General features: G+C 68.3%; 59 protein-coding genes and 1 pseudogene (2 of these 60 running past the window's edge). 27 read left to right on the forward strand and 33 right to left on the reverse strand.

The window, feature by feature from the left end:
* The 5 genes in view from ACPCUW_RS00270 to atzF are tightly spaced (at most 32 nt apart) and all read left to right on the forward strand, a layout consistent with a single transcriptional unit that may run on beyond the window.
* Positions 1 to 1,284: the 3' portion of an amino acid permease gene (locus ACPCUW_RS00270; protein WP_423423337.1), read on the forward strand. Its footprint begins 240 nt before the window's first position; only the last 1,284 of its 1,524 coding nucleotides appear in the window; the start codon falls outside the window, past its left edge; it ends in the stop codon at positions 1,282 to 1,284.
* Positions 1,285 to 1,316: 32 nt separating this feature from the next.
* Positions 1,317 to 2,069 carry a DUF1989 domain-containing protein gene (locus ACPCUW_RS00275; RefSeq protein ID WP_423423338.1) on the forward strand — a complete coding sequence of 251 codons (753 nt, stop codon included), beginning with the start codon at positions 1,317 to 1,319 and terminating at the stop codon, positions 2,067 to 2,069.
* Complete coding sequence (locus ACPCUW_RS00280; protein WP_423423339.1) at positions 2,066 to 2,686, forward strand: urea amidolyase associated protein UAAP2; 621 nt, start codon at positions 2,066 to 2,068, stop codon at positions 2,684 to 2,686. Before ACPCUW_RS00275 ends, ACPCUW_RS00280 begins: the two co-directional genes overlap by 4 nt.
* A complete protein-coding gene (locus ACPCUW_RS00285) occupies positions 2,683 to 4,704 on the forward strand; it encodes a 5-oxoprolinase/urea amidolyase family protein (RefSeq protein ID WP_423423340.1) in 2,022 nt (673 codons plus the stop codon). Before ACPCUW_RS00280 ends, ACPCUW_RS00285 begins: the two co-directional genes overlap by 4 nt.
* A 10-nt stretch (positions 4,705 to 4,714) precedes the next feature.
* Positions 4,715 to 6,310, forward strand: a complete 1,596-nt coding sequence (gene atzF, locus ACPCUW_RS00290; protein ID WP_423423341.1) for an allophanate hydrolase — start codon at positions 4,715 to 4,717, stop codon at positions 6,308 to 6,310.
* Here atzF and ACPCUW_RS00295 read toward each other — a convergent pair whose 3' ends face one another.
* The 3 genes and pseudogenes from ACPCUW_RS00295 to ACPCUW_RS00305 all read right to left on the reverse strand — a co-directional run.
* Positions 6,311 to 7,126, reverse strand: coding sequence for a sulfurtransferase (locus ACPCUW_RS00295; protein WP_063015879.1), 816 nt, complete (start codon positions 7,124 to 7,126; stop codon positions 6,311 to 6,313).
* A 62-nt stretch (positions 7,127 to 7,188) separates the two neighbouring features.
* Complete coding sequence (locus ACPCUW_RS00300) at positions 7,189 to 8,454, reverse strand: benzoate/H(+) symporter BenE family transporter (protein WP_423423342.1); 1,266 nt, start codon at positions 8,452 to 8,454, stop codon at positions 7,189 to 7,191.
* A gap of 152 nt (positions 8,455 to 8,606) precedes the next feature.
* Positions 8,607 to 9,089: pseudogene (locus ACPCUW_RS00305) on the reverse strand (Lrp/AsnC family transcriptional regulator); the annotation flags it as partial.
* 186 nt (positions 9,090 to 9,275) lie between these two features.
* Here ACPCUW_RS00305 and pdhA point away from each other — a divergent pair.
* Genes pdhA through ACPCUW_RS00320 form a run of 3 tightly spaced genes read left to right on the forward strand, consistent with a single transcriptional unit; the run spans position 9,276 to position 12,826 of the window.
* Positions 9,276 to 10,406: a pyruvate dehydrogenase (acetyl-transferring) E1 component subunit alpha gene (gene pdhA / locus ACPCUW_RS00310; protein WP_423423343.1), complete on the forward strand. Its 1,131-nt coding sequence runs from the start codon at positions 9,276 to 9,278 to the stop codon at positions 10,404 to 10,406.
* Entirely contained in the window at positions 10,403 to 11,383 is a 981-nt protein-coding gene (locus ACPCUW_RS00315; protein ID WP_423423344.1) for an alpha-ketoacid dehydrogenase subunit beta, read from the forward strand. Before pdhA ends, ACPCUW_RS00315 begins: the two co-directional genes overlap by 4 nt.
* A 39-nt stretch (positions 11,384 to 11,422) precedes the next feature.
* A complete protein-coding gene (locus ACPCUW_RS00320) occupies positions 11,423 to 12,826 on the forward strand; it encodes a dihydrolipoamide acetyltransferase family protein (protein ID WP_423423345.1) in 1,404 nt (467 codons plus the stop codon).
* Between the two features lie 21 nt (positions 12,827 to 12,847).
* On the opposite strand, the gene ACPCUW_RS00325 is transcribed toward ACPCUW_RS00320, so the two are convergent.
* Positions 12,848 to 13,309 carry an acyl-CoA thioesterase gene (locus ACPCUW_RS00325; RefSeq protein ID WP_082857200.1) on the reverse strand — a complete coding sequence of 154 codons (462 nt, stop codon included), beginning with the start codon at positions 13,307 to 13,309 and terminating at the stop codon, positions 12,848 to 12,850.
* A 354-nt stretch (positions 13,310 to 13,663) separates the two neighbouring features.
* On the opposite strand from ACPCUW_RS00325, the gene ACPCUW_RS00330 reads away from it, so the two are divergent.
* From ACPCUW_RS00330 to ACPCUW_RS00350, 5 genes are all read left to right on the forward strand, one after another.
* On the forward strand, positions 13,664 to 14,989 hold the full coding sequence (locus ACPCUW_RS00330; protein WP_423423346.1) for an MFS transporter: 1,326 nt from the start codon (positions 13,664 to 13,666) through the stop codon (positions 14,987 to 14,989).
* Between the two features lie 24 nt (positions 14,990 to 15,013).
* Entirely contained in the window at positions 15,014 to 15,589 is a 576-nt protein-coding gene (locus ACPCUW_RS00335; RefSeq protein ID WP_104367450.1) for a TetR/AcrR family transcriptional regulator, read from the forward strand.
* Between the two features lie 70 nt (positions 15,590 to 15,659).
* Entirely contained in the window at positions 15,660 to 16,448 is a 789-nt protein-coding gene (locus ACPCUW_RS00340; RefSeq protein ID WP_423423347.1) for an oxidoreductase, read from the forward strand.
* Positions 16,449 to 16,644: 196 nt separating this feature from the next.
* Positions 16,645 to 16,965: a hypothetical protein gene (locus ACPCUW_RS00345; RefSeq protein WP_423423348.1), complete on the forward strand. Its 321-nt coding sequence runs from the start codon at positions 16,645 to 16,647 to the stop codon at positions 16,963 to 16,965.
* 5 nt (positions 16,966 to 16,970) lie between these two features.
* Positions 16,971 to 18,020: a hypothetical protein gene (locus tag ACPCUW_RS00350; RefSeq protein ID WP_423423349.1), complete on the forward strand. Its 1,050-nt coding sequence runs from the start codon at positions 16,971 to 16,973 to the stop codon at positions 18,018 to 18,020.
* 211 nt (positions 18,021 to 18,231) lie between these two features.
* Here the strand turns inward: ACPCUW_RS00350 and ACPCUW_RS00355 are convergent, their stop codons facing one another.
* Positions 18,232 to 18,567 (reverse strand): hypothetical protein, encoded by a 336-nt coding sequence (locus ACPCUW_RS00355; RefSeq protein ID WP_423423350.1) that lies wholly within the window; start codon positions 18,565 to 18,567, stop codon positions 18,232 to 18,234.
* A gap of 136 nt (positions 18,568 to 18,703) precedes the next feature.
* Here ACPCUW_RS00355 and ACPCUW_RS00360 point away from each other — a divergent pair, with 136 nt between their 5' ends.
* Positions 18,704 to 18,988, forward strand: a complete 285-nt coding sequence (locus tag ACPCUW_RS00360; RefSeq protein WP_423423351.1) for a hypothetical protein — start codon at positions 18,704 to 18,706, stop codon at positions 18,986 to 18,988.
* Between the two features lie 69 nt (positions 18,989 to 19,057).
* Here ACPCUW_RS00360 and ACPCUW_RS00365 read toward each other — a convergent pair whose 3' ends face one another.
* Positions 19,058 to 20,494, reverse strand: a complete 1,437-nt coding sequence (locus ACPCUW_RS00365; RefSeq protein WP_423423352.1) for an MFS transporter — start codon at positions 20,492 to 20,494, stop codon at positions 19,058 to 19,060.
* 59 nt (positions 20,495 to 20,553) lie between these two features.
* On the opposite strand from ACPCUW_RS00365, the gene ACPCUW_RS00370 reads away from it, so the two are divergent.
* Entirely contained in the window at positions 20,554 to 21,060 is a 507-nt protein-coding gene (locus ACPCUW_RS00370) for a MarR family winged helix-turn-helix transcriptional regulator (RefSeq protein ID WP_423423353.1), read from the forward strand.
* Positions 21,061 to 21,066: 6 nt separating this feature from the next.
* Here ACPCUW_RS00370 and ACPCUW_RS00375 read toward each other — a convergent pair whose 3' ends face one another.
* From ACPCUW_RS00375 to ACPCUW_RS00390, 4 genes are all read right to left on the reverse strand, one after another.
* The gene (locus ACPCUW_RS00375) at positions 21,067 to 21,384 is read right to left on the reverse strand and encodes a hypothetical protein (protein WP_063015956.1); all 318 of its coding nucleotides are present in this window, start codon (positions 21,382 to 21,384) and stop codon (positions 21,067 to 21,069) included.
* A 183-nt stretch (positions 21,385 to 21,567) separates the two neighbouring features.
* A complete protein-coding gene (locus ACPCUW_RS00380; protein WP_423423354.1) occupies positions 21,568 to 22,980 on the reverse strand; it encodes an NAD(P)(+) transhydrogenase (Re/Si-specific) subunit beta in 1,413 nt (470 codons plus the stop codon).
* A 3-nt stretch (positions 22,981 to 22,983) separates the two neighbouring features.
* The gene (locus ACPCUW_RS00385; protein WP_063011164.1) at positions 22,984 to 23,325 is read right to left on the reverse strand and encodes an NAD(P) transhydrogenase subunit alpha; all 342 of its coding nucleotides are present in this window, start codon (positions 23,323 to 23,325) and stop codon (positions 22,984 to 22,986) included.
* Positions 23,325 to 24,413 carry a Re/Si-specific NAD(P)(+) transhydrogenase subunit alpha gene (locus ACPCUW_RS00390; protein WP_063015973.1) on the reverse strand — a complete coding sequence of 363 codons (1,089 nt, stop codon included), beginning with the start codon at positions 24,411 to 24,413 and terminating at the stop codon, positions 23,325 to 23,327. Before ACPCUW_RS00390 ends, ACPCUW_RS00385 begins: the two co-directional genes overlap by 1 nt.
* 326 nt (positions 24,414 to 24,739) lie before the next feature.
* On the opposite strand from ACPCUW_RS00390, the gene ACPCUW_RS00395 reads away from it, so the two are divergent.
* The 3 genes from ACPCUW_RS00395 to ACPCUW_RS00405 are packed head-to-tail and all read left to right on the forward strand — an operon-like array spanning position 24,740 to position 26,703.
* A complete protein-coding gene (locus ACPCUW_RS00395; RefSeq protein WP_064905684.1) occupies positions 24,740 to 25,210 on the forward strand; it encodes an HIT family protein in 471 nt (156 codons plus the stop codon).
* Complete coding sequence (locus ACPCUW_RS00400) at positions 25,207 to 26,046, forward strand: maleylpyruvate isomerase family mycothiol-dependent enzyme (RefSeq protein ID WP_063015954.1); 840 nt, start codon at positions 25,207 to 25,209, stop codon at positions 26,044 to 26,046. Before ACPCUW_RS00395 ends, ACPCUW_RS00400 begins: the two co-directional genes overlap by 4 nt.
* 6 nt (positions 26,047 to 26,052) lie before the next feature.
* Positions 26,053 to 26,703, forward strand: coding sequence for a Type 1 glutamine amidotransferase-like domain-containing protein (locus tag ACPCUW_RS00405; protein WP_423423355.1), 651 nt, complete (start codon positions 26,053 to 26,055; stop codon positions 26,701 to 26,703).
* Between the two features lie 27 nt (positions 26,704 to 26,730).
* On the opposite strand, the gene ACPCUW_RS00410 is transcribed toward ACPCUW_RS00405, so the two are convergent.
* Positions 26,731 to 27,063 carry a winged helix-turn-helix transcriptional regulator gene (locus ACPCUW_RS00410; RefSeq protein WP_030513638.1) on the reverse strand — a complete coding sequence of 111 codons (333 nt, stop codon included), beginning with the start codon at positions 27,061 to 27,063 and terminating at the stop codon, positions 26,731 to 26,733.
* Positions 27,064 to 27,130: 67 nt separating this feature from the next.
* On the opposite strand from ACPCUW_RS00410, the gene ACPCUW_RS00415 reads away from it, so the two are divergent.
* Both ACPCUW_RS00415 and ACPCUW_RS00420 read left to right on the forward strand, forming a co-directional pair.
* The gene (locus ACPCUW_RS00415; protein WP_423423356.1) at positions 27,131 to 27,457 is read left to right on the forward strand and encodes a hypothetical protein; all 327 of its coding nucleotides are present in this window, start codon (positions 27,131 to 27,133) and stop codon (positions 27,455 to 27,457) included.
* Between the two features lie 7 nt (positions 27,458 to 27,464).
* Entirely contained in the window at positions 27,465 to 28,118 is a 654-nt protein-coding gene (locus ACPCUW_RS00420) for a cysteine hydrolase (protein WP_305779309.1), read from the forward strand.
* 3 nt (positions 28,119 to 28,121) lie between these two features.
* On the opposite strand, the gene ACPCUW_RS00425 is transcribed toward ACPCUW_RS00420, so the two are convergent.
* Positions 28,122 to 28,709 (reverse strand): TetR/AcrR family transcriptional regulator, encoded by a 588-nt coding sequence (locus ACPCUW_RS00425; RefSeq protein WP_063015951.1) that lies wholly within the window; start codon positions 28,707 to 28,709, stop codon positions 28,122 to 28,124.
* A gap of 157 nt (positions 28,710 to 28,866) precedes the next feature.
* Here ACPCUW_RS00425 and ACPCUW_RS00430 point away from each other — a divergent pair, with 157 nt between their 5' ends.
* The gene (locus ACPCUW_RS00430; protein ID WP_218400007.1) at positions 28,867 to 30,330 is read left to right on the forward strand and encodes an MFS transporter; all 1,464 of its coding nucleotides are present in this window, start codon (positions 28,867 to 28,869) and stop codon (positions 30,328 to 30,330) included.
* A 47-nt stretch (positions 30,331 to 30,377) separates the two neighbouring features.
* Here ACPCUW_RS00430 and ACPCUW_RS00435 read toward each other — a convergent pair whose 3' ends face one another.
* The gene (locus ACPCUW_RS00435) at positions 30,378 to 30,698 is read right to left on the reverse strand and encodes a GroES family chaperonin (protein WP_030513633.1); all 321 of its coding nucleotides are present in this window, start codon (positions 30,696 to 30,698) and stop codon (positions 30,378 to 30,380) included.
* Positions 30,699 to 30,748: 50 nt separating this feature from the next.
* Between ACPCUW_RS00435 and ACPCUW_RS00440 the strand changes: the two genes are divergently transcribed.
* On the forward strand, positions 30,749 to 32,107 hold the full coding sequence (locus ACPCUW_RS00440; RefSeq protein ID WP_064911246.1) for an FAD-binding oxidoreductase: 1,359 nt from the start codon (positions 30,749 to 30,751) through the stop codon (positions 32,105 to 32,107).
* Positions 32,108 to 32,242: 135 nt separating this feature from the next.
* On the forward strand, positions 32,243 to 32,533 hold the full coding sequence (locus tag ACPCUW_RS00445) for a GNAT family N-acetyltransferase (protein WP_423423357.1): 291 nt from the start codon (positions 32,243 to 32,245) through the stop codon (positions 32,531 to 32,533).
* 30 nt (positions 32,534 to 32,563) lie between these two features.
* Here the strand turns inward: ACPCUW_RS00445 and ACPCUW_RS00450 are convergent, their stop codons facing one another.
* From ACPCUW_RS00450 to ACPCUW_RS00470, 5 genes are all read right to left on the reverse strand, one after another.
* Positions 32,564 to 32,872 carry a hypothetical protein gene (locus ACPCUW_RS00450; RefSeq protein ID WP_030513629.1) on the reverse strand — a complete coding sequence of 103 codons (309 nt, stop codon included), beginning with the start codon at positions 32,870 to 32,872 and terminating at the stop codon, positions 32,564 to 32,566.
* Positions 32,873 to 33,173: 301 nt separating this feature from the next.
* On the reverse strand, positions 33,174 to 34,331 hold the full coding sequence (locus ACPCUW_RS00455) for an acyl-CoA dehydrogenase (RefSeq protein ID WP_063015949.1): 1,158 nt from the start codon (positions 34,329 to 34,331) through the stop codon (positions 33,174 to 33,176).
* Between the two features lie 182 nt (positions 34,332 to 34,513).
* Complete coding sequence (locus ACPCUW_RS00460) at positions 34,514 to 35,194, reverse strand: TetR family transcriptional regulator (protein WP_063015948.1); 681 nt, start codon at positions 35,192 to 35,194, stop codon at positions 34,514 to 34,516.
* Positions 35,195 to 35,369: 175 nt separating this feature from the next.
* Positions 35,370 to 35,843, reverse strand: a complete 474-nt coding sequence (gene purE, locus ACPCUW_RS00465; protein WP_030513619.1) for a 5-(carboxyamino)imidazole ribonucleotide mutase — start codon at positions 35,841 to 35,843, stop codon at positions 35,370 to 35,372.
* A gap of 67 nt (positions 35,844 to 35,910) precedes the next feature.
* The gene (locus ACPCUW_RS00470) at positions 35,911 to 37,113 is read right to left on the reverse strand and encodes a 5-(carboxyamino)imidazole ribonucleotide synthase (protein WP_342749284.1); all 1,203 of its coding nucleotides are present in this window, start codon (positions 37,111 to 37,113) and stop codon (positions 35,911 to 35,913) included.
* Between the two features lie 151 nt (positions 37,114 to 37,264).
* Here ACPCUW_RS00470 and ACPCUW_RS00475 point away from each other — a divergent pair, with 151 nt between their 5' ends.
* Entirely contained in the window at positions 37,265 to 37,810 is a 546-nt protein-coding gene (locus ACPCUW_RS00475) for a GtrA family protein (RefSeq protein WP_063011191.1), read from the forward strand.
* Positions 37,811 to 37,819: 9 nt separating this feature from the next.
* Here the strand turns inward: ACPCUW_RS00475 and ACPCUW_RS00480 are convergent, their stop codons facing one another.
* From ACPCUW_RS00480 to ACPCUW_RS00510, 7 genes are all read right to left on the reverse strand, one after another.
* Positions 37,820 to 39,130 carry a sensor histidine kinase gene (locus tag ACPCUW_RS00480; RefSeq protein ID WP_030513616.1) on the reverse strand — a complete coding sequence of 437 codons (1,311 nt, stop codon included), beginning with the start codon at positions 39,128 to 39,130 and terminating at the stop codon, positions 37,820 to 37,822.
* Between the two features lie 6 nt (positions 39,131 to 39,136).
* Positions 39,137 to 39,814, reverse strand: a complete 678-nt coding sequence (locus ACPCUW_RS00485) for a response regulator transcription factor (RefSeq protein ID WP_030513615.1) — start codon at positions 39,812 to 39,814, stop codon at positions 39,137 to 39,139.
* A 61-nt stretch (positions 39,815 to 39,875) separates the two neighbouring features.
* The gene (locus tag ACPCUW_RS00490; protein WP_063015945.1) at positions 39,876 to 40,424 is read right to left on the reverse strand and encodes a PH domain-containing protein; all 549 of its coding nucleotides are present in this window, start codon (positions 40,422 to 40,424) and stop codon (positions 39,876 to 39,878) included.
* Between the two features lie 29 nt (positions 40,425 to 40,453).
* A complete protein-coding gene (locus ACPCUW_RS00495) occupies positions 40,454 to 41,251 on the reverse strand; it encodes a biotin--[acetyl-CoA-carboxylase] ligase (RefSeq protein WP_423423358.1) in 798 nt (265 codons plus the stop codon).
* Positions 41,252 to 41,375: 124 nt separating this feature from the next.
* A complete protein-coding gene (locus ACPCUW_RS00500) occupies positions 41,376 to 41,612 on the reverse strand; it encodes a hypothetical protein (protein ID WP_305779311.1) in 237 nt (78 codons plus the stop codon).
* A gap of 132 nt (positions 41,613 to 41,744) precedes the next feature.
* Complete coding sequence (locus ACPCUW_RS00505; protein WP_063015944.1) at positions 41,745 to 42,083, reverse strand: hypothetical protein; 339 nt, start codon at positions 42,081 to 42,083, stop codon at positions 41,745 to 41,747.
* Entirely contained in the window at positions 42,083 to 42,538 is a 456-nt protein-coding gene (locus tag ACPCUW_RS00510) for a DUF1707 SHOCT-like domain-containing protein (protein ID WP_064905699.1), read from the reverse strand. The genes ACPCUW_RS00505 and ACPCUW_RS00510 overlap by 1 nt, the downstream gene beginning before the upstream one ends.
* 290 nt (positions 42,539 to 42,828) lie before the next feature.
* Between ACPCUW_RS00510 and ACPCUW_RS00515 the strand changes: the two genes are divergently transcribed.
* Positions 42,829 to 44,340, forward strand: a complete 1,512-nt coding sequence (locus ACPCUW_RS00515; RefSeq protein ID WP_423423359.1) for a protein kinase domain-containing protein — start codon at positions 42,829 to 42,831, stop codon at positions 44,338 to 44,340.
* A gap of 91 nt (positions 44,341 to 44,431) precedes the next feature.
* Here ACPCUW_RS00515 and ACPCUW_RS00520 read toward each other — a convergent pair whose 3' ends face one another.
* Complete coding sequence (locus tag ACPCUW_RS00520) at positions 44,432 to 46,234, reverse strand: acetyl/propionyl/methylcrotonyl-CoA carboxylase subunit alpha (protein ID WP_305779313.1); 1,803 nt, start codon at positions 46,232 to 46,234, stop codon at positions 44,432 to 44,434.
* Positions 46,235 to 46,355: 121 nt separating this feature from the next.
* Positions 46,356 to 47,285 carry a sulfurtransferase gene (locus tag ACPCUW_RS00525; RefSeq protein ID WP_104407615.1) on the reverse strand — a complete coding sequence of 310 codons (930 nt, stop codon included), beginning with the start codon at positions 47,283 to 47,285 and terminating at the stop codon, positions 46,356 to 46,358.
* A 158-nt stretch (positions 47,286 to 47,443) separates the two neighbouring features.
* Between ACPCUW_RS00525 and ACPCUW_RS00530 the strand changes: the two genes are divergently transcribed.
* Positions 47,444 to 48,235: a helix-turn-helix transcriptional regulator gene (locus tag ACPCUW_RS00530; protein WP_030513608.1), complete on the forward strand. Its 792-nt coding sequence runs from the start codon at positions 47,444 to 47,446 to the stop codon at positions 48,233 to 48,235.
* Here the strand turns inward: ACPCUW_RS00530 and ACPCUW_RS00535 are convergent.
* The 5 genes from ACPCUW_RS00535 to ACPCUW_RS00555 all read right to left on the reverse strand — a co-directional run bounded on the left by ACPCUW_RS00535 (position 48,143) and on the right by ACPCUW_RS00555 (position 53,080).
* The gene (locus ACPCUW_RS00535; RefSeq protein ID WP_305779314.1) at positions 48,143 to 48,868 is read right to left on the reverse strand and encodes a Maf family protein; all 726 of its coding nucleotides are present in this window, start codon (positions 48,866 to 48,868) and stop codon (positions 48,143 to 48,145) included. The genes ACPCUW_RS00530 and ACPCUW_RS00535 overlap by 93 nt on opposite strands.
* Before the next feature lies 1 nt (position 48,869).
* On the reverse strand, positions 48,870 to 49,205 hold the full coding sequence (locus tag ACPCUW_RS00540; protein WP_030513606.1) for an acyl-CoA carboxylase subunit epsilon: 336 nt from the start codon (positions 49,203 to 49,205) through the stop codon (positions 48,870 to 48,872).
* A gap of 206 nt (positions 49,206 to 49,411) precedes the next feature.
* Positions 49,412 to 51,052 carry an acyl-CoA carboxylase subunit beta gene (locus ACPCUW_RS00545; protein ID WP_305779315.1) on the reverse strand — a complete coding sequence of 547 codons (1,641 nt, stop codon included), beginning with the start codon at positions 51,050 to 51,052 and terminating at the stop codon, positions 49,412 to 49,414.
* A 146-nt stretch (positions 51,053 to 51,198) separates the two neighbouring features.
* Positions 51,199 to 52,563 carry an L-lysine 6-transaminase gene (lat, locus tag ACPCUW_RS00550; protein WP_423423360.1) on the reverse strand — a complete coding sequence of 455 codons (1,365 nt, stop codon included), beginning with the start codon at positions 52,561 to 52,563 and terminating at the stop codon, positions 51,199 to 51,201.
* A 64-nt stretch (positions 52,564 to 52,627) separates the two neighbouring features.
* On the reverse strand, positions 52,628 to 53,080 hold the full coding sequence (locus ACPCUW_RS00555) for an Lrp/AsnC family transcriptional regulator (RefSeq protein ID WP_030513603.1): 453 nt from the start codon (positions 53,078 to 53,080) through the stop codon (positions 52,628 to 52,630).
* A gap of 96 nt (positions 53,081 to 53,176) precedes the next feature.
* Here ACPCUW_RS00555 and ACPCUW_RS00560 point away from each other — a divergent pair, with 96 nt between their 5' ends.
* A complete protein-coding gene (locus ACPCUW_RS00560; protein ID WP_423423361.1) occupies positions 53,177 to 54,706 on the forward strand; it encodes an aldehyde dehydrogenase family protein in 1,530 nt (509 codons plus the stop codon).
* Positions 54,707 to 54,710: 4 nt separating this feature from the next.
* On the opposite strand, the gene ACPCUW_RS00565 is transcribed toward ACPCUW_RS00560, so the two are convergent.
* Positions 54,711 to 55,348 carry the 3' portion of an SDR family NAD(P)-dependent oxidoreductase gene (locus tag ACPCUW_RS00565; protein WP_423423362.1) on the reverse strand. It continues 214 nt past the right edge of the window, so only the last 638 of its 852 coding nucleotides appear in the window; the start codon falls outside the window, past its right edge — the gene reads right to left on this strand; its stop codon occupies positions 54,711 to 54,713.

Consider the following 55,348-nt stretch of genomic DNA (forward strand, 5'->3'; position numbering starts at 1 on the left):
GCGCTGAATTTCGCGGAACTCGCCGCGCGCTATCCCATCTCGGGCTGCATCTACCAGTGGTCGCGCCGGCTCGCCGGTGAGGTGGTCGGCTGGTTCGCGGGCTGGATGATGATCATCGCCCAGATCGTCACCGCCGCCGCGGCCGCCATCGCGCTACAGGTGGTCCTGCCCTCGATCTGGAGCGGCTTCCAACTGGTCGGCACCGATACCGCCCTCACCTCCACCGACGGCGCGGCGAACGCAGTCCTGCTGGGCAGCGTGCTGCTCGTGATCACGACGGTGATCAATGTGATCGGCATCGATCTGATGGCCCGGATCAATTCGATCGGCGTCACCGTCGAAATCGTGGGTGTGCTCGCCGTCATCGCCCTGTTCTTCACCCATACCGAACGCGGCGCCGATGTGGTCCTGCAGACCGACCAGGCGGCGCCCGGCCCGTACTGGGCGGCGTTTCTGGTCTCCGGCTTGATGGCCGCCTACGTGATGGTCGGATTCGATTCCGCCGGAGAGCTTTCCGAGGAGACCAAGAATCCGCGCCGGGTCGCACCGCGCACCATCCTGCTGGCGCTCGCCGCCTCCGCCCTCGGCGGCGGCCTGCTCCTGCTGGGCGCGTTGATGGCCGCACCGAGCGTCAGCGACGGTCACCTGGCCACCGACGGACTGGCCTACGTGATCACCGCCAAACTCGACAGTCCGGCGGGCACCGTGCTGCTGGGCTGTGTCGCGGTGGCGATCACGGTGTGCACCTTGGCCATTCAGACCGCGGGTTCACGGCTGATCTTCTCGATGGCCCGCGACGGCCGCCTGCCGTTCGCGTCTCGGCTGGCCGCCGTGCACCCGCGCTTCGGCACCCCGATCCTGCCCGCGGTGATCATCGGCGTGCTCGCCGTGGCGCTGCTGGTGGTGAATCTCGGCAACGCCGCGCTGTTCGCGACGCTGGCCAGCGTCTGCATCGTGACGCTGTATGTGGCATATCTGCTGGTCACCGTGCCGCTGCTGATCCGGCGGCTGCGCGGGCTGCCCGCCGCCGAGCCCGGCCTGTTCTCGCTGGGTCGCTACGGCATCGCGGTGAACGTCGCGGCGGTGGTGTGGGGCATCGCGATGGCGGTGAACCTGGCCTGGCCGCGCGCCGAGGTGTACACGCCCGCCGGTGGCGGCTGGTGGATGCTCTGGGCCGCACCGCTGTTCCTGCTCCTGACCGTCGCGGTGGGCGCGGTCGTGCACCGCATCGTCACACCCCGCGCCGCGGCGGCCGAGGCCCGGCCCGCGCCGCAACCCGCCTGAGGAACCTTTTCGTCCGACTGCGAGGAGACACCATGTCCGCAACCGCCTCCACCGTCGGCGCCCGCGATCACGCGCGAGCGCAAGCCGCGGCCGCCACCGTCGCCGGCCCCGACCTGCCGGACGGCCTCGACACCACGAAAGTGACCTTCGCCCAACGGGTTCCGGGTAACGGATACACCACCGCGGTGCTCGCCCGCGGCACCCGGCTCCGGCTGGCCGATCCGGACGGCGCCGCCGGTGCCCACCTGCTGCTCCTGCGGGCCGAGGCACCGTGGGAACGGTTGAACGTCGCCGACACGATCAAGGTGCCGTGGCAGGCGTACCCAGGCCCGGGCCATCCGCTGCTCTCGGATCAGGGGCGCGTCCTCGCCACGATCGTCGCCGACACGTCCGGCCTGCACGACACGCTGTGCGGCCCGACCCCCGAGGTACGGCGAACGCTGCGGGTCGCGGGAGCGAAACACGGTCTCACACCGCGCGATATCGGCCCTTCGGTCGCACTGTTCCGCGGTGTGCGCGTCGGCTCGGACGGCACCCTCACCGCCACCGGCAGCACCGGCCCGGGCAGCTCCGTCGAATTGCTGATCCACCTGCCGTTGACCGTCCTGATCGCCAACGGCACGCATCCGCTCGACGACCGGCCCGCCACGCCGCTGGACGTCGTCGCCTGGCGCGGCGCCGGGGAGCCGGACGGCACCGAAGACACCGAGCCGGAATATCGCCGGGCCGTGCAGAACACCGAACAGGCCTGGCTGGCCGCACACGATCCGGAGGCGATCGCATGACCACCGTGACCGAACGCACCGTCGTCCTGGACGAGACCGTGGCCGCCTGCGCGCCGTGGTCGACCGTGGTCCGGGCGGGCCAGCAGTGGCAGATCATCGACCTGTACGGAAACCAGGCGGTGGACTGCCTGCTCTACTCGGCCGCCGACCACGCCGACCGCTACAGCGCCCAGGCGACCGTCGCCGCCCAGCGCAACATCTTCCTGACCACCGGCAGCGTGCTCCGTGCCGAATCGGGGACGCCACTGATGACAGTGGTCGCCGACGAGGTCGGCAACCACGACACCATCGCCGGCGCGTGCTCGCAGGAATCCAACACCCTGCGCTACGGCCACCACACCCGCCATCAGCACGCCTGCGTGGAGAACTTCCTCACCGAGGCGCTGCGATGGGGGCTCGGCAAGCGCGATCTGGTCTCGAACATCAACTGGTTCATGAACGTTCCGGTCGAGGCCGACGGCACCCTCGGTATCGTCGACGGGCTCTCCGCACCGGGTAAGTCGGTGACGCTGCGTGCCGAGATCGACACCCTCGTCCTGATCTCCAACTGCCCGCAGATCAACAACCCCTGCAACGGATTCGATCCGACGCCGGTACGCATGGTGGTGACGCAATGACGACAGCGACCGAAATCGAGTTCGGCACAACGACTCCGGGCACAGAAGCCGCCGACATCGAGGTGGTGCGCCCGGGAATGCTCACCACCGTGCAGGACTGGCCGGGCCGCGTCGGCTACTGGCACGTAGGTGTCCCGCCGTCGGGACCGATGGACGACCTGTCGTTCCGGCTCGGCAACCGCGCGCTGGGCAACGACGAGGGCGCGGCCGGACTCGAATGCACCCTCGCCGGGCCGGCGCTGCGATTCCGCACCGCGACCCGGGTGTGCGTGACCGGTGCGCCCGCGACGGTGACCGTCGACGGCGAGCGCGTACGGCAGTGGCGCACCCTGGAGGTCCCGGCGGGCGGCACGCTGGATGTCGGCGCTGTGCAGGGGCCGGGGATGCGGACCTACGTGCTGTTCGCCGGCGGTCTGGCTCTGCCCGACTATCTCGGCAGCGCAGCCACTTTCACGCTCGGCAGGTTCGGCGGCGGCACCGGCGCCGCCCTTCGGGACGGCGACCGGTTACCCTTGGGCGAGGCGACCGGCCCCATCGGGGCCGGGGTGCCGATGGCCGAGCAACCGGTGCTGACGCGACGATGGGAACTCGCGGTCACCGAGGGTCCGCACGGCGCACCGGAATTCTTCACCCGGGCCGATATCGACGCCATCCTCGGCACCGACTACGAGGTGCATTTCAACTCCGATCGGACCGGAGTGCGGCTGATCGGGCCGAAACCGCACTGGGCGCGCAGCGACGGCGGCGAGGCCGGACTGCATCCCTCGAACATTCACGACACCGCCTATTCGGTCGGCGCCCTGGACTTCACCGGTGATACGCCGATCCTGCTGGGGCCGGACGGTCCCAGCCTCGGCGGATTCGTCTGTCCCGTCACGGTTGTCGCGGCGGAGCGCTGGAAACTCGGCCAGCTCTGTCCGGGTGACACCGTGCGCTTCGTTCCGGTGCGCGCCGACCGGGCCGCCTCGATCCGCGCCCTGGGCCCGGCCCGGCGCGCCGACTGGCCGATCGTACTGTCCGACGGCGGTGACGGCGACGACGGCATCCTGGCCCGCGCCGACGCCGACGACACCACCGCCGTCACCTATCGCCGCGCCGGCGACGACGGCGTACTCGTCGAATATGGTGATATGACACTGGATCTCGGGCTGCGCGCCCGCGTCCACGCCCTGCACCGGCATCTGCTCGAATACGCCGAGCCGGGGATCACCGAACTGACACCCGGAATCCGTTCGCTGCAGGTGCGTTTCGATCCGGACCGGCTGGCCACGCCGAAACTGTTGCGACTGCTGCGCGAGGCCGAATCCGCCCTGCCCTCGGCCGCGGAACTGGTGGTGCCGAGCCGCACGGTGCACCTGCCGCTCTCGTGGGACGATCCGGCCACGCGGGAGGCCATCATCCGCTATATGCACGGCGTGCGGGCCGATGCGCCGTGGTGCCCGTGGAATATCGAGTTCATTCGCCGGATGAACGGATTGGGCACGGTCGCAGACGTTTTCGATACCGTCTTCGCCGCTGAATACCTCGTGCTCGGGCTCGGCGACGTGTACCTCGGCGCGCCGGTCGCCACGCCGACCGATCCGCGCCATCGCCTGGTCACCACCAAATACAATCCGGCCCGCACCTGGACGCCGGAGAATGCGGTCGGCATCGGCGGCGCCTACCTGTGCATCTACGGCATGGAGGGGCCCGGCGGATATCAATTCGTCGGCCGGACCACGCAGGTGTGGAACCACCGGTCCACCGGCGAGGTCGAAGATCCTTGGCTGCTGCGGTATTTCGATCGCATCCGCTGGTATCCGGTATCCGCGGAGGAACTGCTGGATCTGCGGGCCGACGTCGCCCGCGGCCGTGGCGTACTGCGTGCGGAGGAGGGCGAATTCCGTCTCGCCGAATACCGCGATTTCCTGTCCGCCAACGCCGAATCCATCGCCGCCTTCCGCGCCGTTCAGGCGGAAGCGTTTGCCGCCGAGCGTGATTCGTGGCAGGCGGCGGGCGAATTGCACGAACGAGGATGAGGACACCGACGTGAGCATCTGGATTCACCGCTGTGCCGACGATCCGGGCGTGCACGGCCCGGGCCCGCTGGCAGGCCTGCGGGTGGCCGTCAAGGACAACGTCGACGTGGCCGGCCTGCCGACGACCGCAGGCTGCCCGGACTACGCCTATCTACCCGACCGCGACGCGCCCGCGGTCGCGGCCCTGCGCGCCGCGGGTGCGGTGGTGGTCGGCAAGACCAATATGGATCAATTCGCGACCGGTCTGGTCGGCACCCGCTCGCCCTACGGTCCGGTTTCCGATTCGCGGCGGCCCGAATTCATCTCGGGCGGTTCGAGTTCCGGGTCGGCGGTGGCCGTCGCGACCGGTGCGGCCGATATCGCCATCGGCACCGATACCGCGGGGTCCGGACGCGTTCCGGCGGCGCTGCAGGGCATCGTCGGCATCAAACCGACCGTGGGAGTTGTCTCCACCGAGGGGGTCGTCCCGGCCTGCCGTTCCTACGATTGCGTGACGATCTTCGCCGCCGACCCGGCACGTGCCGACCAGGCGATGGGAGTGATGGCCGCCGGGGCGCCCGGACGTGCCTGGCCCGCCGATACCAGGCTGGCGGCGCCGCCGCGCCCGACCGTCGCGATCTTCGCCGACCTGCCGGAACTCGACCCGGTGTGGCGGGCGGCCTTCGAGCGGGCCGTCGCCGTGTTACGGCAGCGCGGCGCGACCATCGTGGAGATCGACCCGGAGCCGTTCCTGGCCGCGGCCCGGCTGCTCTACGACGGGGCGTTGGTCGCCGAAAGATACGCCGCGGTCGGCGAATTCGTCGAGTCGCGGCCCGACGCCGTCGACCCCACCGTCGCGAGCATCATCCGCGCCGCGGGCGCGATTCCGGCGCATCGGCTGGTCGCCGATCGCGCCGAACTCGAGCGCTTGCGCGCGATCGCGGTGGACAGTCTGGGCGACGCCGACGCCCTGCTCGCGCCGACCACCCCGATGCACCCCACCATCGCGCAGGTCGAGGCGGATCCGATCGGAATCAACTCCCGCATGGGCACCTACACCAACTTCTGCAATCTGTTCGATCTGTGCGCGGTGGCCGTTCCGGCCGGCACGGCGGGCGAATCCTGTTTCGGCGTCACGATTTTCGCTCGGCCGTTCGAGGATGCGGTGGCCTTGGACATCGCCGTGTCGATCACCGGTGATGCGGAGATCACGCGGCCGTGGCCCCTGGCGGTGGCGCCGGTGTGCGAGCTGATCGTGTTCGGGGCCCATCTGCGCGGCCAGCCGTTGGAACACCAGTTGCATGCGCTCGGCGCGCGCTGGGCCGGGCCGGTCCGCACGGCCGCGGCCTATCGCCTCGCCGCCCTGGGCACCACCCCACCGAAACCCGCGGTGACCCGCTGCGAGGGCGGTGTGTCCGTCGCGGGCGAACGCTGGTTACTCTCCCCCGCCGCTCTCGGCCGCTTCCTCGCCGCATTACCGGCGCCGATGCAGCTGGGCGCCGTCGAACTCGACGACGGCACCTGGCACACCGCATTCGGATGTGACGGGACCGCCGCCGCGGAAGGGAAGGACATCAGCGAATACGGTGACTGGCGCGCGGCCCTCGCGGCCGGGGCCGTGGGCTGATCAATCCAGGGCCGTGGCGACCGGACGCTCCGGATCCGACGACCACTGCGACCACGAACCCGGGTACAGCGCGGCCGACACTCCGACGACCGACAACGCCGCGATCTGGTGCGCTGCGGTCACCCCGGAACCGCAGTAGACCGCCACCGGACCGGAGACGAGATCGGAGAATCGCGCCCGCAACTGGTCCGGAGTTTTGAAAGTGCCCTCGGACGTGAGGTTTTCCACGGTCGGCACGCTCACCGCGCCGGGAATGTGGCCGGCGCGCGGGTCGATCGGCTCGACCTGCCCGCGATAGCGTTCCCCGGCTCGCGCGTCCAGCAACGCGCCCGGCCAGCCCGCGACCTCGTCGGCATCCACCACCGGCATATTGCCGGGGGTGAGCACGACGTCGCCGGGCGCCGGGTCGGGTTCGGTGCCGACGGCCAGATCGCCGCCGCCGCGTTCCCACGCGGGCAGGCCGCCGTCGAGAATGCGCACGTCGCGCAGGCCCGCCCAGCGCAGCAGCCACCACGCCCGGGCGGCGGCCATGCCGCCGGTGGCGTCGTAGACGACCGTCGGCTCCCCGGTGCGCAGTCCCCAGCTGCGCGCGCATTTCTGCAGGTGAGTAAGCGTCGGCAACGGGTGGCGGCCGTGCGCCGGGGAGGGCGGGGCGGCCAGCTCGGTCTCCAGATCGACGAAGATCGCGCCGGGAATGTGGCCGGCGAGATAGTGCTGGGGACCGTCGGGATCGCCCAGCGCCCAGCGCACATCCAGCAGATGCGTCCGGCTCTCGCTGTCCGCCAGCGATTTCCGGAGCTCTTCGGGGGAGATCAGTACCGCGGTCAAGCCCGGCTCCTCAGTCAACAGATGTACCCGTGACGCGAACACGTGTCAGCCTACGACACGGGCGCGTCCCGGCGAGTCAGCATCCACCGCACGACCAGGCCCGCGACCACCGCCCAGAACGCGGCACCGATGCCGAACACCGCGATCCCGGAGGCCGAGACCAGGAAGGTCACCGTGGCCGCGACGCGATGTTCGGCCACCCCGAGTGCCGCGGTGAGGGCGGCGGCGAAGGTGCCGAGGAGGGCAAGTCCGGCAACGGTTTCCAGCACACCGGCGGGCGCGGCGGCGGCGAGCGCGACCAGCGCCGCGGCGGCCGGGGCCAGCACGAGATAGGACGCCCCGGCGGCCATGGTGGCCGCCCAGCGCCGGCGCGGATCGGGATGGGCCGAGGGCGCGGCCGCCAACGCCGCGCTGATCGCGGCCAGGTTGATCGCATGCCCGCCCGCCGGAGCGCCCACGATGGTTCCCAGGCCGGTGACGGTCATCGACGCCCGCCACGGCACCCGATAGCCGAACGAGCTCATGACCGCCACGCCGGGTATGTTCTGCGCGGCCATCGTGACCACGTACAGCGGAATCGCGATGCCGATGACGGCCTGCCAACTCCAGTGCGGCACAGTGATTTCCAGTTTCGGAATCAGATCGGCGACCGGAATCGAGCGATGTCCGGCGATCATCGAGATTCCCGCCCCGGCCACCGCGGTGACGAAGGCGCCGGGCACCGCCCACCGCTGCGCGTACCGCTGCAGCACCACCCACACCACCAGCACGGGCGCCACCACTGCCGCACTCGAGGTGGTCAGGGCCCGCAGCGGCGCGAGGCAGAGCGGCAGCAGGACACCGGCGAGCATGGCCTGCGCGATCTCGACCGGGATCGCGGTGATCAGCCGGCCCAGCCGTGACCAGCAGCCGGTGAGAACGATCAATACGCCGGTGACCGCGAACGCCCCCACCGCCGCGGGCCAGCCGCCGGTTACCGCGCCGGCGCCGGCCAGTAGTGCCGCACCGGGAGTCGACCAGGCGAGGGTGATCGGCATGCGATAGCGCCGGCTCAGGATCCACATGCCCAGCGCCTGGGTGACACAGACGGCCAGCAGGCCCGAGGCGGCCTGCGCCGGTGTCGCGCCGACCGCGGTCAGTCCCGCCAGCACGACGGCGAACGAACTGGTGAAACCGACCAGCGCCGCGATGATCCCGGCGCCGAGCGCTTGTCCGGTACCGCCGGGCCCGTGCTCGCCCTCGACCGCCTCCTGGAGGCCCGTCTGCGTCTCGGCGACATCGGGCGGGCGGGATGCGGAATCGGCGGTGGCGGTCACCGAGCTATCTTCGCGGGCGGCTGGCCCCGCCGTCAGCGGCCAGTACGCCGGAACTGGACCGAATTCTCGCCGGCATCGGATCGCCCTGCGTCGTTTCGTCCGGCGTCGTCTCGCCCGGCATCCTGTCGCAATGCTGTCGCCTCGTCGGCTCCGGCCAGTCGCTGTAGCAGCGGTGCGGTGCGCGGCCCGACCAACTGCTGCATGACCAGCGCCATATTGGTGCGCTGCACGCCCGCGATCTTCAGGATCGCGCCGGTGATCCGATACAGATCGTCGGCGTCGCGCGCGACCACGCGAACGGTCAGATCCGTCTGCCCGGTGGTGCCGCACACCTCGGTGACCTCGGGGATCTCGGCGAGTTCGGCCACCACGTCGGCGAGCCGATGCTGATCGACCACCACCGCGACGAAGGCCGCGAGCCGGTAACCGAGTGCGCGCGGGTCCACCCGCCGCTCGAATCCGGCCAGCACACCGGCGGCCTCCCATCGGGCGAGCCGGGCCTGCACGGTGTTACGGGACAGCCCCAGCCGCGTGGCCAGTTCCACCCCGGTGGCACGAGGGTTGGCAACCAGTTCCAGCAGCAGCCGGGCGTCGGTGGCGTCGATAGTCGCCGGGGCGGGTTCGGCACTGGGCATGTTACGCAGTATGACAGCTCCGACCCGGTCGGGATCGAGCATTCTGCACAGTTCGCGTGTCGCCACTTGCGCATCCCGCTCAATCGTGGATGCTGTGAAGTACAGCACACAGCTGGCGAAGAGCAGTCCGCCGGATCGCGAGGGACGGAAGACCCCGTCGTACGCGGCAACGAGGAGGTGACGGCTGTGCACAACACCACCGCGCACAACACCACAACCAGGCACGACACCGGGACGAACCCCTATCCCGTGCAACTGGTCCAGCCCGACGGGCGCCGCGTTCTCGACCGCGAGCACGCGGCCCTGATCGCGGATATCGGTCCGGCCGAACTGCGCGAACTGTACGAGGACCTGGTCGTCACCCGCCGCATCGACGTCGAGGCCACCGCATTGCAGCGGCAGGGCCAACTCGGCCTGTGGGCCCCGCTGCTCGGGCAGGAGGCATCGCAGATCGGCTCGGCTCGCGCACTGCACGACGACGACTATGTCTTCTGCAGCTACCGCGAGGCGGGTGTCGCCTACTGCCGCGGCGTGGATCCCACTCTCATCACCCGGCTGTGGCGGGGCGTCGCACATTCGTGCTGGGACCCGGACGAGATCAATATGACCAATCCGGCCATCGTCGTCGGCTCTCAGGGCCTGCACGCCACCGGCTACGCCTACGCCGCACACCTGGAAGGTGCGGAGATCGCGGTGCTGACCTACTTCGGTGACGGCGCAAGCAGTCAGGGCGATATCGCCGAGGCGCTCGGCTTCGCCGCCACCTGGAGTGCGCCGGTGGTGTTCTTCTGCCAGAACAACCACTGGGCGATCAGCGAACCGGTAGAGGTGCAGAGCCAGACGCCGATCGTCCGGCGCGCCTACGGGTACGGCATACCGGGCGTCCAGGTCGACGGCAACGACGTGCTGGCGGTGCTGGCGGTGACCCGCCAGGCCGTCGCCCGCGCCCGCGCCGGCGGCGGCCCCTCGTTCATCGAGGCCATTACCTATCGGATGGGCCCGCACACCACCGCCGACGATCCCACCCGCTACCGTTCGGCCGCGGAAACCGAACTGTGGAAGCGCCGCGACCCGATCGACCGCATGCGACGACTGCTCGAGCGAGAGGGTTTGTGGGACAGTGACTTCGAGCGGCGGATCACCGAACGCGCCGACGCGGTCGGTGCCGCGGTCCGCACCGCGACCATCGACATGCCCGATCCGGATCCGATGCAGCTGTTCGAGCACGTCTACACCACCCCGCATCCCCTGATCGCCGCCGAGCGCGACGAGTACTCCGGATACCTGGCGGATTTCGAGGAAGGAGTACGGGCATGATCACCACCTTCGCGAACGCGCTGAACACGGGGATGCGCCGGGCCTTGGAGGACGATCCGAAGGTCGTGCTGATGGGTGAGGACATCGGGCGGCTCGGCGGCGTATTCCGGGTGACCGACACGCTGCAGAAGGACTTCGGCAACAATCGCGTCATCGACACGCCGCTGGCCGAATCCGGCATCATCGGAACGGCTTTCGGAATGGCACTGCGCGGTCTGCGGCCGGTGTGCGAGATCCAGTTCGACGGATTCGTCTACCCGGCCTTCGACCAGATCGTTTCGCAGGTCGCCAAGATCCACTACCGTACGCAGGGCAAGGTCCGCGCCCCGATCACCATCCGGATTCCCTTCGGCGGCGGAATCGGTTCGGTCGAACATCATTCGGAGTCACCGGAGGCGTATTTCGCGCATACCGCCGGACTGCGCGTGGTGTCGCCGAGCACGCCCGAGGACGCGTATCGACTGTTGCGCCAATCGATCGCGTGCGACGACCCGGTCGTCTTCTTCGAACCGAAGCGACGCTACTGGGACAAGGCCGATCTCGATTTCACCGCTCTGGACGCCGATCCGCTGCCCATGGACCGGGCACGCATCCGCCGGTCGGGCCGCGACGCCACCCTCGTCGCCTACGGCGGGATGGTCGCCACCGCCCTGACGGCGGCCGAAATCGCGGCCGGAGAGGGACATTCACTCGAGGTGATCGACCTGCGCAGCCTGTCGCCGATCGACTTCGACACCATCGAGGAATCGGTGCGCCGGACCGGCCGGCTGATCGTGACACACGAGGCGCCCGTCTTCGCCGGACTCGGTGCCGAGATCGCCGCGCGCATCGCCGAACGGTGTTTCTACTACCTCGAGGCGCCGGTCCTGCGCGTCGGTGGCTTCGACATTCCCTATCCCCCGGCTAAGCTCGAACGGCACCACATGCCAGACCCGGACCGCATTCTCGACGCGGTCGATCGAACCTTCGCCGCCTGATAACTGTTCGGACAGAGGTGCCCGTTGGAAGACCCTGCTGTGGACGACAACAATCACATACTCGAGTTCCGGCTGCCCGATCTCGGGGAGGGATTGACCGAGGCCGAATTGATCTCCTGGTCGGTGGCCGTCGGCGATACCGTCGAGCTCAATCAGACCATCGCCGAGGTGGAGACCGCCAAGGCGCAGGTGGAACTACCGTGTCCGTTCGCCGGGCAGGTCGCCGAGCTGCTGGCCCGGCCCGGTGAAACGGTGGCGGTCGGCGCACCGCTGATCAGAGTGCGCGCCGATGCCGGCGAAGCTTCCACGACGGCAGCCGCGGCTTCCGGGGCTACCGGCGAAGCTTCCGGGGCCGCCGAGGGCCGCACGTCGGTGCTCGTCGGTTACGGCCCCGGGGCCGAAGCGCCCACCCGGCGTCGCTCCGCGAAAAACGGTGCGGCGAAGCCGCATTCGGCCGCGCCCGCACGCGGCGAGGAGATCCCGCCGGAGTTCCCGGGCCGCCCGCCCGCCACTCCGGCCGCCCGCCAGCTGGCTCGCGAACTCGGTATCAATATCGCCTTCGTGGCCGGCTCCGGTCCGGGTGGGGCGGTGACGGTCGAGGATGTGCGCCACGCGGTGCCGGTATCGCAGCCGCCGCGCCGAGTGCGGACCGAGGAGGAGGCCGCCGACGCGCCGCGTCCGGCCGCCCCGCCGGTGCCCACCATGCGGCCCGACGGCGGCGTCATCCGGCCGACGCCGAGCGAACGCGAAACCCGCACCCCGGTCAGCGGCGTCCGCAAGCGCATCGCCGCGGCCATGACCACCAGCGCCCGCACCATCCCGCAGGCCAGCGCGTTCGTCACCACCGATTTCACCGCCTCGATGGAACTGCTCGACCACCTGCGCAGCACCGACTCCTTCACCGGGCTGTCGCTCACTCCGCTGGCGCTGGTCGCGAAGGCGACGCTGGCGGCGATCGCCGAATTCCCGGGGATCAACTCCTATTGGGACGCCGAGGCCGATCAGATCGTCACCAAGCACTACGTCAATCTCGGCATCGCCGTGGCCACCGAACGCGGCCTGCTCGTCCCCAACATCAAGGAGGCGCAGTCGCTGAGCCTGCGCGAACTGTGCCGGGAGATCGGCTGGCTCGCCGATGTGGCGCGCGCCGGCTCGGCGACCCCAGCCGATCTGCGCGGCGGCACCTTCACCATCAGCAATGTGGGGGTCTTCGGTGTGGACACCGGTGTGCCGCTGGTCAACCCGGGCGAAGGCGCGATTCTGTGCCTGGGTTCGATCCGGAAACGCCCCTGGGTGTACCGCGACGAACCGGCGATCCGGTGGATCACCACGCTGGGTGTGAGCTTCGATCACCGCATGATCGACGGGGAGCTCGGCGCGCGGTTCCTGTCGACGGTGGCCTCACTGCTCGAGGATCCGCTGACCCTGCTGGGCCGGGTCTGAGGTCCCCCGGGGCGCCGGCGTCTAGGTCTCGTCGGTCACCAGCGCGGCGGCGGCGCTGCGGATGATCGCCGGGATCTCGACCGATTTGCGCGTCTCGTTGTCCACGTAGACGTGCACGAAGGTGCCGGTGGCGGCCAACTCCAGATCTTCCCCTGTGGTGTCGGCGGCGGTGCCGGCGTCCAGGACGCGGAAGATCGCCAGATCGTAGGTGATGCTGGAGCGACCGAGGCGGCTGATTCGCAGCCCCACCCGCAGTTGGTCGGGAAAACTCAGCGAGCCCAGATACTGGCACGAGGTCTGGGCGACCACGCCGATCGCGGGCAGTTCCCGGATGTCGGTGCCGGTCGCGGCCATCAACCAGGCGTTGACCGCGGTGTCGAAGTACGAGTAGTAGGTCACGTTGTTGACGTGGCCGTAGTGGTCGTTGTCGGCCCATCGGGTCGGCACCGGCCAGAGCACCGGGTAGTCCTGCTGTGTGGTCACCGCCCCGACAATAGTGACGCGACCTCGGCGACGCGGGCGGAGGCGGCGGTGAACCCGGCGCGCCGCCGAAACGTGTCGGTGGTAGGTCATACACTCGAATCGAAACCGGTTACATCCGGGGCCCGTGCGGTGACGTCGACGATGCCGTGATCGTTCGGGAGACGGGGAGCCGCCGACCGCGGTCGGCGCCGCCGAATCAACGACGCTTCGACGCACTCCTCCGCTCCGGAGTCGTACCCGCGGGGCAGGCGCTTCGGGTGTTGGGCCCCAAGGGGATCCACGTGCCGGGCCGCCCGGTCCGGCACGGCCTTTCGTGCGGTGAACAATCGGTGCGCGCCCGGTACCGTCGAGTCGATGCATTCATCGGTGGAGACGACACGGCGCGGGACGGTTGCTCCGGCCGCTCGCCGCGCGCGGGCAGCGGTGTTCGCGACTTTCGCGCTCAACGGGTTCCTGGCCGCGATGTGGGTGGTGCACATTCCGGTCATCACCGATCGCACCGGGGTATCGCACGGAACCCTGGGATTACTGATTCTGGTGATGGCCGGCAGCGGCATCGTCGGTATGCAGGCGGCGGGTCCGCTCGCCGACCGCTTCGGCAGCCGGGCTCTGGTCGCCGCTGCCGTCAGCTGGCTGATCGTGGCGGTGAGCGGGCCGGCGTGGGCGACCGGACCGATCCAGCTCGGCCTCGCGCTGGCAATCTTCGGTTTCGGCAACGGCGCGCTCGACGTGTCGATGAACGCCCAGGCCGTGCAGGTCGAGCGGGTCTACGGCCGGCCGATCATGGCCGCGTTCCACGCACTCTTCTCCTGCGGCGGCCTGGTCGGCTCCCTCGCCGGCGCGGCGGCCATGCACGCCGGAGCCGATATCCGGGTGAGTTTCGCGGTCGCGGCGGTGCTGGGCCTGCTGGTGATGCTGGCCAGTGTGCCGAGTCTGCTCCCCCGCCCGCGCACGACCTCGCACATCGAACCGAGCGCCGCCGAATACGCAGCGCCGGCCGCCGACCACGCGGGCACCGCCGCCGCGGTGGCTCGCGAATCGGACGTGAAATCCGCCGTGGCATCGCAGGATTCCCGCACCCGACGCGGCGAATCCGTGCGGCGGCGCATCCGGCGTCTGCTCCCGCCGAAGGTACTGTCCTTGGCCGCCATCGCTTTCGCCCTGCTGATGGCCGAGGGCGTGGCCAACGACTGGAGCGCCCTGCAGACGCACGAACACCTGGGGGTCGGCGACGCCACCGCCGCACTGTCGTTCGGCGCGTTCTCCATCGCGATGACCGTCGGCCGCTTCACCGCGGACCGGGTCAGCGAACGCTTCGGCCGCGTCGCCGTCGTCCGCTGGGGTTCGGTCCTCGGCGCCGCCGGCCTCGCCGTCATCATGGTCTCGCCGTGGCTGCCGCTGAGCCTCGCGGGCTGGATCCTCGCCGGCCTCGGCCTCGCCGGCGGCGTCCCCCAAATCTTCACCGCCGCAGGCAATCTGGGCACCGCCACCGCCGCCACCGACATGTCCAAGGTCTTCGGCCTCGGCTACCTCGGCTTCCTCGCCGGCCCCTCGGTCATCGGCTGGCTCGCCCAACTCACCTCCCTCACCCTCGCCTTCACCTTCCCCCTGATAGCCGTCCTGCTCTGCGCCTGGTTCGCCGGGACCGTCGGGGACGCACACCGAGTTGTTGACCTGTAGGACAAAAACTCGTAGGGTTGCGGTATGGGCAGGCCGCGCAACTTCGAGACCGAGACCGTGGTGGATCGGGCGATGGATGCGTTCTGGACTCATGGGTATGCGAATACTTCGCCGGCGCAGCTGGCCGAGGCGACCGGGATCGGGAAGGGGAGTTTGTACAACACGTTCGGCAGTAAGCGGGAGCTGTTCGAGCGGGTGCTGAACCGCTACGACCGGATGGGTTCGGAAGTAGTCGGCGAGTTCATGGCGCGGCCGGGGACGGCACGGGAGTGCATCGGCGCGTTCATCCGGTTTCTGGTGGATTCCGATGTGGCGCAACCTGTTCGGCGTGGCTGTCTGGCGGTGAACACCGCTACCGAATTCTCCGCGCGGGATGCCGAGATCACGAAGGCGGTCCGGACCATGCAGGAGCACACCATGTCCGCCCTGGCCGAGCGGATCGATCAGGGTCGCCGCGACGGCGACGTGGCACAGGACGTCGATCCGCGAGCCGCCGCCGAATTCCTGATGAACACCATCGTGGGACTGCGCGTCATGGCCAAGACCAGCGATGCGGAGGCCCTGCACCGCATCATCGACACCGCACTGACCACATTCTGATATCTGGGCCGCGGTCGCGGCCCTTTTTCACCCTCGAATTTTTGACCTTAAGTTCAAGAAAGGGAACCTCATGGACCTCGAACTGACCGGCAAGACCGCCGTCGTCACCGGCGCGAGCCGAGGCATCGGACTGGCGATCGCCGAGGCGCTGACCGCCGAGGGCGCGCTGGTGGTCGGCGCGGCGCGCACCGTCACACCGGAGCTCGAAAAGGCAAGCATCGCAGCCTATTCGGTCGACCTCGGTACCTCCGAGGGCGCCACCACGCTGATCGATTCGGCACTGCGCGAACTCGGCGGCATCGACATCCTCGTCAACAATGTCGGCGGCGGCGACGCCGACCGGCTCGGGCTGGGCGCATTCACCGACATCACCGACGAGCAGTGGCGAACCCTGTTCGACCTCAACCTGTTCAGCGCCGTCTGGACCACGCGCGCGGCGCTGCCCAGCCTGCTGGAACGCCGCGGTTCGATCGTGAACATCTCCTCGATCAATTCGCGTCTGCCCGCGGCCGGACCGATCGGCTACAGCGAGGCCAAGGCCGCGCTCACCTCGCTGAGCAAACGCCTCAGTGAGGAATTGGCCCCGCGCGGCGTGCGCGTCAACACCGTATCCCCCGGTGTCGTGGGCACGCCGCTCTGGCGCGACCCGAACCGATTCGGCGGGAAACTCGCTGCGGCGCAGGGCATCTCGCACGACGATCTACTCGCGGGAATCAGCGAGAGTTTCGGCATCGCCTCGGGGCGGATCTCGGAGCCCGAGGAGGTGGCCGCGCTGGTCACCTTCCTCGTCTCCGTGCGGGCCGGCAACATCGTCGGCGCCGACTACGTCATCGACGGCGGAACATTGAAAGTCGCCTAGCCGCTACCGTTCGTGCTTGTGCCGCAGGCCGTTGCCCAGCGCCACGGCCGCGGCCAGCCACGCCCCGACACTCAGCACCGCAAAGCTGATCACGTAGGCGTGCAGCGACGGCACCCCGGTGTGCGCGCTCGGTCGTCGCAGTCGTCATCCACCGCGAGACCCGCTTCCCTGCTCTATGCTGACACGAGGAGGGGAAATGACATTTCAAGTCGATCCGGACGGACTGCGGGCCGCGGCCGGGGAGTTGGCGCTACTACCGACCGAGGTCGACAATGCGCCGAAACTCGACGCCGATCCGGTGGCGAAATTGCTCGCGGGTTTGTCGGTAGGGACCGAACTCGGCAAGTCCAATGCGGCGAGTACGCAAGCCAAAGACGTTCTGAAGGCGCGTTTCGACGAGTTCTCAGCCCTGTTGGTGACGTGTGCAGACAGCTTCCACGGCAAGGACCAAGACGCCGCTCAGCGCCTCGCCGCTGTCGCGGATCTGAATTCCGGCGACCCGCACGCGGGCCGGTAGCCATCATGCCGACTCCGAAAGAAGTACTGGCCATGGATACGTCGGGCCTGCAGGGCGTCGCCGACCGGGCCGGCCAGATTGCCGACGCTATCGTCAAAGTAGCGGGCACGCTGCACAAGACCATCCACGACGATCTGGCGTGGCAAGGCGCGGCTGCCCGAGCCGCTGAAGACAAAGCCGACCGCGAACAGACTCAGATGCGAGCGATTGCCACCGCATACGATGACCTCAGTGCCGCCTGCGCCGGCGCAGCTCGCGACCTTCAGTACCCGATAGCGGAAATCAAGACGATCTTTCAGCATTACGTCGTCCCGCCGGTTGCCGTCGCGGACGACTGGAGCACAACCGGCATACAAGATCCGAATTCCGAAGCGGGCGTACAGCTTTCTCGCCTGCCGGGACTGGCCGCCGGCCTCCGAACCGCCGATGCGCAGTGGAGCTCGGCCATCGCCACGGCCAACGACGAACTGACGAAGATGGCATCGACGACTACCTTGACGGCGATCAAGGTGGCTGATCAGAGCTTCAAATCCATAGATCCCCGAGCCGATCCGGATCGGATCCGCACCTCGGCCGCGGCGTTCCAGCAGTTGTTCGGGCGTCCGCCGACAACCGCATCCGACTGGAGTACCGCCGAGGTCCTGAACCCGAACAGCTACACTCCGGAGTTCAAAGGAGTCGGGCCCGAGATCCGTGTCGTCAAGATCACGCCCGTTCCTGGGCAGGGGTGGTTCGATCGTCTCAGTACATCGAGCAGCGTGATGTCTCCGACCCGGACCCCAACCCGCTCAATCTCAATCCCGGCGCTCGCGACTTGGGGAACAATCGAACGGCCGACCCGAACTTCGATCCCGAACATACGAAGGTCACTACGTATGTCGACTACGAGAACGGCATCGTCGTCATGCGCCAGAACCCGTCCGTCCGCGAGAACGACGACGGCAGCCCGGGCGAGGTCAAAGTTGGCGCGCCGGACGGGAAGGTGTGGCAGAACCCAGACGGGTCGGTCCGCATCCAGTACGACGCGGGTAACCCACTGCCGCCCTCTTGGATGACCAAACCTCCTGGCCTGGATGGCCACGATGTCACGGTCAACGGCGATTTGGTGTTCCAGCCCGGTCCGAACGGGGTCCAAGTGAACGGGACGCGCACCGATTACCCATCATTGGAGGTGTATCAAGACACCCCCGACGGGCGCACACAAACGATCGCGCTGGACCCGGCTCGATCCGGGAGCTCACTCGGCCCGGCCATGAATTTGCCTTTTCACCACGACATCGGCGTGGGAGGTGCGGCCTTCGGTCCGTTCACCGACTGGAACGACCGATACGACGTGCCAGGCAATCCGAAGCCGTCGACATCGTTCGGTCCGGTCACGGCGCCGCCTACCGCCCCAGTGCAGCGGATACCCGCGGGGGCGGCCTGAATGACGCCCTCTTCGTCGGAAGACGCGCGGTTCTGGCGCCTCGCCACATGGGGTGTCGCGGGCTTCTTCCTGCTGCAGTTGGTGGTCATGATGATCGCGGCGCGGGTGATGCACTCGGACACCAGCGGCACGATCTTCGGTTCGTTTCTCGCCGCCTCGGTGGTAGGTACCCTCATCGCCTCGCTCCTTCGATGGAAGGCGCGGGGGGCCGTCCGCGGTGTAGCTCTTGCCGCAGTGACCACCGCGGGCATATGGCTCGGGTCGTCTGTCCTCATCGGATGCCTCTATTTCGCGACCAGGTAGGAGCGTCCTGTGACCCGAGAACACTCCGCTCCGCAGTACCGGCGCGAAACCTGGTTCGGCCCATTGTCATTCAGAGCGGCTGCAGTGTGCCTCACGCTGAACGTGATTCCGTTCTTCATCAACGGATACCTGATCTTCGCGCTCGTCCTGCTGTACGCGATCGAATTGATCGGCGCTGCTCTGCTCTGCGCTCGCGGAGGGCGCGCGCGACAGCTTTGCACAGGCATCGCGGTGGCGTTGGTCGGCACTGCCGGCTGCTTTGTGCTGCTCCCCGCACTGGGACGGTTGTCCTGACGGTCATCCGCGTTCTCGATCCGCCAGAAATGTGGGATCCCGGTTACGGCATACGATAACCGCTGACCGCTACCGTTCGTGCTTGTGCCGCAGGCCGTTGCCCAGCGCCACGGCCGCGGCCAGCCACGCCCCGACACTCAGCACCGCGAAGCTGATCACGTAGGCGTGCAGCGAGGGCACCCTGGTGTGACCGATGGTGAGAGCGCTCAGAATCGAGGCCGTGATGGCGCCGGCGATACTGCCGCCCGCCGTACGCACCAGTGAGTTGATCCCGCTGGCGATTCCGCTCTCGCTCATCGGAACATGCTGGACGGCAAGGGTTCCCAGCGCCGCATAGCCGATCCCGAAGCCTATGCCCTGCAGCGTATTCGAGATGACCATGTCGTAGCCGTGCGCATTCGACAGCGCCAGCCATCCGGTCGCCGCGCCGGCGAAGGCCGCGCCGATGGCCAGGGTGAAGGCGGGTCCGATGCGCGCGGCGATGCGCCCGGTCCGGAAGGAGAAGAAGGTCATCAGCACCGAGCTGGGAATGCCGTAGAGACCCACGGCCAGCACCGAGCCGGACAGACCGTAGCCGACCTTGTCGGCGGGGGTCTGCACGAAATTCGAGATCAGGGTGAAGGAGCCGAACATCGCGAAGCCCAGCAGCGCAGACGCCATATTGGCCGACAGCGAGCGCGGGCCGACCAGCAGGGGCAAGCGCACCAGCGGCTGCGCGACCTTGCGCTCCACCAGCACCCACACCACCGCCAGCACGGCGGCCGCGGCGAACAGCCCGATCACGCTGGTCTCTCCCCAGCCCCAGCGCGGTCCCTCGCTGATGGCCAGCAGCAGGCACACCAGCAGACCGGCGAGCAGGACCGCGCCGAGATAGTCCGGCTGCCCGCCGTGGCGCTGCCCGACATCCTTGGCGCTCACCCCGACCAGCACTGTGGCGATCACGGCCAGCACCGCGGTCATCCAGAACACGGGATGCGGATTGGTGGTCTTGTCCGCGATGACGCCGGTCACCAGCATGCCGATGGTGCCGCCGACACCCATGGTGCCGCTGATGACGCCGATGGCGGTGGTGAGCCGCTCGCGCGGGAAGGTGTCGCGAATGATGCCGATGCCCAGGGGAATCAACGCCGACGACGTGCCCTGCAGCGCCCGGCCGACGATGTAGACCCCCAGCGAAGTCGCCACCGCGCAGACCACCGAACCGGCGATCAGCAGTCCCATACAGAACATCACCATGCGCTTCTTGCCGTACATGTCGCCGAAACGCGAAAGCAGCGGCGTGGCAACGGCTCCGGTGAGTAACGCGGCGGTGAACAACCACGTCACACCCGCGACGTCGGTGTGAAGTTGCCCGATCAGCCTGGGCAGCAACGGAATTACCACGGTCTGCTGCAGCGAGACCACGAGTCCTGCCGCGCACAGCGCCAGCAGCGTGACGACCAGGTGCGCCGGCGCACCGGTTTCGGAATCGGTTCCGGTGGATCGGCCGGTGACGGTCGACGTCATCTGAGTTCCCTATCTTTATACTTACCTAACTTAAGTAAGTTGGGTAGTAGGATAACCCTGTGCCGCGTTCCGAAGGAAGTCCCGAACCGGTGGTCGACGCCGACTACATCGTGGAACTCGAGCGCGCCCTGACCCGGATCGCGCACCTGCTCACCCGGGCCAGACGGCACGATCGCACCGTGGCCGCGGCCGGGGTGAATCTCGACCGCGCGAACGTGCCGCTGCTGCGGATGCTCGCCGACGCCGCGGAGCCCATGCGCATGGGTGAGCTCGCGGCCTGCCTGGATGTGGAGGCGCCGCATGTCACGCGTCAGATCCAGCGCCTGGAACGGGCCGGCTACGTCGATCGGGTGACCGATCCGGAGGACCGCCGGGCACAGCGGGTGCGCATCACCGACGAGGGCCGGGCCACCGTCGACGCTATCCGCGCGGTGAGCCGACGTCACATGCGCGACGCGCTGGCGGACTGGTCGACCGAGGACCTGCGTCAGCTCGCGGCGCTCAACCACCGCATGGTCGACGCGTTTCTCGACAGTGCCGAGCGCACCGACGCCTGGCGGCGATGACCCTCCTCAGCGCTCCTTGCGGTCGATCCGGATCCTGACGTCCGGCCACGGCGGATTCCGCACGACCGCGATCAAGGACAGCGTCGTCGCCACCAAGCCGACGAAGATGCCCAGCAGCGCGATGGCGGTGTCGTCGGTGACGGCATGCCAGCCGGTGTTCCCGTCCTGGATTACGAAGACGCCCAGCGGTCGCGCGCGCCGGAATTTTCCGCCGGGGCGTGTCACCGGGATGACCGTGGCGCCCTCGGGGGTCTGATAGGGCGTCCCGTAGACCGCCGAATCATCGCCCACCGCAGGCAGATCGAATCGCTCCCGAACCGTCATGTCGACCCCTTCCGGCTGTTGTGCGACGCTCCCGGCACCACCGCGCTCTGCGGGCCACTCTAGTCCGCCCCGTGCTGCCGGAAGGCACCGTGCACGCAAGGAAGCGGCCCGCAGCAGATGTGCTGCGGGCCGTTTCGGGTCCGAACCTGCGCCGCCACCGATGCGGTGGTGACGCCTCGATCGTTAGAGCGCCTTGAGTTCCTCGGTGACGGCTCCGACGGATTTCTTGGCGTCGCCGAACAACATGGAGGTGTGGTCGGCGTAGAACAGCGGGTTGTCGATGCCGGCGAAGCCGGAGTTCATCGACCGCTTCAGCACGATCACGCTCTTGGCCTGGTCGACGTTGAGCACCGGCATGCCGTAGATCGGGCTGGAGGAGTCCTCGCGCGCGGCGGGGTTGGTGACGTCGTTGGCGCCGATCACCAAAGCCACGTCGGTGCGCGAGAATTCGCCGTTGATGTCGTCCATTTCCTTGAGCGCGTCGTAGGAGACCTCGGCCTCGGCCAGCAGCACGTTCATGTGGCCGGGCATGCGACCCGCGACCGGATGGATGGCGTATTTGACCTCGACACCCTTGGCCTCCAGCAGCGAGGCCATCTCCTTCACCGCGTGCTGGGCCTGGGCGACGGCCATACCGTAGCCGGGCACCACGATCACCTGGTTGGCATAGGCCATCTGGATCGCGGCGTCGGCGGCCGAGGTGGCCTTGGCCTGCTTCTGCTCACCGCCACCGGCCGCGGCGGCACCGCCGCCACCACCGAAACCACCCGCGACGATGGCCGGGATGGACCGGTTCATGGCCTTGGCCATGAGGTTGGTCAGGATGGTGCCGGACGCGCCGACGATCATGCCGGCCACGATCATCGCGGTGTTGTTCAATGCCAGACCCGCGGCCGCCGCGGACAGACCGGTCAGCGCGTTGAGCAGCGAGATGACCACCGGCATGTCCGCGCCGCCGATCGGCAGCACGACCATCAGACCGAGCACCGCGGCCAGCACCAGCAGCAGCACCATCCACCACCACGGCGCGCCGTCCTTGGTGGCGCCGATACCGATGACCACCGCGGAGGCGATCGCGCCCAGGGCCAGCAGCAGGTTGACCGGCTGCTGCAGTTTCCCGAGCCCGATCGGGCGGCCGGGCAGGATCTCCTGCAGCTTGCCGAACGCGATCAGTGAGCCCCAGAACGAGATCGAACCGATGACCGCCGCGAACAGCGAACCGATGATGATGTGCACGGTGGGCTGCTCGTGCAGCGACGAAAAGCCGTCGCTGTTGAGGAATTCCGACCACGCGATCAACGCGACCGTGCCACCACCGACACCGTTGAACGCCGCCACCAGCTGCGGCATCGCCGTCATCTTGGTGAACTTCGCCGGCGGAACACCCAGCGCCACACCGACAACCAGGCCCGCGATGATGATGATCCAGTTCGAGGTGTCCCGGATGGAGATGAACGTCGCGATCACCGCGATGCCCATACCGACCGCCGCGATCCAGTTACCACGCACCGCGGTCTTCGGACCGGTCAAGCCCATCAGGCCATAAATGAACAGCGAGAACGCGACGATATAAAGGATGTTGACCAGATTGTCCATGAGTCAGCGGCCCGCCTTCTCGGTATTTCCAGGGCGCTCCGCGCCCGACGCAGCGGGCTTCTTGCCCTTGAACATCCCCAGCATCCGGTCGGTCACCACGAAACCACCGACCACGTTCAGCGTTCCGAACACCACCGCGACGAACAGAATGATCTGCGTGATCACCGACGGGTGCTCGACCTTGCCGAGGGTGACCAGCGCACCCAGCACCACGATGCCGTGAATGGCGTTGGTGCCCGACATCAGCGGGGTGTGCAAGGTGTTGGGCACCTTGGAGATCACCGCGAAACCCACGAATCCGGACAGCACCAGAATCGCGATATTGGCCAAAAGCTCGGTATACATCAGCCCTGCTCCTCGGAATCGGCGGGACGGCTCGGCGCACCGGCCACACAGGAATCGGCGAGTACCTGGTCGCCGAAATCGGGCTCGAGCTCGCCGTCTTTCAGCATCAGCTCCAGCAGCGCCGCAATATTCTTCGAGTACAGCTCCGAGGCGTGCTCGGGCATCGTCGCCGGCAGATTCAGCGGCGAGCAAATCGTGACACCGTGCTTGACCACCGTCTTACCGGGCTCGGTCAGCTCGCAGTTGCCGCCGGTCTCCCCCGCCAGGTCGACGATCACACTGCCGGGCTTCATCCCCTCCACCGCCGCGGCGGTCACCAGACGCGGCGCCGGGCGACCCGGCACCAGCGCGGTGGTCACCACCACGTCGAAACCCTTGATGGCATCTTCCAAAGCCTGCTGCTGCTGGGCCTTTTCGTCCTCGGTCAGCTCGCGGGCGTAACCACCCTCGCCGGCCGCATCGATACCCAGATCCAGCCACTGCGCACCCACCGACCGCACCTGGTCGGCCACCTCGGGCCGCACGTCGTATCCGGTGGTGCGCGCACCGAGACGCTTGGCGGTCGCCAGGGCCTGCAGACCCGCGACACCCACACCGAGCACCAGCACCGTCGCCGGCTTCACCGTGCCCGCCGCCGTGGTCAGCATCGGGAAGAAGCGCGTCGACTCCGACGCCGCCAGCAACACCGCCTTGTACCCGGCGACATTGGCCTGCGAGGAGAGCGCGTCCATCACCTGCGCACGCGAGATGCGCGGGATCGCCTCCACGGCGAATGCGCGCACGCCCGCGTTCTGCAGCGCACCGATCTTGTTGTCGGCGTTGCGCGGAGCGAGGAATCCGATCAGCGTCTGGCCCTCGGACAGTTTGGCGATCTCGGCGTCGTTGGGCGGGGCCACCTTCACCACGACCTCGGCCTGCCACGGATCACCGATCGTCGCGCCCGCGGCCTCGTAGGCTTCGTCCGGAATCAATGCCCCGACACCCGCGCCGGCTTCGACGACGACCTGTACACCCTGCTTCACCAGGCTCGGGATGATCTTCGGCACCAACGCGACGCGTCGTTCGTCGGCATTGGTCTCACGAACCACACCGACACGCGTGCGGTGCGACGCGCGACTGTCGTCGCCGGGCTGCGCGCCCTCGTTCGCGCCCTGCGTTGTCTCCACTGGTCAACTTCCTTACTTGTGACGGCAAGCTGGCCCCCTGATGTCCAGGTGGGCCGCCTGTTGGGTCTGGCCGAGCGGAACTTACTTTTCAGTAAGGTCCGAAATAATTCTCGCAACTGTACCCGGCAGGCCGGTGAGATTAGTTGAGATCAACATCACATCACACCACGGCTTTTCCCTCGATTGCCGCTTCACGCAGCGCAGAAGCGGGCTATGCCGGGTGCGCCTTACGCCGTAATGTCTGCGTGGTGAGTGGCTGTATCTTCTGCCGGATCGTCGCGGGCGACGCGCCGGCGACGCGGATCTACGAGGACGAGCGCGTGTACGCCTTCCTCGACATCCGGCCGATCACCCGGGGACACACCCTGGTGATTCCGAAAAGCCATGCCGCCCACCTCGACGAACTCGACGCCGAACTGGGCGCGGACCTGTTTCGCGTGGGCCATCGCATCGCAAAGGCGTTGCGGCGCAGCGATCTCGGCGCCGATGGCGCGAATCTCGTACTCAACGACGGTAAAGCGGCCTTCCAGACGGTGCATCACGTCCACCTGCACGTGGTGCCGCGCCGCGGTGGTGACCTGTTCACCTTCGCCCGCGGCTTCCTGCTGCGACGGCCGCACGATCCGACGGCCACCGCGGCCGCGCTCCGCACCGGGCTCGACCGGCTCGGCGCGGAACCGGACCGACTCGACCCGACCGACAGGGAGACTCGTTCATGAGCACAGCCTCACTCGACCGCGCCGAACTGACCAGTGCGCTCTCCGGCCAGTGGGATGTGCTGGCGGAACTGACCGCCGGATTGGACGAGGACCGCTGGCGGCTGCCGTCACCGCTGCCGGGGTGGACGATCTTCGACGTGCTCGCCCATGTCGTCGGCACCGAATCGATGCTGCTAGGCGAGTCGCTACCCCAGGTGGACCGTGACGTTCACGCCTTCGACCACGTCCGCAACGACACCGGAGCGCTGAACGAGATGTGGCTGGAATCGCTGCGACCGCTGCGCGGCGACGAACTGCTGCGGCGGTTCACCGAGGTGACCGACCGGCGCCGCGCCGCGCTGGCGGCCGTCGACGAGGCCGCCTGGACCGCCGATATCCAGTCCCCGATCGGGGTGGTGCCGTACGGCAGGTTCATGCGGGTGCGGTTGTTCGACTGCTGGATGCATCAACTCGACATCACCGACGCGCTCGGCGGCGATGCGAAAGCCCTGGGTATGGACGAGGGCGGCCGGCGCGCCGAGATCGCACTGGACGAGATCGAACCCTTCCTCGGGCGCGTGGTGGTCAAGCGGGGCGGCGCGCCCGACGGATCCCGCATCACGATCGAGACCACCGGTCCCGTCGCCCGGACCGTCCACATCCGCGTCGACGGGCGCGCGGACGTCGTCGCGACCCTCGATCGTCCGGCCGACACCGTCGTTCGGCTGAGTTCGAGCCTGTTCGCCCGCCTGTGCGGCGGACGCACCGCCGCCGCGGATCATCGCGACGAGATCGAGGTCGACGGCGACCGCGCACTGGGTGAGCGGATCGCCGCGAATCTCGCCTTCACCATCTGACTCGCCGTGCGACTCTTCCTGTCCAGCTACCGATTCGGCGCCCATTACGACCGGTTCGCCGAGCTGGTCGGCGGTCCGGGGCCGATCGCGGTCGTTCCGAACGCCTGCGATGCGTGGCCGTCCGCGTGGTCCGGCGCGGTGACCAGCGATCTAGTTCCCCTGCGGCGCAGCGGTTTTCGGCCCGAGGTGGTCGATCTGCGCGATTACATCGGTCGTCGCGCCGAATTGGAGCGGGTGCTGCGCGGATATCCGGCGCTGTGGGTTCGCGGCGGCAACACCTTCGTCCTGCGGGCCCAGTTCGCCCGCAGCGCGGCCGATCTCGTTCTACGTGACCTGTTGGCCGAGGACGCGCTGGCCTACACCGGGTACAGCGCGGGCGCCTGCCTGCTCACTCCCGACCTGCACGGCCTGGAGGACGCCGACGATCCGGCCGAGGTGCGGCTCGCCTGTGGTATCGATCCGCGCTGGGACGGACTGGGACTGGTGGACCGGGCGATCGTCCCTCATGTGGATTCGCCGGCCACCGATCCGGACGGCCACGGCACCCGCCTGGCCGCCCGTTTGCGCGTGGCGGGAACGCCGCACTGGGCGCTGACCGACGACGATGCCGTCGTGGTCGACGGTGCACGCACCGAGGTGCTGACCGCAGCCGGCTGACCCGGCACGGTCCGGCCGCGATCGTGCTCACCCGAGGGTGATACCCGTTCGCTCACACCGCTTTTCGCCCCATTCGTACAGCGCGGTCAACACCGGAACCAGGCTGCGCCCCTCGGCGGTCAGATCGTATTCCACCTGCGGCGGGACGGTATCGAATACGGTCCGGCTGACGAGACCGTCGGCCTCGAGCTCGCGCAGTTGCTGCACCAGCATCTTCTCGCTGGTCGAGGGCATGGCCCGGCGCAGGTGACCGTAGCGCCGCACCCCCTCCTTCAAATGCGCGAGGATCACCGGTTTCCACTTCCCACCGATCAGGTCGACAGTGACCTCGACCGGGCAGTAATACCGACGCTGCGACATCGCGCTCACCTACTTACCGAAAAGTGCGCTCTTGTAACACTGTAATCGCGGGACTTGCATGGATCTCATGAAAGTTATCGCCTTCGACCGCTTCAAACCCGGGGTCACGCTCGAGACCATCACACCGTATCTGCCCGAGGAGGTCGCGAATGTGTGGCGCCTCTGGAAGGCCGGAATCGTCCGGGAGAACTACGCCCGTGCGGACGAATCGGGGGTGGTGATCGTCTTCGAGGTGGACAGTGTCGCGGAGGCCCAGCGATATGTGGACGATTTCCCGTTGTCCAAGAGAGGCTTTCTGGAATGGACCTACGTTCCGGTGACCGCCCCACTCCCGCTCGAGGCGCTCATGGAAGCGTCGGTCGACACGGCCGAACCCTACGATCGGACCAGGTGAGCAGTATATGCGGCATGCATTCGGACTCGACATCGCCCTGACCGTGGCGGACGCGTGCGATCCGGCTCGGACCGCGGTGCTGATCTACGACATGCAGGTCGGCATCGTCGGTCAGATCGCCGCCGGGCAGCAGATCGTCGATGCCTGCGTCCGGCTTCGTGATACGGCTCGAGCCAACGGTTTTCGCGTGTTCTACACCCGGCACATGTCACTGCCGCCGGCCGCGGCCGGGGTGGCGCAGCTGCGGACGGCCATGGCGTGGCAGCGCGTGGACGATCCGAGCCGGGTGCGGTCGATGTTCCCGCAGGGCTCACCGCAGTATCACCTGGTTCCGGAGCTGACCCCCGGCCCGGACGAGGTAGTTTTCGACAAGATCACCATGTCGGCCTTCGCGGGCACACCCCTGGATATCGCCCTGCGTGACCTGCGCATCGATACCGTCGTGATCGCGGGGATCGCGCTCGAGGTCGGTATCGAGCCGACGGTGCGGCATGCCATCGATCTGGGTTATCTGCCGATCACGGTGACCGACGCCTGTGGCGCCGGACATGCCGATGCGGCCGAACGGTCATATGCCGCAATGGCTTTCGCCGGCGGATCGCTGACCACCGACCTGGCCACCCTCGAGACGGAGATCGCCGCGCGGCGTTGGCGGGTGTAAGGCTCAGGATTCCTCGCGCGGCGCCACGATCCGGCGCGCGGCGTCACGCACCCAGTTGCGCAGCTCCGCCGGATCGTCGGGGCCGCCGACGACGAACCGCCGGGATTGCGGGAGCGCCTGCTGATAGTTGATCAGCCCGGTCAGCAGGGTGAGCAGATAGCCGGGCGGCATATCGTCGCGCAGCAGTCCCCGCCGTTGTGCGGCCTCGACCTTCTCGATCTTGTCCCGGTAGCGGCGCGCGCGGGCCTCGCCGGCGGTCACTCGGTCCGGCGCGAGTTCCAACGCCTCCCACATCTGCAACCGGAGGAATTCCGGATGTTCGCGGTGGTAGGCGATATGGGCGTCGACCCAGGCATCGATATCGTCGATATCGGTCGAGACCGCCGCGGCCACATCGAGCATCGCCTTCTCCAGCACCTGTTCGAACAGGTGTTGTTTGTCGCCGAAGTAGGCGTAGATCAGCTGCTTGTTGGCCTTGGCGTTGCGGGCGATGCGATCCACTCGGGCACCGGCGATCCCGTGGGCGGCGAACTCCTCGGTCGCCGCCTCGAAGATGCGGGCCTTGGTGGCCTCAGGATCGCGCGGGGGCATGCCATCGATGCTAACCAACCAATTGGTTGACACGACGTCGCGGGCGCTGGAATAGTTCTAACCAACCGGTTAGTTACATCTTATGCGGAGACCGATCCGCATCCCGCGGCGCAGCGCGGCGCCGTCGATACTCTCGACCGATTCCGGGGAGTCCGATATGCCCACCCTCGAAACACCCACCGCCCCACCACTTCTGCGTACGCCGCCGGCCGAGCCCGTGCCCTACCCGGCGCGCTGGCGGGTGCTGCCGGTGGTGCTGAGTGCCATGTTCATGGCGATGTTCGACTGGTTCGTCGTCAATGTCGCCGCCTCCTCGCTACAACACGATCTGAACGCCGGCGAAGCGGCGCTGGAACTGATCGTCGGCGGCTACGGCTTCGCCTACGCCTCGGGCCTGATCACGGGCGGCCGGCTCGGCGACCTGTTCGGCCATCGGCGCCTGTTCGTCGTCGGCATGCTGGCCTTCACGGTGGCGTCGCTGCTCTGCGGCCTCGCACCGAATGCTTGGGCGCTGGTCGGCGCGCGCGTCCTGCAGGGCGGCACCGCGGCGCTGATGGTGCCGCAGATGCTGGCACTGATCAACACCCTGTTCCCGCCGCTCGAACGGCCCCGGGCGATGGCCGCGTTCGGCGCCACCATCGGCCTCGGCGCGGTCGCGGGCCAGGTGCTCGGCGGCGTGCTGCTCGACGCCGATCTGTTCGGCTGGGGCTGGCGGACCATTTTCTACATCAACGTGCCGATCGGACTGGTCGCGGCCGCCCTGGCCGCACGCTGGCTGCCCCGCACCGGCAGCACTCGCCGGGCGCGGCTGGATCCCGTTGGCGCCGTGGGCATTTCCGCGGCACTGGCACTGCTGCTGATTCCGATCACACTGGGCCGGCCGGAGGGCTGGCCGCTGTGGACCTGGGTGTCGATGGCGGCCGCGGCGCCGGTGCTGCTGGCGACCCTGCGTTACGAGAACCGGCTGGCACGCCGCGGCGGAGAACCGGTCCTCGACACCGCCATGGTTCGCGAACGCGGCTTCAGCCTCGGCCTCGTGATCGCGGGCGGCTATCTGACCTTCTTCGCCGGATTCATGCTCTGCCTGACGCTGATGCTGCAGGGCGGCCTCGGATTGTCGCCGCTGCGTGCGGGTTCGGCGTTCGCGCCGCTGGGACTCTGCTTCGCGGGCAGTTCACTGTTCCTGGCACCGCGGGTCGCCAACCGGTTCGGCAACCGGGTCATGGTGATCGGAACCTGCACCAGCCTGACCGGCCTGGGAATCACCCTGGCTGTGCTGGTCGGCATGGGCACGCAGGTGAGCGCCCTCGCGTTGATTCCGGGCATGATGGTCGTCGGCCTCGGCAACGGGATGACGATCCCGTCGGTGGTCTCGGCCGTGCTGTCCTCGGGCATCCCCGCACCGCAGGCCGGGATGGCGGCCGGCGTGCTCACCACCGCGCAGCAGTTCGGAAACGCCATCGGCGCAACCGTTCTCGGCGTCATCTTCTTCTCGGCGCTGGGCGCGGTGCACAGCACCGGCAGCTATGTGACCGCCATGGAGATGGCCGCGGTAGCCGGGATCGCGGTCCTCGCCGTGGTGCTCGCCGCCGCGCTGGCGCTACCGCGGCACACCCGCTGATGCGCTCGATGTCCCTGGCTACCCGGCCGGGGGCATCGTCGTGCCGGTTACAGGTACAGGCCGGTGCCGTGTTCGGGGCGTTCGCTCGCCACCGCGTGCAGATCGCGCTCGCGCAGCACCAGGTAGGCCTGACCCTGCACCTCCACCTCGAACTGGTCCTCGGCGCTGAACAGCACACGGTCGCCGACGCCCACGCTGCGCACATGCGAACCCACCCCGCTGACCTCACCCCAGGTCAGCCGCTTCGCCACCTGCGCGGTGGCGGGAATCAGAATGCCGCCGCTGCTGCGTCGTTCGCCCTCCTCCTGGGAGACGCGAACCATGATCCGGTCGTGGAGCATCTGGATCTCTAGCTTGGCATCGGACACCGCGGCAGTGTACTGCGCACGGATCCCGCGCGAGCACGTAGGTTCGGGGTGTGGACATCGCAACACTCGCAGACCGGCTTCCCGACGGCACGGTCGTCACCGATCCCGACATCCTCGCCGGGTACCGCCACGACCGCGCGCTCGATCCACAGGCCGGAATGCCGGCGGCACTGGTCCGGCCGCTGACCACCGAACAGGTCGCGACCGTGGTCGGCTGGGCGCACGAACATCGGGTCCCGCTGGTGCCGCGCGGCGCCGGAACCGGACTGTCCGGCGGCGCGACCGCGCAGGACGGCGCCCTGCTGGTGAGTACCGAACGCATGCGGGAGATCACGGTCGATCCGGTCACCCGCACCGCCGTCACCCAGCCCGGACTGCTGAACGCCGAGGTCAAACGGGCGGCGGCCGAACACGGACTGTGGTATCCGCCGGATCCGTCATCGTTCGAGATCTGCTCGATCGGCGGCAACGCGGCCACCAACGCCGGCGGGCTGTGCTGCGTGAAATACGGCGTCACCACCGACTACATCCTGGGTATGGAGGTGGTGCTCGCCGACGGCACGGTGGTGCGGCTGGGCGGGCCGCGACTCAAGGATTCCGCCGGGCTGTCGCTGACCAAACTGTTCGTCGGCAGCGAGGGCACCCTCGGCATCATCACCGAGCTGACGCTGCGGTTGCTGCCCGCGCAGCCGCAGCAGAGCACCGTGGTCGCCACGTTTTCCACTCTCACCGCGGCTACCGCGGCGATCGAGGCGATCGCGGCCCGGCTGCGTCCCTCGATGCTGGAATTCATGGACTCGGTGGCGATCAACGCCGTCGAGGACGAGATGCGGATGGGACTCGATCGCGAGGCCGCAGCCATGCTGGTGGCCCGCTCGGACGCTCCCGGCGAATACCGGGCCCGGGAGGCCGCGATCATCGCCGAGGCCTGCGAAAGCGCCGGAGCCGCCGAGGTTTTCCGGACCGAGGACCCCGAGGAGGGCGAAGCGTTCTGCGCCGCACGGCGATTCGCCATCCCCGCGGTGGAACGCAAGGGTCCGCTCCTGCTCGAGGACGTCGGCGTGCCGCTACCGCGCCTGGGCGAGCTGGTCACGGGTATCGCCGAGATCGCCGCGCGGCGGGAGGTGCTGATCTCGGTGATCGCGCACGCCGGTGACGGCAACACCCACCCGCTGATCGTCTACAACCCCGCCGATGCGGACGAGACCGCACGCGCGCATCAGGCCTTCGGCGAGATCATGGACCTGGCTATCGCGCTGGGCGGCACGATCACCGGCGAACACGGCGTCGGCCGGTTGAAGAAGGCGTGGCTACCGGATCAGGTCGGTCCGGAGGTGATGGATCTGACCCGGCGCATCAAGGAAGCCCTGGATCCGCACGGCATCCTCAATCCGGGCGCGGTGCTCTGAACTCGGACCGGCCGGAAAAATCTCGCAAATCGGACATTCGACGGCTAGGCTGCGAAATGTCGGACGAGCTGAATCGAGTCTGCGGGAGCTGACCCGCGCGGAACAAATCGTGGCGACGACGGAGTTCTACCTGATATGACGACCAGGCTCGAGCACAATACGGCCGCCGGCCGCTACGAGATCTACATCGACGACACTCTCGCCGGCTACGCGGATTACGCCGAGAACAGCGTGGGCGACAAGCCGATTCGCGATCTCAACCACACCCTCACCTTCCCGGAGTTCCGCGGGCGCGGGGTGGCGGCGCAACTGGTGGAATACGCGCTCACCGACTGCCGCGACAACGGCTTCAGCGTCGTGCCGACCTGCTGGTACGTGGAGCAGTACATCGGCGACCATCGCGAATACGCCGATCTGGTCGCCTAGCGGTCCTCCTGCGGCGCCGTGGTCTCCGCGTCAGATCCGGCGCCGCCAGACCAGGAACTGGCGGTCGCCGACCGTCCCCATCGCCTCGATCACGGCGGCGTTGTCGAAGCCCGGTAGTTTCTGCAGGCGGGCCAGGAACTCGGTGTCGGCAGCGGAATGCGGGACCACGCAACCGTTCCCGCGCACACCGATCAGTACGAAGAACACGTCGTCGGCGAAGGGACCGTCGGCGGTGGTGATGATGCGCACCTCGGTCAGCTCCAGCCAGGTGACCTCTTCGATTCGCCCGTTGTCCAGGGTGCGGCGGACGAACCTGTCGGTGATCTCCACGCCTGCCATGCATCAATAGTGCGCTGCGAAAGCCGTTGGGACAATTCCGAATTCGCCCGATTGCGATTGAACGAACATTTGAAATTGCATCTGAAAGTACTTCGCAGAGATTTTCGTGGCACTACCGTTCTACCAGCGAAAATTGCCGGTAATTCACTGAATTCGGCGCTTCGATACCGTAACGCGTCCTGACAACTCACCGTGCGCGACGCGCCACGAGGCAGTGCCGCTTCGGTTCGATGTCACAAGCGAACGCGGGCGGCGCCGAGTCGTTCCCCGGCGCCGCGCGCGTCGTCGATCGGGTCTGCGATCAGCGCAGCAGCTGGCGCGACATGACCAGACGCTGAATCTGGTTGGTGCCCTCGTAGATCTGGGTGATCTTGGCATCGCGCATCATCCGCTCCACCGGGAAATCGGTGGTGTAGCCGGCGCCGCCGAACAGCTGCACGGCGTTGGTGGTGACCTCCATCGCCACATCGGAGGCGAAGCACTTGGAGGCGGCGGAGATGAAGCCCAGGTTCTTCTCACCACGCTCGGCGCGTGCGGCGGAGGTGTAGACCATCAGGCGCGCGGCCTCGACCTTCATCGCCATATCGGCGAGCATGAACTGGGTGTTCTGGAAATCGGCGATGGCCTTGCCGAACTGCTTGCGGTCCTTGGTGTAGGCGATCGCGGCGTCCAGCGCACCCTGGGCCAGGCCGACGGCCTGCGCGCCGATGGTGGGCCGGGTGTGGTCGAGGGTCTGCAGCGCGGTCTTGAAACCGGTGCCCTCGGCGCCGATGATCCGGTCACCCGGGATGCGGCAGTTCTCGAAGTACAGCTCGGCGGTCGGCGAACCCTTGATGCCCAGCTTGTGCTCGAGCGGGCCGACCACGAAGCCCTCGTCGTCCTTGTGGACCATGAACGCGGAGATGCCGTTGGCGCCCTTCTCGGGATCGGTCACCGCCATCACGGTGTACCAGGTGGACTGGCCGCCGTTGGTGATCCAGCACTTGGAGCCGTTGATCACCCAGTCGTCACCGTCGCGCTTGGCGCGGGTGCGCATGGAGGCGGCGTCCGAACCGGCCTCGCGCTCGGACAGGCAGTAGGAGGCCATCTTGCCCTCGACGAGGTCGGGCAGCACCTTCTGCTTCAGCTCCTCCGAACCCTGCAGGATCAGGCCCATCGTGCCGAGCTTGTTCACCGCCGGGATCAGCGAGGACGAACCACAGACGCGGGCGACCTCCTCGATGACGATGCAGGTGGCGACCGAGTCGGCGCCCTGGCCGCCGTAGGCCTCGGGGACGTGGACCGCGTTGAAGCCCGCGGCGTTCAGCGCGTCCAGGGCCTCCTGCGGGAACCGGGCGTTGCCGTCGACATCCTTGGCGTGCGGGGCGATCTCCTTCTCGGCCAGGCCGCGAATCGCCGCGCGCAACTCGTCGTGGATGTCGTCCAACTTGAACAGTTCGAAATCGGGGTTGCCCGCCATGGGTTCACTCCTGGTCGTGGGGTTTCGATTCGCCTGGTCCGCGAATCCCGGCACTACACTGGCGCACCTCGGCACTCAGTGCCAGTCGGGTTCGACTATACGCCGTCCGAGGGCGACGACGTGAGGGGATGGCCGGAATCCGGCGTGGCACTCAGTGCCAAATATTGGATTCAGTGCCCGATTCACAGATTATCGAGGCGGTCGGCCAGGAGGTCGGCGACCTGCCGTGCGGGCATCTCGCGCGGGAAGACCGCGACCACCATCTCACCCGGCTCCGGGGCCGCACCGGGGGGCGCGATCGCCCGGACCGCCGCGCGCAGATCGGCCGCGCTCGCCTCGGACCGACCCCGCACCATGCGGCGCAGCAGATAGTTGTGGGTGGCGGTGACGGCCGCACTGAACTGGATCAGCGCGAGATCGGGCACCTCCGGCAGCCGATCGCGCAGATAGTCGGTGAACAGCCGTTCGTACCGGAAGACGGTCACGATCTCACGGTCGCGCAGTGCCGAGGCCTGCCGGACCACCCGGTACCGGCGCGCGGCCAGTTCCCTGGTCTCGGTGAACCGCTCGAAGATCCCGACCACCGCCTCCCGCACCGCATCCCACGGATCCCCCTGCGCCGCGGCCAGATACGCCTTCGCCCGGGCGAGCTGCTCCTCGTGGTCGGCGAAGACCACATCCTCCTTCGACCGGAACTGCCGAAAGAACGTCCGCCGCGAAATCCCCGCCGCCTCCGCGATCTCGTCCACCGTCGTCGCCTCGTACCCCTGCTCGGCAAACAGCCGCAACGCATGATCGACCACAGCCAGCCGAAACTCCGCGGCGTCGGCAGCACGAACGGGGGTCGAATTGTCGCTGGGCACCCCACAACGGTAATCGGTATGTTCGAGCGACCATGTCTGCGCCGTACGAGGAGATCCCGGGTACTCCGACGACACCGCTCAGGTATCGATGGGTGCCGCGGTGGCAGCCGGGGGCGCGTTCGACGGTGACCGCCGAGCAGTTCCGGGCGATGCTCGCGGCACCGCCCGGATCGTCCTAACCCAGCAGGCGGGTGCGCAGGGCTTCGTCCTTGTCGAGAACCAGTTTTTCCAGGTCGGCCTGGAACTGTTCCATGCGGGTGCGCAGGTGGGGGTCGGTGGCGGCGAGGATGCGGACGGCGAGCAGGCCCGCGTTGCGGGCGCCGCCGATGGAGACCGTGGCGACGGGGACGCCGGCGGGCATCTGCACGATCGACAGCAGGGAGTCCATGCCGTCGAGGTATTTCAGCGGCACCGGAACGCCGATCACCGGCAGCGGGGTCGCCGAGGCGACCATGCCGGGCAGGTGGGCGGCGCCACCGGCACCGGCGATGATCACCTTGACGCCGCGACCGGCGGCCTCGCGGGCGTAGTCGAGCATGCGCTGCGGCGTGCGATGCGCCGAGACGACACCGACCTCGAAGCGAATCCCGAACTCCGCCAACGCTTCCGCGGCGGCTTCCATCGTGGGCCAGTCGGAATCGCTGCCCATGATCAGGCCGACCGCCGGAGCGGAGCCTGCGGAGCGACCATCGAACACAGCTGCGCCCTCCTCTTTGTCACTCATGGGGATCCCATCCATCGGTCCACACCGCGTGCGACATCCAGTGCGCCGCCCGTTCGGCCTTCTCCCGCACCTCGGCCACGTCGTCACCGAGGATGTTGACATGCCCGATCTTGCGCTTCGGGCGTTCGCCCTTGCCGTAGAGATGCACCCTCGCCTCCGGCATCCGCGCGAACAGGTGGTGCAGCCGCTCGTCCATCGACATCGCCGGCGCCTCGGCCGCGCCGAGGATGTTCGCCATCACCGTCACCGGCGCCAGCGGCGTGGTGGCACCGAGCGGATAGTCGAGAACCGCACGCAGATGCTGTTCGAACTGCCCGGTGACGGCACCGTCCATCCCCCAGTGCCCGGAATTGTGCGGGCGCATGGCCAGTTCGTTGACCAGCAGTTCACCGGCGTGGGTTTCGAACAGCTCCACGGCCATCGCACCGGTGACGCCGAGCTCGGCGGCCAGCCGCAGAGCCAGCGATTCGGCCTCGGTCGCGGCCTCGTCCGACAGCTGCGGCGCGGGCGCGATCACCACGGCACACTGGCCCTCGCGCTGCACGGTCTCCACCACCGGCCAGGCCGCGGCCTGCCCGAACGGCGAGCGCGCCACCATCGCGGAGAGCTCACGCTTCAGATCCACCCGCTGCTCGGCGAGCAAGATCACACCGTGCCCGAGCTGGTCGGTGACGATGCGCTCGGCCTCGGCGGCGTCGTCGATCATCCACACGCCGCGCCCGTCGTAGCCGCCGCGCACCGCCTTCAGCACGAACGGACCGTGTTCGGCGAGGAAACCGGTGGCATCCGCGACGTTCTCGACCGCGGTGAACGCCGGGACCGGCACGCCCATCTCGGCCAGTTTGCGCCGCATCGCGAGCTTGTCCTGGGCGTAGACCAGCGCGGCCGGCGGCGGCTGCACGTTCACGCCCTCGGCCACCAGCGCCAGCAGATGTTCGGTCGGCACATGTTCATGATCGAAGGTCACCGCGTGCGTACCGACGGCAACCTTGCGCAGGGCCGCCAGGTCGGTATGCGATCCGAGGACCAGCTCGGGGCTGACCTGGGCCGCCGGATCGTCGGGTCGCTCGGCCAGGACCCGCAGGCACTGCCCCAGCGCCACGGCGGCCTGATGCGTCATTCGCGCCAGCTGCCCGCCGCCGATCATCGCGACGGTCGGCATTCCACCACCTTCGAAACTGCGCGAAACCGGCATCGGTTCACCCTCGGCAACCTCTTGCACCCCGGTGGAGGGGTCCATCGATGGCCCACTACGCTCGCTCACAGCCCACCATGTTGTCATGCGCCCACACGCGGGGATGAGTGCGGGTTGATTGCCCAGCGCGGGACGGACGTAGACTCACCGGGTGCCATTTGTCGACGATGTGGTCAACATCCTCCCCAAAACACTACGGGACCTCGCTATTCGTCATCACGAGCTGATCAAGTTCGCGATTGTCGGAGCGACCACTTTCGTCATCGACAGCGGTATCTTCTACATCCTCAAATTGACGGTTCTCGAGTCGAAACCGATCACGGCCAAGATCATTTCCGGAGTAATCGCGGTCATCGCGTCCTACATCCTGAACCGGGAATGGTCTTTCAAGGGGCGCGGCGGTCGTGAGAAACACCACGAAGCCCTGTTGTTCTTCGTGGTCAGCGCCATCGGTGTGCTGCTGTCGAATCTCCCGCTGTGGGTTTCGCGGTATTTCTTCCATCTGCACGTTCCCGATGTCAGCTTGACCGTGGAGAACATCGCCGACTTCGTCAGCGCCTTCATCATCGGCAACATCCTGCAGATGGTGTTCCGATTCTGGGCGATGAAGCGCTGGGTGTTCCCCGACGAAATCGACGCACTGGTCGAAGAATTCGAAGAACTGTACGAGGAAGAGAAACCGCTCGGCTTCAGCTGAACCCACCGTTCAGCGGGGCTCCCCGATGACGCCGTTACCCGACCGCCCCGCGGTCGGCTTACCGAGGAATACCGCGAACAGCGCCGGACGCCGTCGCTGTAGTTCCAACCGGCCGCCATCGGCTTCGATCAGCGCGCGCGCCAGCGCCAGCCCCACCCCGGTCGATCCGGCGCCGGAGAAGCCGCGGTCGAAGATGTGCGGTGCCAGTTCGTCGCTGACCCCCTCGCCCTCGTCGGCCACCTCGACCGCCACCAGCGGTTCGCGGTCGGGCCCGCCGTAGACGGTGCGCACCGACACCGAGCAGTCTCCGCCGCCGTGCACCAGCGCGTTGTCGACCAGTACGGCCACCGCCTCGCGCAACCGCGGTCCGGTCACCGGCGCGCGCAGGGCCGGATCGCCGGACAGCACGAGTTTGCGGCCGGCCTCGGCGAACGGATGCCGCCATTCGGCGACAACCCCGCGCAATTCCGCGACCACCGGGACCGGTTCGTGATCGGCGGCGTCCTGGTCGCGGGAATCGCGAACCAACTCGTCGATCGCCTCGGTGAGCCGATCGACCTGCGCCATCGCCTCCTCCGATTCCTGGACGACCGCCGGGTCCGGATGCGCCGACAATTCGTCGAGGCGCAGCCGCACCGCCGTCAAGCGGCTGCGCAACTGATGGGACACGTCGGCGACCAGCGCGTGCTCGCGCTGCAGCCGGCCCGCGATCTCGACCGTGGCCGAATCGAGCACATCCGAGACCCGGTCGAGTTCGGTGATGCCGTGCCGGCGCGGGTCCGGCCGGAAATCGCCCTTCGCCAGCCGCGCGGCACGGGCGGCCACATCCCGCAGCGGATCGGCGACCCGCCGCGCGGTCACCACCGCCACCGCGGCGCCCGCGGCCAGCGAGGCCAGCGCCACCAACGCCACCGCGCCCACCGCTTGCCGCTGCATCGAATGCATGGGGGCGGCCGGCACCTCGAGTCGCAGCGAGCCCGACGTGCCCATCGACAGCGATTCCACCACCGGGTTGTCGACCTCCGGCGCCCCGGCGTCCACGCGCAGCGCGGCGTCCTCGGGAGTCGGATAGATGATCGTGAGACGTCCGCCGGACGGAATCAGCGGCCGCACCGAGCGCAGGTCGAGCACGCCGTGGACCAACCCGTCCTCACGCTCCTGGCCGACGATCTCCACCGACATGCGATCCAGGCGGGCCCGCAGATCGCTGCGGGTGATATCGGCCACCCACTGCCAGGCGGTGAACGCCAAGGGGATACCCAGCACCACGGTGGTGAGGGTCAGGGCCGCCAGCATGGACAGCAGAATTCGGCGCCGCATCGGCGATCAATCGGTGTTGAAGCGGAAACCGACACCGCGCACGGTAACAATGCGCCGCTCCGCGACCGGGCCCTCGTCGCCGATCTTGCGGCGCAGCCAGGACATGTGCATGTCGAGGGTTTTGGAGCCGCGCAGATCGGCATCGCCCCACACCTCGCGCAGAATCGTCTCGCGCGGCACGACCTGCCCGGCGCGGTCGATGAGCACCTTGAGCAGTTCGTACTCCTTGTTGGCCAGATTCACTTCGTGGCCGTTGACCAGCACCCGACGTGCGGCGGGTTCGAGCCGCACTCCGCCGATCTCCACCGCCTCGTCGCCGATGCCACTGCGCCGCAACAGGGCTCGCACGCGGGCCAGTAGTTCGGCGAGACGGAACGGTTTACCGACATAGTCATCGGCGCCGGCGTCCAGACCCACCACGAAATCGACCTCGTCGGTGCGGGCGGTCAGCATCAGCACCGCGAGATCGGCGCCGCGGGCACGGACCTGGCGGCACACCTCCAGGCCGTCCATACCGGGCAGCCCTAGATCGAGGATGAGCAGATCGTGTTCACCCTCCAGCGCCCGGCGCAGCACGGCGGGGCCGAAGCTCTCGACGGTTACCGAATAGCCTTCGCGCCCCAGCGCTCGCGACAGCGGAGCGGCGATGGCCTCATCGTCCTCGGCCAGCAGTACGGCGGTCACAGCACAAGATTACTGGCGAACCGGGCCGATCGGGCGGGCGCCACCGAACCGCGGCCCGCCGCTACCGACGGCCGCCGTAGCGAGGGTCCTGATACTGCTCGTGGCCCGGATCGCCGTGCGGGTTGTCGAAGACCTGGTGGTACAGCAACGAATGCACCTTCTGCACGTTCGGAATGTCGTCGTACTCCAACGGATCACCCGAGGCGGCGTCGATGATCAGGGTGCCCGTGCCGAGCAACCGGTCCGACAACCCGTGGCGGAACTGCACACTGGAGATGCGGTTCATCGGAATGTCGATGCCGGTGTGGGTGAGCACGCCCTCGCGCACCAGCACCCGCCGGTCGGTGATGATGAAATGCGTTGACTTCCAACGGATCACCTGCGACAGGCAACGCCACACGACCAGCAGCGCCCACACCACGACGATCGCGATGAGAACGGCGTTGCGCGTGGTGCCCTCGGTGTTGCGCCAGGCCAGCCCGCTCAGGAATCCGGCCAGCGCCGTGGCGAGGATGAAGGTGAGCGCCGGCAAGAACAACATCTTCCAATGCGGATGACGGTGCAGTAGCAGCTGCTCGTCCGGCGCGAGCAGCTCCTCCGGATAACTCATATGCGAACCCTACCCCCTGATTCGGCCCGCTATGCCGGGCGAAGATGAGTGACGTCGCCCGCCGATACCGAACGATCGCCGATGATCAGGCGGCCGTAGGCGTCGATATCGGTGGCCACGCCGGTGATGACCTCGCCGCCGGGCAGTTCCGCCCGCACCTCGGCGCCGAGGGTGGCGCACCGGGCACGGTAGGCGTCGGCCAGCGCCGTGACATTCCAGTTCTCGGTCCGCCATTCGGTGAAGTGGCGGGCGAAGGCGCGCAGCAGGGCGAGGACCAATTCGTTGCGATCGGCGTTCTCCGCACCGGCCAGGGTGAGCGAAACGGCATGCGGCACAGGCAGTTCGTCCTCGGTGAGGCTCACATTGAGCCCGACGCCGACCACGACCGCCGGCGCGCCCGCCCCGGAGGCGACCTCGGCCAGGATGCCGGCCACCTTGCGGCCGCCGATCAGAACGTCGTTGGGCCACTTGAGATTTGCGTCCAGTCCGGTGGTTTCGCGGACCGCGTCGACGACGGCGACACCGGTCAGCAGCGGCAACCAGCCGAGGACGGCCGGCTCGATACCGCCGAGCCGCACCAGAATCGACATCGCGATCTGCGCGCGCGGCGGACTCACCCACGACCGTTCGTGGCGGCCGCGACCGCGGTCCTGATATTCGGCGACCAGCACCCGCCGATCGGAGGACGGATCGCCCGCCACGCCGATCAGATCCGCGTTGGTCGAACCGGTCGACTCCACCACATCGATGTGGGAGAAGAACGACAGGTCGGGCTGTTCGGCGACGGCATGTCGCAGGATATCGGCGTCCAACGGTGGCCTCTGCACGCCTCGCAGGCTACTCCTGCCTGCTCGGACGGTCGTTGTGCCGCTCCCGTCGGACGGTTCGCCCGGGGGGCGGCGCCAGGAGGCGGGCACCGCCATGTGAGCGGCACCCGCCTCCCGGTTCCTCTCATCGGGCCAGGTCGTACTCCGGCAGATGGATCGAGCGCACCGGTCCGCCGGCGCCCGCTCCGCCATACGCCATGACGGCGTCGGAGGCCCGTTCGCCGAGATCTTCCGGCGCCTGCTCGTCCGGCCGCTCGGCCCGGACCTCCGGATCCACGACGGTCGGCTCCGGCTCCCCGGCCGACCGGGTCCACGCTGTCGCGGTGGCCCGTTCCGCGACCGATTTACTCCACTCCCACATCGCGCACCTCCCCAGTGCTTGATTTCGGAGTCTTCACGGTACGGGTACGGAACCCCGACAATCCACCGATTTAATCGGCGACCCCGGCCGCTCGACGCGAAAAGGGCTGCGGCACAGAGCGTTCGGCGCGCCTTACAGAGGTTGCAGGCCCAGGGCCCCGGCGACGAATCGGCTCACCGCGGTCAGGCCGGACTGCAGCGCGGAATCGTAGCCCTCGCGCGCCCAGCCCGAAATCTCCGCGGTGCCATCGGGTTGCGGCGTCACCACGATCTCGGCGACCAGTTCCGCGGTGGTCGGCTCGCACACCGCCCACGAATATCCGGTCTGTTCCGCCCATTCGCGGGCACGGCGTTCGACATAGCCGGGATCGGTGATGCCGCCGTCGGCCAGAGCCGGGCGGTCGTCGATGCGGTCGTCGGCACGCAGCGCACGCAGATACCAACTGCCGGCGTTGATTTCGATCGGTTCCATCAGAACCTCCGGCGACGGTCGCGGCGACGGCGGCGGCGGTCGAGCAGGCGGTGGTCGTCGCCGTCGAGCAGCCGGCGATCGTGGCCGCGCTGCTGGAGGCCGCCGGTGATGATGCCGGCCGCGGGGATCAGCAGGAACCAGAGCCAAGTATGGGTGGTGAAGAACAGCACCAGCGCGATGATCACCACCAGGCCCATCATCGAACCGGCGAACTCGCGCCGCCCACCCGGCTGCGCGGCGGCCGGTTCCGGCGGTTCCGGCGGCTCCGGCACGACGGCCGGGAGATCGCTGAACACCGGCGCCAGATCACCTCGCGTCACCGCCGCGGCGATGAGGCCGCTGCGCTCGTCGAACTCGGCGACCGACAACCGCCCGGCGGCGAAGTGCTCCGACAGGCGTTGCATCGCCTGCTCGCGCTCCGCGGTACCGATGCGGACGTCGGGAGAATCAGCCATGGCACGAGATTACCGCGCGGGGCGCCGCTGAGCGGGCCCGTCATCGCGGCATTCCACCCGCGGTACCGCCGGCCGCACATCCGCACTATCGTCGGTCTCATGTTCCGCCAGCGCGGCATCGGCACCGCTGCCGCCCCGCTCGTCGCCGCGACGACCGGTCCAGCACCACAGCCGAGTACCGAGACGCGGCCGCAGACCAGCGACGCGAGGCTCGGGGCGCGGACGATACCGGCGAGCCGCCGTACCCCCGGCCCCTTCATCCGGCCCGGTAGGCACCTCGGGCGGATGCGATGACGGCGCGGGAGTTCGGGCGGTACCGCCTCGATCGACTGCTCGGCCGGGGTTCGGCCGGGGAGGTGTGGCTGGCGTACGACCCGGCGGATGCGCGGACCGTCGCGCTGAAGATCTTGTCCGGGAGCGCGGCCGAGGACGCGGATTACCGGCGGCGGTTCGAGCGCGAGGCCCGGATCGGAGCGCGTCTGGACAATCCGCATATCGCACCGATCCATCGATTCGGCGAATACGCCGGGCGGCTGTACCTGGATATGGCCTACATCCCGGGTGTGGATCTGGCGCGGCTGGTGCGGTCGAGTGCGATGGCGGTGCCGGAGTCGATCGATCTGATCTCGCAGATCGCCGAGGCGCTCGACGCCGCCCACGCGGCCGGGCTGGTGCACCGTGACGTGAAACCCGCCAACATCATCGTGCACCCCAGCGGGTTCGCGTATCTCATCGACTTCGGAATCGCTCGCGCGGCGGGGCAAACCACCATCACCGCAACGGGTTTCACGGTCGGCACGCTCGCTTACATGGCGCCGGAACGGTTCACCGGGCACGGCGACTCCCGCTCGGACGTGTACTCGCTGGCCTGCGTGCTGTACGAATGCCTCACCGCGCGAAGGCCGTTCGGTGATACCGACGCGGTCCGGCAGTTGCACGCCCATCTGCACGAGCCTCCGCCGCGCCCCTCCGCGATCGCCGCTCACGCCCCCGGCGCGCTCGACGCGGTCGTCGCCCGCGGGATGGCGAAGCGGCCGGACGACCGCTACCGTACCGCGGGCGAGCTGGCGGCGGCGGCCCGGGCCGCGGCGGGAACGACCACCGTCGACCACCCAGCGCCGGTCCTGCAATCCGAGCGGTCGCAGACGCCGCATCCAGTCGCGACATCGGAGGCGAGCGGGCAGCCCGGGCCCGCACCAGCGGCACGCGGACAACTCGGTCCTTCGCCCCTGGCGGCCGCGCAACCCGCGACGACCAGACGATTCGACTCCGGACCGGCCCCCGTGCCCGGATTCGCGGGTGCCGCGGCCGCCCGGCCGCGCGGTGCGGCACGGCCGACTCGCGTCCTGCCGGGCCCGCGCCCACCGGCCGATGCCCTCGCACCACCTACAGCACTCGGACCATCCAGCCGGCCGCATCCCTTGTCCTCAGCGGCACAGCAGGTTTCACCCGCACCGCCACGACGCTCGGCCCTCACCGTCGCCGCCGCGCTGATCGGCGCGGCCATCGTCGCCCTCGCGGTCGTCGCCGGGTGCACGGCCCTGCTGAGCAGCGGCTCCCGCACTCCCTCCGACCAGCAGTCGACCACCCCTCCCGAGGTCACCACCCCCGCACCGACCACCGCGGCCCCGACGACCCCGGAACCGGGATACACGACCGCGGTCATCCCACCGCGGCTGCTGCCCTTCCCCACTGGCGTGCTGCCGCCGCCCTTCCAAATCCCGCATGCCACAAGCTATTCCGAGAACAAGCACGACAAACCGACAGAGCCCGGCAAACAACACTCTCCGCACGCCGGTTAGGTCTCGTGCGGGTTGCCGTCGGTTCTCTGCCCAGAACGTGAAGAACCCCGCTCCGTCGTGGAGCGGGGTTCTTCACGAAATCGCTTGCTGCCTACTTGATTTCGGCGAGCACGGTGCCCTGGGTGATGGCGGCGCCGGCCTCGACGGCCAGGCCGGTGACCACACCGGACTTGTGCGCGTTGACCGGGTTCTCCATCTTCATGGCCTCGAGCACGGCGATCAGGTCGCCGGCCTCGACCGACTGGCCCTCTTCGACGGCCACCTTCACCACGGTGCCCTGCATCGGCGCGGTGACGGCGTCACCGGAGGCGGCCGAGCCGCCCGCGCCGCCACGCTTGCGCGGCTTGGGTTTCTTGCGGATCACGCCCGCCCCGTTGCCCGCGGCGCCGGCCGCGCCCGCGCCCACGCTGAACTGGCCCGGCAGCGACACCTCGAGGCGACGGCCGCCGACCTCGACGACCACCGTCTGGCGCGCACCCTCCTCTTCGTCCTCGATGGGCTGGGCGCCGGTGTAGGGCTCGATGGTGTTTTCCCACTCGTTCTCGATCCACTTGGTGTAGACGTCGAACTTGGTGCCGTCACCGACGAAGGCGGGGTTGGTCACGATGTGGCGGTCGAACGGCAGCACCGTCGCCAGGCCCTCGATCTCGTATTCGGCCAGCGCACGCGCTGCCCGCTCCAGCGCCTGGGTGCGGTTCTCACCGGTGACGATCAGCTTGGCCAGCATCGAGTCGAACTGTCCGCCGATCACGCTGCCCGCGACCACGCCGGAATCGACGCGCACGCCGGGGCCGGACGGCTCCTTGTAGACGGTGACCGGGCCCGGTGCGGGCAGGAATCCGCGACCGGCATCCTCACCGTTGATGCGGAATTCGATCGAGTGACCGCGCGGGGTCGGGTCCTCGGTGATGGTCAGCTCCTCGCCGTTGGCGATGCGGAACTGCCAGCGCACCAGGTCCAGACCCGAGGTCTCCTCGGTGACGGGGTGCTCGACCTGCAGGCGGGTGTTGACCTCGAGGAACGACACGGTCTCGCCCTGCACCAGGTACTCCACGGTGCCGGCGCCGTAGTAGCCGGCCTCCTTGCAGATCCGCTTGGCGGACTCGTGGATCTTGGCGCGGACCTCGTCGGACAGGAACGGCGCGGGCGCCTCCTCGACCAGCTTCTGGAACCGGCGCTGCAGCGAGCAGTCGCGAGTGCCGGCGACGATGACGTTGCCGTGCTTGTCGGCCAGCACCTGGGCCTCGACATGGCGGGCCTTGTCCAGGTACTGCTCGACGAAGCACTCGCCACGGCCGAAGGCGGCGGTCGCCTCGCGGGTGGCGGAGTCGAACAGCTCGGGAATCTCCTCGATGGTGTGGGCGACCTTCATGCCGCGGCCACCACCACCGAAGGCGGCCTTGATGGCCACCGGGACGCCGTACTGCTTGGCGAACTCGACGACCTCGTTCGCGTCCTTCACCGGATCCTTGGTGCCCGCGGCCATCGGAGCCTGCGCGCGCTCGGCGATGTGGCGAGCGGTGACCTTGTCACCCAGATCGCGAATCGACTGCGGCGAGGGGCCGATCCAGATCAGCCCGGCGTCCAGGACGGCCTGGGCGAAATCCGCGTTCTCGGACAGGAAGCCGTAACCGGGGTGGATCGCGTCGGCGCCGGACTTGCGCGCCGCGTCGAGAATCTTGTCGAAGACCAGGTACGACTCGGCCGAGGTCTGCCCCCCGAGCGCGAATGCCTCATCGGCCAATTTGACGAATGGCGCGTCCGCGTCCGGTTCCGCGTACACGGCGACACTGGCGATACCGGCATCCTTGGCGGCCCGGATCACACGCACCGCGATCTCGCCCCGATTGGCGATCAGGACCTTCGTGATCTGCGCGCTGGCATGGCTGGGCACTGAGCCTCCTGTGCTTTGGACAACTTACGTCTCGGGTGAGTGTAGGCAGTGTGCCAACAGACTCCGAACAGGGATAGGGCTACCGAACAGTAGCCCGGACCCCCGTGACGTGAACAACACCCTAGACCGACTGTGCCGCCGCCGACACGGCGGCCGGAGCCGAACCCGGTTCACTTCCCTTGACGATCGGCGTGCGCACAGCGTTGCTCCACTCGGTCCAGGAGCCGTCGTAGTTACGCACATTCGCCACGCCCAGCAGCGAAGTCAGCACGAACCAGGTGTGTGCCGAATGTTCGCCGATGCGGCAGTAGACGATGGTGTCCTCGGCGCCGAGCAGCGGCGCGTAGATCTCCTCGAGCTCCGACCGGCTGCGGAATCGGCCGTCGCCGCCCACCGCCGCGGTCCACGGGATGTTGATCGCGGTCGGAATGTGCCCGGCGCGCAGTGACTGTTCCTCCGGGCGGTCCCGGATGCGGTCGTCGTCGCCCGTGTACTCCCCCACCGCGCGCACGTCGACCAGTCCGGCGCCCGTTCCGCCGTCGTTCAGGCAGGCGCGCACATCGTCGAGGAAGGCCCGGGCGCTGCGATCGTCGCGCTCGACGACCGGATACTCCCCCAGCCCGACGTCGGGCACCTCGAAGGTGGTGTCGCGGGCCTCGGAGATCCACGCGTCCCGGCCGCCGTCGAGCAGCCGCACATCCGGATGCCCGAACAGGCCGAAGACCCACGCGGTGGCGGCGGCGGTGCCGTTGGCCTTGTCGCCGTAGACGACGACCGTGTCCTCGCGAGCGATGCCCTTGGCACGCATGAGTTCGGCGAAACGGGCGCCGTCGATCACGTCGCGGGTGAGCGGATCGGTAAGCTCGGCGCGCCAATCGATCTTGACCGCCCCTGGCACATGGCCGATGTCATAGAGCAGGATGTCCTCGTTGGACTCGACGATCGCGAGGCCCGGCGTACCGATGTTTGCCGACAGCCACTCAGTGGTTACCAATCGTTGTGGATATGCATGAGAGCCGAAGGATGGATGAGAGTCCGGAGCGACGGGCACGGTGGAAGATCCTTCACGCGTGGTAGACGATGGGCGGCTGGGCAGTACCGATCGTAGGTGCGAACAATGTGCGCCGTCGGTTTCACATCACGAATCGGATGAAGCGCGATTAAGTCGCAGCTTCGTCCGATAAAGTCACATGGGAGGAGGGGTGAGCTATGTCCGATTCTTGGCCACGACGGCGCCTGCTTGCGATCCTACGCGGCGCCAGCGAGCCTCTCGATGCCCAGGAACTGGCGCGCATCACCGGACAGCACGTCACCACCGTCCGCTTTCATCTGGATGTTCTCACCCGGGAATCGCTGGTCCGCCAATTCCAGCAGCCGCCCCGCGGCCGCGGCCGCCCGCGCATCGGATACACGGCGGTGCAGCGATCGGTCGGTTATCAAGATCTCGCGCAGGTGCTGGCCGATCAGCTCGGCAGTGATCCCCGCCGGCGTTCCGAATTGGCCGTGACGGCCGGGCGGGCGTGGGGCGCCAAGGTCGAACAGCTCGAACAGCCCATCGCCTCGCTCGACGATGCGCGCGATGTCGCGGTGACCGTGAGCTCCGAATTGGGTTTCGCCCCGGAGCGCGATCCCGCCTCCGAAACCGGCGACCAGCTCAACATCCGCCTGACCGCCTGCCCGCTGCGCGAATTGGCGCGCACCCACTCCGAGGTGGTCTGCGGTGTGCATCAGGGCCTGATGCGCGAAGTCTTGGACCGCAACGGCGGACGCGATGCGGTCAACGTCCGGCTGCACCCGTTCGTGGGCCCGGAACTGTGCGTGATCCATCTGGAGGCACTGGCGAGCACGCTCCCGGATCCCGCCCACATCCCCGATCAGGCCGGGACCGGACCGCGACTACCGACGCCGTCAGCCAATCGCGTCGGCCCGCAGCTGCGCACGGAACCACAGTTGCGCAATTCCGACGCCCACGTCGCCCAGGAGGCGACGCAGCAGCGGTAGGCCGATTCCGATGACACTGGACGGGTCACCGTCGATGCGGTCGACGAACCAGCCGCCCATTCCGTCGAGGGTGAACGCACCGGCCACCCGCAGCGGCTCGCCGGTGGCGATATAGGCATCCAGCTCGGCCGGCCCGGGATCGGCGAAATGCACGGTGGTGGTGCTGCAGTCCTGGGCGTCGGCGACGATCGCGCCGTCGCGCACGCGCAGCACACAGTGGCCGGTGAGCAGATCGGCACTGCGCCCGGCCATCTCGGCCCAGCGGGCGCGGGCGACGTCCGGGGTATGGGGCTTGCCCTGCAGCACGCCGCCGACCAGCAGCATCGAGTCGCAGCCGACGACCACGCAGTCGTCGACCAGGCGCGGGGCCCGCGCGGCCACCAGGCCATAGGAATCCGGGGCGGCCGGGCCGTCCACGGACGCGGCGGCGTCGGCGATCAACGCGGCGGCGACGGTGTGGGCCTTGGCTCGGGCGAGAGCGGTCACCACGCCCGCGGGTGGTGTGTCCGGCGGGAGCGCCGCCGCGACGGCGTCCTCGTCGACCTCGGATATTCGCACCACCGGATCCAGCCCGGCCGCGCGCAACACCTGCAGTCGCGCAGGCGAGGCGGAGCCGAGAACGAATCCCGTCACGTCAGCCGCGGATGTGCGACAGATAGGGGAAGGCGTAGGGAGAGAACGGCGAGGTACCGCGGTGCATCATGGTGGGCCGGCCCCAGTTGTCCACCGGGCCCTGATCCTGCGGCGCCGCGTCGGCGTTCGCGCCCGCGGCGGCGAACACGGTGACCAGAGCGGCGAGTTCCTCGTCGGTGGGCGAACCCTTCAGAACGCGGATGACCGGCCCGTGGCCGACCTCGGCCTCGACGACAGCGGTGTCGGATGCGAGCCTGGTGTCGCCGTCACCGAATTCGTCGACCGCCAAATCCAATTCGGCAGCGCGCAATATCTCTTCGTCAGCCACAGCCGTCACAGCGCCAACTCCTCCTGTTCTGTGCCGGACCGAGAGGGCCCGGCGTTCACGGCGCGGGACGAACCCACGCCGCGAACGGTATTCGTGCGGCCCTCATCGAATGAGGGCCTTTTCCTACCATCTTCACCCGGATGCGGCAATCGTGCGCGGTACGAACTCGCCACTCTCCCGGAAAGTGTGCCTCCGCTACCGCACATATCGTCGGATCAGAGCGGAATGTTGCCGTGCTTCTTCGGCGGAAGAGTAACCATCTTTCGCTCGAGCAACCGGAGCGCCGCGACGATCTGGCCGCGGGTGTGCGAGGGCGGAATCACCGCGTCGACGTAACCACGCTCGGCCGCCACGTACGGGTTGACCAACGTGTCCTCGTACTCGTTCTGCAGCTCGAGGCGCAGTGCGTCGACATCGGCGCCCTCCGCGGCCGCTTGCTGCAGCTTCTTGCGGTAGACGAAGCCGACCGCGCCCGAAGCGCCCATGACGGCGATCTGGGCGGTGGGCCACGCCAGGTTCACATCGGCGCCCATGTGCTTGGAGCCCATCACGTCGTAAGCGCCGCCGTAGGCCTTGCGAGTGATGACCGTGATTTTGCCCACAGTGGCCTCACCGTAGGCGTAGAGCAGCTTCGCACCGCGGCGGATGATGCCGTTGTACTCCTGGCCCGTACCCGGCAGGAAGCCCGGAACGTCGACCAGCGTGATGATCGGAATGTTGAACGCGTCGCAGGTGCGCACGAACCGGGCGGCCTTCTCCGAGGCGTCGATGTCGAGGCAGCCGGCGAACTGGGTGGGCTGGTTGGCCACGAAACCCACGCTGCGCCCGTCGATGCGGGCGAAGCCGACGATGACGTTCATCGCGCGCTCGGCCTGCACCTCGAAGAACTCGTCGTCGTCGACCAGTCGCCGGATGACCTCGTGCATGTCGTAGGGCTGGTTCGGCGAATCCGGGATCAGGGTGTCGAGCTCGAGATCCTCCTCGGTCAGCGAATCCTCGATCGCGCCGGCGATCGGGTCGCTGGCCGGGAAACGCGGGGCCTCGGCGCGGTTGTTGCTGGGCAGGTAGCTCAGCAGGTCCTTCACCCAGTCCAGCGCGTCCTGCTCGCCGGAGGCGACGTAGTGCGCGGTACCGGACTTCACCATGTGGGTGTGGGCGCCGCCCAGCTCCTCCATGGTGACCTCTTCACCGGTGACGGTCTTGATGACGTCCGGGCCGGTGATGAACATCTGGCTGGATTGGTCGACCATCACGACGAAGTCGGTCAGCGCCGGGGAGTACACGTGCCCGCCGGCCGCGGCGCCCATGATCAGCGAGATCTGCGGGATCACGCCGGAAGCCTGGATGTTGCGATGGAAGATCTCGCCGTAGAGGCCGAGCGAGACCACGCCCTCCTGGATGCGAGCGCCGGCGCCGTCGTTGATGCCGATCAACGGGCGGCCGGTCTGGAGCGCGAGGTCCATGACCTTGACGATCTTCTCGCCGTAGACCTCACCGAGGCTGCCGCCGAACACCGTCGAGTCCTGGCTGAAGATGCAGACGTCGCGGCCGTCGATGGTGCCGTAGCCGGTGACCACGCCGTCGCCGAGCGGACGGTTGTTCTCCAGGCCGAAGTTGACGCTGCGGTGCCGGGCGAGCGCGTCCATCTCCACGAACGAACCCTCGTCCAACAGGGCCAGGATGCGCTCGCGCGCGGTCAGCTTGCCCTTGGCGTGGACCTTTTCGACCGCGCCCTCACCCATCGGGTGCTTGGCCTCTTCCAGCCGATTGCGCAGATCAGCCAGCTTCCCTGCGGTGGTGTGGATATCGGGGGCGCCCGCCGAACCCGGCGAAGGCTGACTCTGGACACTCGTCATGCCCCGGAGTGTAACCAGTGGCGCAGCCCGGCGGAATTCCAGTGGGGGCTACCGACCAGTACTCTTATTGACTACCCGCCAGCAGAAAAGCGCTGGTGAAGTGCCACAACGACGGTCCGGACACGCTCGCGCGAGCCTGGGAATCGTCAGCGATCGGCCATGCCCGCGAGGACGCGATCCAGAGCATCCACCGCCCGCTCGAGTTCGTCGGCGGTGACCGTCAGCGGCGGCCGGAACCGGATACCGCGCTCGCCGGTTCCGAGGAACAGTACCCGTTCGCGCTCGCGCAGTTCCGCGAGGACGGCATCGCGCAGTTCGGCGGAATCCAGTGTCACCGCGCACATCAGCCCGCGACCGCGCGGATCGGTGAGCCGCTCGTGCCGGTCGGCGAGCGCGCGCAGCCGGTCGAGCAGTAGCGCGCCGAGCTCCTTCGCGCGGGCGGCCAGGTCGTCGGATTCGATCACCTCGAGAATGCGGCGGGCCCGCACCATATCGGCGAGGTTGCCGCCCCAGGTGGAATTGAGCCGCGAGCTCACCGCGAACACGTTGTCGGGCACCTCGTCGACGCGCCCGCCGGCCATGATTCCGCAGACCTGCGTCTTCTTTCCGAAGGCGACCACATCCGGTTGCAGGTCCAACTGCTGGTAGGCCCAGGTCGACCCGGTCATCGCCACGCCGGTCTGCACCTCGTCGACGATGAACAGCGCGTCCTGCTCGTGGCACAGCTGCTGCATGCGCCGGAGAAATTCCGGTCGCATGTGCCGATCGCCGCCCTCGCCCTGAATCGGCTCGGCGATGAAACACGCGATGTCGTGCGGATTTTCGGCGAATGCGGCCCAGGCCTGCGCCAGCGCGCGCTGCTCGGCGGCCTCGATGTCGATGCCGGGGCGCAGATAAGGGGTCTCGATGCGCGGCCAGTCGAAGGCCGGGAATCGTTCGGTCTTGATCGGGTCGGTGTTGGTCAGCGACAGCGTGTAGCCGGAGCGGCCGTGGAAGGCGCCGGTCAGATGCAGCACCTTCGTGCCCAGTTCGGCCGGGCGGCCGTGCATCGCGTTGTGGCGGCTCTTCCAGTCGAAGGCGACCTTCAGCGCGTTCTCGACCGCCAGCGCACCGCCGTCGATGAAGAACAGATGCGGCAGCGCCGGATCGCCGAGGACCCGCGCGAAGGTGTCGACGAAGCGCGCCATCGCGACCGTATAGACGTCGGAATTACTGGGCTTGTTCAGCGCCGCCCTGGTGAGTTCGGCGCGAAAGCGGGCATTCGCCGCCAGCGCCGCATGGTTCATCCCCAGCGCGGAGGAGGCGAAGAAGCCGAACATATCCAGATAGACGGTGCCGTCCCGGGCGTCGACCAGGTCGAGTCCCCGCGATCTGCGCAGGTCCAGCACCAGATCGAAACCGTCGGCGAGCATATGGGCGGACAGGATGTCGTGTACGCGCGAGGCGGTGACCGACGCCGGGTTCGTGACCTCCGCGTCGGCCGTTCCGGGGCGCTCCAGTTCGAGGGTCACACCCACAGGATACGAAAATATTTACGGTTTCACTACGAGCAAACGTATAAATTACGATCAGGTCTCACCTGTCATAGAATGTCTGCAGAATGATGGTGCTTCGGGTGCGGACATTGGCGGTGGCGCGGATCTCCTGCAGCAACTGTTCGAGATGCCGGGGCGAGGCCACCCGGACGAGCAACATGTAGCTCTCCTCCCCCGCCACCGAATGGCATTCCTCGATGCCGGGGATGTGCTGGAGCAGGGCCGGAGCATCGTCGGGCTGTGAGGGATCGAGAGGAGTGATCGCGACGAATGCCGAGAGCAGTTGTCCCAGCGCCTCCGGGTCGACCTTCGCGGAATATCCGCGGATCACGCCGCGCGCCTCGAGCCGGCGCACTCGCGACTGCACCGCGGACACCGACAGACTGGCCTTCTCGGCGAGATTGGACAGCGTGGCCCGGCCGTCGGCCATCAATTCGCGGATCAGGAGCCGATCGATGTCGTCGAGAACAGGTTTCGCAGGTGCATCCGCCATCAGCGAAGGCTAACCCAGCAGGCGGTGGCCGGGGCCGGAAACGATCTCCCACCGGTGCGAAGCCCCCATCAACCGATTTCGGAAACGGAGCCGTAGATGACATCCGCACCCGTTCTGCCCACCACCGGCGAACTGCGCGATCGGGCCGCGCGCCTGCTGCTCGAACTCGGCGTCGACCCGGTCGGTTCGGGCGACCTGCCCGCCCGCACACCGATCACCGGCGGTGAGCTGATGCGCATCCCGGCCACCTCGGCGTTCGACGTGACCTGCGCGATCGACAAGGCGCACAGCGCCTTTCAGACATGGCGATCCGTCCCCGCACCGCAACGTGCCGCGGTGGTGCGGCGGCTGGGACGACTACTGGCCGACAATCTCGACGCGCTGGCCGAACTCGTCACCCTGGAGGCGGGCAAGATCGGCGCCGAGGCGCGCGGCGAGGTGCAGGAGATGATCGACGTCTGCGAATTCGCCGTCGGCCTGTCCCGCCAGCTGTACGGCCGCACCATGGCCTCCGAACGACCCGGGCATCGGCTCATGGAGACGTGGCATCCACTCGGGGTGGTCGGGGTGATCTCGGCGTTCAACTTCCCGGTCGCGGTCTGGTCGTGGAATACCGCGATCGCCCTGGTCTGTGGCGACACCGTGGTGTGGAAACCCTCGCAGACGACGCCGCTGACCGCGCTGGCCTGCGATGCGCTGCTGCGGCGCGCGGCCCTCGACGTCGGCGCCGACCCGCGGATCCACCAGCTGATCCAGGGTGGCGCCGACGTCGGCACCCAGCTCGTCGACGACGAACGGGTGGCTCTGGTCAGCGCCACCGGATCGGTGCGGATGGGGCAGGCGGTGGCACCGCGGGTGGCGGCGCGTTTCGGCCGGTGCCTGCTCGAGCTCGGCGGTAACAACGCCGCGATCGTCACCCCGTCCGCGGACCTCGACCTCACCACGCGGGCCGTGGTTTTCGCCGCGGCGGGAACGGCCGGACAGCGGTGCACGACACTGCGGCGGGTCATCGCGCACGTGGATATCGCCGGGCCGCTGCTGGATCGGATGAACGCGGCGTATCGCCAACTGCCCGTGGGCAATCCGCTCGAAGACTCGGTCTTGGTCGGGCCGCTGATCGACGGCCGCGCCCACACCGCGATGCGGGCGGCGATCGACCGTGCGCTCGCCGACGGGGGCGAATTGATCTGCGGCGGTGAGCGCGTCGAGGTCGGCGGCGACGATTCCTACTATGTACGCCCCGCGATCATCCGGATGCCCGCTCAGACCGCGATCGTGCGCGAGGAGACGTTCGCGCCGATTCTCTACGTGCTCACCTATCACGATCTGGATTCCGCGATCGCCCTGCACAATGCTGTGCCACAGGGGCTTTCGTCGGCCATCTTCACCGGCGACCAGCGCGAGGCGGAACGATTCCTGGCCGCCGACGGTTCCGACTGCGGCATCGCCAATGTGAACATCGGCACCTCGGGTGCGGAGATCGGCGGTGCGTTCGGCGGTGAGAAGCAGACCGGCGGCGGGCGCGAATCGGGCTCCGACTCCTGGAAGGCGTATATGCGCCGCGCCACCAATACGGTCAACTACTCCACCGAACTGCCGCTGGCACAAGGCATTCGGTTCGGCTGAGCGTTCAGCGTTCCGGTTCGCGCGCGATGGCGCGGACCTGGTCCTCGTAGGCGGCCCGCACCGCCGCGTCGCCCGGATGCAGCGCCCGGTCGCCGTCGAAGAGGCCACGCACCATGCGCACGACCGATTCGGGGGCGGCCGCCAGCGCGATGTCGACGGGATCGAGATACTGCGGCACCGCCACCTCGGCCCGCCGGGTCCGGCAGGTCTTGACGATCGCGGCGGCGACGTCGATCGGGTCGACCGTGGGCAACCCGCGGCCCAGGGTCAGCCCCGAGGACAGGCGGGTGCGCACCGCGGAGGGCAGCACACAACTCACGCTGACCCCCGATTCGGCGAATTCCAGCCGGGTCGCGGCCGAGAGTCCGACGGCGGCGAACTTGCTCGCGTTGTACACCGCCAACCCGGGCAGCGGAATTTTTCCGGCCAGCGAGGCGACGTTGACGATATGACCGCGGCCGCGGTCGATCATCGCCGGCGCGACGGCCCGCATGCCGTGGATGAGGCCCCAGACGTTCACGTCGATCGTGGTGTGCCCCACCGCATCCGGTTCGCCGAGGAACGGGCCCGCGGGCATCACTCCGGCGTTGTTCACCAGGACGTCGATCCGGCCCAGATCGGCGACGACCCGGTCCCACTGCT

Source organism: Nocardia sp. AB354, assembly GCF_049538315.1.
GTDB lineage: Bacteria > Actinomycetota > Actinomycetes > Mycobacteriales > Mycobacteriaceae > Nocardia > Nocardia nova.

Bases quoted from the DNA above. Each gene is read 5' to 3' on its own strand.
- ACPCUW_RS00455 (WP_063015949.1), bottom strand. From the start codon at position 34,331: ATGGCGGGCAACCCCGATTTCGAACTGTTCAAGTTGGACGACATCCAC.
- ACPCUW_RS00385 (WP_063011164.1), bottom strand. From the start codon at position 23,325: ATGTATACCGAGCTTTTGGCCAATATCGCGATTCTGGTGCTGTCCGGA.
- ACPCUW_RS00315 (WP_423423344.1), top strand. From the start codon at position 10,403: ATGATCACCACCTTCGCGAACGCGCTGAACACGGGGATGCGCCGGGCC.
- ACPCUW_RS00335 (WP_104367450.1), top strand. From the start codon at position 15,014: ATGGGCAGGCCGCGCAACTTCGAGACCGAGACCGTGGTGGATCGGGCG.
- ACPCUW_RS00275 (WP_423423338.1), top strand. From the start codon at position 1,317: ATGTCCGCAACCGCCTCCACCGTCGGCGCCCGCGATCACGCGCGAGCG.
- ACPCUW_RS00410 (WP_030513638.1), bottom strand. From the start codon at position 27,063: ATGTCGCAGCGTCGGTATTACTGCCCGGTCGAGGTCACTGTCGACCTG.
- ACPCUW_RS00500 (WP_305779311.1), bottom strand. From the start codon at position 41,612: ATGTGGGAGTGGAGTAAATCGGTCGCGGAACGGGCCACCGCGACAGCG.
- ACPCUW_RS00355 (WP_423423350.1), bottom strand. From the start codon at position 18,567: ATGAGGGTACCTACCACCGAGGCGGCGAGAAACGAACCGAAGATCGTG.
- ACPCUW_RS00415 (WP_423423356.1), top strand. From the start codon at position 27,131: ATGAAAGTTATCGCCTTCGACCGCTTCAAACCCGGGGTCACGCTCGAG.
- ACPCUW_RS00530 (WP_030513608.1), top strand. From the start codon at position 47,444: ATGTCCGATTCTTGGCCACGACGGCGCCTGCTTGCGATCCTACGCGGC.
- ACPCUW_RS00470 (WP_342749284.1), bottom strand. From the start codon at position 37,113: ATGCCGGTTTCGCGCAGTTTCGAAGGTGGTGGAATGCCGACCGTCGCG.
- ACPCUW_RS00430 (WP_218400007.1), top strand. From the start codon at position 28,867: ATGCCCACCCTCGAAACACCCACCGCCCCACCACTTCTGCGTACGCCG.
- purE (WP_030513619.1), bottom strand. From the start codon at position 35,843: ATGGGCAGCGATTCCGACTGGCCCACGATGGAAGCCGCCGCGGAAGCG.
- ACPCUW_RS00480 (WP_030513616.1), bottom strand. From the start codon at position 39,130: ATGCGGCGCCGAATTCTGCTGTCCATGCTGGCGGCCCTGACCCTCACC.
- ACPCUW_RS00450 (WP_030513629.1), bottom strand. From the start codon at position 32,872: ATGGCAGGCGTGGAGATCACCGACAGGTTCGTCCGCCGCACCCTGGAC.
- ACPCUW_RS00510 (WP_064905699.1), bottom strand. From the start codon at position 42,538: ATGGCTGATTCTCCCGACGTCCGCATCGGTACCGCGGAGCGCGAGCAG.
- ACPCUW_RS00280 (WP_423423339.1), top strand. From the start codon at position 2,066: ATGACCACCGTGACCGAACGCACCGTCGTCCTGGACGAGACCGTGGCC.
- ACPCUW_RS00425 (WP_063015951.1), bottom strand. From the start codon at position 28,709: ATGCCCCCGCGCGATCCTGAGGCCACCAAGGCCCGCATCTTCGAGGCG.
- ACPCUW_RS00400 (WP_063015954.1), top strand. From the start codon at position 25,207: ATGAGCACAGCCTCACTCGACCGCGCCGAACTGACCAGTGCGCTCTCC.
- ACPCUW_RS00555 (WP_030513603.1), bottom strand. From the start codon at position 53,080: ATGGCGGATGCACCTGCGAAACCTGTTCTCGACGACATCGATCGGCTC.
- ACPCUW_RS00350 (WP_423423349.1), top strand. From the start codon at position 16,971: ATGCCGACTCCGAAAGAAGTACTGGCCATGGATACGTCGGGCCTGCAG.
- ACPCUW_RS00345 (WP_423423348.1), top strand. From the start codon at position 16,645: ATGACATTTCAAGTCGATCCGGACGGACTGCGGGCCGCGGCCGGGGAG.
- ACPCUW_RS00420 (WP_305779309.1), top strand. From the start codon at position 27,465: ATGCGGCATGCATTCGGACTCGACATCGCCCTGACCGTGGCGGACGCG.
- ACPCUW_RS00285 (WP_423423340.1), top strand. From the start codon at position 2,683: ATGACGACAGCGACCGAAATCGAGTTCGGCACAACGACTCCGGGCACA.
- ACPCUW_RS00340 (WP_423423347.1), top strand. From the start codon at position 15,660: ATGGACCTCGAACTGACCGGCAAGACCGCCGTCGTCACCGGCGCGAGC.
- ACPCUW_RS00560 (WP_423423361.1), top strand. From the start codon at position 53,177: ATGACATCCGCACCCGTTCTGCCCACCACCGGCGAACTGCGCGATCGG.
- ACPCUW_RS00380 (WP_423423354.1), bottom strand. From the start codon at position 22,980: ATGGACAATCTGGTCAACATCCTTTATATCGTCGCGTTCTCGCTGTTC.
- ACPCUW_RS00375 (WP_063015956.1), bottom strand. From the start codon at position 21,384: ATGACGGTTCGGGAGCGATTCGATCTGCCTGCGGTGGGCGATGATTCG.
- ACPCUW_RS00515 (WP_423423359.1), top strand. From the start codon at position 42,829: ATGACGGCGCGGGAGTTCGGGCGGTACCGCCTCGATCGACTGCTCGGC.
- ACPCUW_RS00545 (WP_305779315.1), bottom strand. From the start codon at position 51,052: ATGACGAGTGTCCAGAGTCAGCCTTCGCCGGGTTCGGCGGGCGCCCCC.
- ACPCUW_RS00445 (WP_423423357.1), top strand. From the start codon at position 32,243: ATGACGACCAGGCTCGAGCACAATACGGCCGCCGGCCGCTACGAGATC.
- ACPCUW_RS00505 (WP_063015944.1), bottom strand. From the start codon at position 42,083: ATGGAACCGATCGAAATCAACGCCGGCAGTTGGTATCTGCGTGCGCTG.
- ACPCUW_RS00365 (WP_423423352.1), bottom strand. From the start codon at position 20,494: ATGACGTCGACCGTCACCGGCCGATCCACCGGAACCGATTCCGAAACC.
- ACPCUW_RS00490 (WP_063015945.1), bottom strand. From the start codon at position 40,424: ATGAGTTATCCGGAGGAGCTGCTCGCGCCGGACGAGCAGCTGCTACTG.
- ACPCUW_RS00330 (WP_423423346.1), top strand. From the start codon at position 13,664: ATGCATTCATCGGTGGAGACGACACGGCGCGGGACGGTTGCTCCGGCC.